The sequence below is a fragment of the Kitasatospora sp. UYEF31 genome (genome assembly GCF_057291755.1).
This window is the reverse complement of record NZ_JBXAWK010000002.1, coordinates 55096-111413: the sequence shown is the minus strand read 5'-3', so window position 1 is coordinate 111413 and position 56318 is coordinate 55096. Positions and strand designations below refer to the sequence as shown.

The 56318-nt window shown below is 70.1% G+C and carries 50 protein-coding genes and 3 pseudogenes (2 of these 53 only partly in view); 26 read left to right on the top strand and 27 right to left on the bottom strand.

Going from position 1 to position 56318, the window contains the following annotated elements; all coding sequences use genetic code 11:
- Positions 1-308, top strand: partial view of an aminomethyl-transferring glycine dehydrogenase gene (gene gcvP, locus AC0Z36_RS01555; RefSeq protein WP_485460774.1) — the 3' portion only. Its footprint begins 2596 nt before the window's first position; the window shows 308 of its 2904 coding nt (coding positions 2597-2904); its start codon lies off the left edge, out of view; its stop codon occupies positions 306-308.
- A gap of 147 nt (positions 309-455) precedes the next feature.
- Here gcvP and AC0Z36_RS01550 read toward each other — a convergent pair.
- The 4 genes and pseudogenes from AC0Z36_RS01550 to AC0Z36_RS01535 form a co-directional block, all read right to left on the bottom strand.
- A pseudogene (locus AC0Z36_RS01550) lies at positions 456-689 on the bottom strand (TetR-like C-terminal domain-containing protein); the annotation flags it as partial.
- A 678-nt stretch (positions 690-1367) separates the two neighbouring features.
- A complete protein-coding gene (locus AC0Z36_RS01545; protein WP_485460773.1) occupies positions 1368-1568 on the bottom strand; it encodes a DUF5999 family protein in 201 nt (66 codons plus the stop codon).
- Positions 1569-1966: 398 nt separating this feature from the next.
- Positions 1967-2530: a hypothetical protein gene (locus AC0Z36_RS01540; protein WP_485460772.1), complete on the bottom strand. Its 564-nt coding sequence runs from the start codon at positions 2528-2530 to the stop codon at positions 1967-1969.
- Between the two features lie 400 nt (positions 2531-2930).
- Entirely contained in the window at positions 2931-3794 is an 864-nt protein-coding gene (locus tag AC0Z36_RS01535) for a polysaccharide deacetylase family protein (protein WP_485460771.1), read from the bottom strand.
- Positions 3795-4051: 257 nt separating this feature from the next.
- On the opposite strand from AC0Z36_RS01535, the gene AC0Z36_RS01530 reads away from it, so the two are divergent.
- The gene (locus tag AC0Z36_RS01530; RefSeq protein ID WP_485460770.1) at positions 4052-5530 is read left to right on the top strand and encodes a glutamate-cysteine ligase family protein; all 1479 of its coding nucleotides are present in this window, start codon (positions 4052-4054) and stop codon (positions 5528-5530) included.
- 48 nt (positions 5531-5578) lie between these two features.
- Here AC0Z36_RS01530 and AC0Z36_RS01525 read toward each other — a convergent pair whose 3' ends face one another.
- A complete protein-coding gene (locus AC0Z36_RS01525) occupies positions 5579-6502 on the bottom strand; it encodes a tyrosine-type recombinase/integrase (protein WP_485460769.1) in 924 nt (307 codons plus the stop codon).
- Between the two features lie 1102 nt (positions 6503-7604).
- Positions 7605-7751, bottom strand: a complete 147-nt coding sequence (locus AC0Z36_RS01520) for a hypothetical protein (protein ID WP_485460768.1) — start codon at positions 7749-7751, stop codon at positions 7605-7607.
- A gap of 77 nt (positions 7752-7828) precedes the next feature.
- Between AC0Z36_RS01520 and AC0Z36_RS01515 the strand changes: the two genes are divergently transcribed.
- From AC0Z36_RS01515 to AC0Z36_RS01505, 3 genes are read left to right on the top strand one after another with little or no spacing between them, the layout of a single operon-like run.
- On the top strand, positions 7829-8635 hold the full coding sequence (locus AC0Z36_RS01515; protein ID WP_485460767.1) for a PhzF family phenazine biosynthesis protein: 807 nt from the start codon (positions 7829-7831) through the stop codon (positions 8633-8635).
- 38 nt (positions 8636-8673) lie between these two features.
- A complete protein-coding gene (locus tag AC0Z36_RS01510) occupies positions 8674-9174 on the top strand; it encodes an MFS transporter (protein ID WP_485460766.1) in 501 nt (166 codons plus the stop codon).
- Positions 9057-9719, top strand: a complete 663-nt coding sequence (locus AC0Z36_RS01505; RefSeq protein WP_485460765.1) for an MFS transporter — start codon at positions 9057-9059, stop codon at positions 9717-9719. Before AC0Z36_RS01510 ends, AC0Z36_RS01505 begins: the two co-directional genes overlap by 118 nt.
- On the opposite strand, the pseudogene AC0Z36_RS01500 reads toward AC0Z36_RS01505, so the two are convergent.
- Positions 9703-10140: pseudogene (locus AC0Z36_RS01500) on the bottom strand (LysR substrate-binding domain-containing protein); the annotation flags it as partial. The gene AC0Z36_RS01505 and the pseudogene AC0Z36_RS01500 sit on opposite strands and share 17 nt — an antisense overlap.
- 387 nt (positions 10141-10527) lie before the next feature.
- Here AC0Z36_RS01500 and AC0Z36_RS01495 point away from each other — a divergent pair.
- On the top strand, positions 10528-11742 hold the full coding sequence (locus AC0Z36_RS01495; protein WP_485460848.1) for a pyridoxal phosphate-dependent aminotransferase: 1215 nt from the start codon (positions 10528-10530) through the stop codon (positions 11740-11742).
- Between the two features lie 250 nt (positions 11743-11992).
- Positions 11993-12991, top strand: coding sequence for an NAD-dependent epimerase/dehydratase family protein (locus AC0Z36_RS01490; protein ID WP_485460764.1), 999 nt, complete (start codon positions 11993-11995; stop codon positions 12989-12991).
- Between the two features lie 48 nt (positions 12992-13039).
- Here AC0Z36_RS01490 and AC0Z36_RS01485 read toward each other — a convergent pair whose 3' ends face one another.
- A complete protein-coding gene (locus AC0Z36_RS01485; RefSeq protein ID WP_485460847.1) occupies positions 13040-14164 on the bottom strand; it encodes a sensor histidine kinase in 1125 nt (374 codons plus the stop codon).
- Positions 14161-14958, bottom strand: coding sequence for a response regulator transcription factor (locus AC0Z36_RS01480; protein ID WP_485460763.1), 798 nt, complete (start codon positions 14956-14958; stop codon positions 14161-14163). The genes AC0Z36_RS01485 and AC0Z36_RS01480 overlap by 4 nt, the downstream gene beginning before the upstream one ends.
- A 144-nt stretch (positions 14959-15102) precedes the next feature.
- Between AC0Z36_RS01480 and AC0Z36_RS01475 the strand changes: the two genes are divergently transcribed.
- The 3 genes from AC0Z36_RS01475 to AC0Z36_RS01465 are packed head-to-tail and all read left to right on the top strand — an operon-like array spanning position 15103 to position 17035.
- On the top strand, positions 15103-15774 hold the full coding sequence (locus tag AC0Z36_RS01475; RefSeq protein WP_485460762.1) for a glycosyltransferase family 2 protein: 672 nt from the start codon (positions 15103-15105) through the stop codon (positions 15772-15774).
- Positions 15771-16403, top strand: coding sequence for a TIGR04282 family arsenosugar biosynthesis glycosyltransferase (locus AC0Z36_RS01470; RefSeq protein ID WP_485460761.1), 633 nt, complete (start codon positions 15771-15773; stop codon positions 16401-16403). The genes AC0Z36_RS01475 and AC0Z36_RS01470 overlap by 4 nt, the downstream gene beginning before the upstream one ends.
- Positions 16400-17035, top strand: a complete 636-nt coding sequence (locus AC0Z36_RS01465; protein WP_485460760.1) for a methyltransferase domain-containing protein — start codon at positions 16400-16402, stop codon at positions 17033-17035. Before AC0Z36_RS01470 ends, AC0Z36_RS01465 begins: the two co-directional genes overlap by 4 nt.
- A gap of 48 nt (positions 17036-17083) precedes the next feature.
- On the opposite strand, the gene AC0Z36_RS01460 is transcribed toward AC0Z36_RS01465, so the two are convergent.
- Positions 17084-17503 carry a hypothetical protein gene (locus tag AC0Z36_RS01460; protein ID WP_485460759.1) on the bottom strand — a complete coding sequence of 140 codons (420 nt, stop codon included), beginning with the start codon at positions 17501-17503 and terminating at the stop codon, positions 17084-17086.
- Positions 17500-18675, bottom strand: a complete 1176-nt coding sequence (locus AC0Z36_RS01455; protein WP_485460758.1) for a molybdopterin-dependent oxidoreductase — start codon at positions 18673-18675, stop codon at positions 17500-17502. Before AC0Z36_RS01455 ends, AC0Z36_RS01460 begins: the two co-directional genes overlap by 4 nt.
- A 174-nt stretch (positions 18676-18849) precedes the next feature.
- Here AC0Z36_RS01455 and AC0Z36_RS01450 point away from each other — a divergent pair, with 174 nt between their 5' ends.
- A complete protein-coding gene (locus AC0Z36_RS01450) occupies positions 18850-20256 on the top strand; it encodes a hypothetical protein (RefSeq protein ID WP_485460757.1) in 1407 nt (468 codons plus the stop codon).
- Here the strand turns inward: AC0Z36_RS01450 and AC0Z36_RS01445 are convergent.
- From AC0Z36_RS01445 to AC0Z36_RS01435, 3 genes are all read right to left on the bottom strand, one after another.
- Positions 20237-21142 carry an LLM class F420-dependent oxidoreductase gene (locus AC0Z36_RS01445; RefSeq protein WP_485460756.1) on the bottom strand — a complete coding sequence of 302 codons (906 nt, stop codon included), beginning with the start codon at positions 21140-21142 and terminating at the stop codon, positions 20237-20239. The two genes, AC0Z36_RS01450 and AC0Z36_RS01445, sit on opposite strands and share 20 nt — an antisense overlap.
- Before the next feature lie 74 nt (positions 21143-21216).
- Positions 21217-22197: a transporter substrate-binding domain-containing protein gene (locus AC0Z36_RS01440; protein WP_485460755.1), complete on the bottom strand. Its 981-nt coding sequence runs from the start codon at positions 22195-22197 to the stop codon at positions 21217-21219.
- A gap of 109 nt (positions 22198-22306) precedes the next feature.
- Positions 22307-23149: a thioesterase family protein gene (locus AC0Z36_RS01435; RefSeq protein ID WP_485460754.1), complete on the bottom strand. Its 843-nt coding sequence runs from the start codon at positions 23147-23149 to the stop codon at positions 22307-22309.
- A 231-nt stretch (positions 23150-23380) separates the two neighbouring features.
- Here AC0Z36_RS01435 and AC0Z36_RS01430 point away from each other — a divergent pair, with 231 nt between their 5' ends.
- A complete protein-coding gene (locus tag AC0Z36_RS01430) occupies positions 23381-23998 on the top strand; it encodes a PadR family transcriptional regulator (protein WP_485460753.1) in 618 nt (205 codons plus the stop codon).
- Between the two features lie 195 nt (positions 23999-24193).
- Here the strand turns inward: AC0Z36_RS01430 and AC0Z36_RS01425 are convergent, their stop codons facing one another.
- Both AC0Z36_RS01425 and AC0Z36_RS01420 read right to left on the bottom strand, forming a co-directional pair.
- Positions 24194-24823: an SDR family NAD(P)-dependent oxidoreductase gene (locus AC0Z36_RS01425; protein ID WP_485460752.1), complete on the bottom strand. Its 630-nt coding sequence runs from the start codon at positions 24821-24823 to the stop codon at positions 24194-24196.
- 458 nt (positions 24824-25281) lie between these two features.
- Positions 25282-26622: an MFS transporter gene (locus AC0Z36_RS01420; protein ID WP_485460751.1), complete on the bottom strand. Its 1341-nt coding sequence runs from the start codon at positions 26620-26622 to the stop codon at positions 25282-25284.
- 181 nt (positions 26623-26803) lie between these two features.
- Between AC0Z36_RS01420 and AC0Z36_RS01415 the strand changes: the two genes are divergently transcribed.
- The 3 genes from AC0Z36_RS01415 to AC0Z36_RS01405 all read left to right on the top strand — a co-directional run bounded on the left by AC0Z36_RS01415 (position 26804) and on the right by AC0Z36_RS01405 (position 30502).
- Positions 26804-27820, top strand: a complete 1017-nt coding sequence (locus AC0Z36_RS01415; RefSeq protein WP_485460750.1) for a LacI family DNA-binding transcriptional regulator — start codon at positions 26804-26806, stop codon at positions 27818-27820.
- 273 nt (positions 27821-28093) lie between these two features.
- Positions 28094-29443: an MFS transporter gene (locus AC0Z36_RS01410; RefSeq protein WP_485460749.1), complete on the top strand. Its 1350-nt coding sequence runs from the start codon at positions 28094-28096 to the stop codon at positions 29441-29443.
- Positions 29444-29584: 141 nt separating this feature from the next.
- Positions 29585-30502 carry a TIGR03620 family F420-dependent LLM class oxidoreductase gene (locus tag AC0Z36_RS01405; RefSeq protein ID WP_485460748.1) on the top strand — a complete coding sequence of 306 codons (918 nt, stop codon included), beginning with the start codon at positions 29585-29587 and terminating at the stop codon, positions 30500-30502.
- A 298-nt stretch (positions 30503-30800) separates the two neighbouring features.
- Here AC0Z36_RS01405 and AC0Z36_RS01400 read toward each other — a convergent pair whose 3' ends face one another.
- The 4 genes from AC0Z36_RS01400 to AC0Z36_RS01385 all read right to left on the bottom strand — a co-directional run bounded on the left by AC0Z36_RS01400 (position 30801) and on the right by AC0Z36_RS01385 (position 33831).
- Positions 30801-31838, bottom strand: coding sequence for an aminotransferase class V-fold PLP-dependent enzyme (locus AC0Z36_RS01400; RefSeq protein ID WP_485460747.1), 1038 nt, complete (start codon positions 31836-31838; stop codon positions 30801-30803).
- 174 nt (positions 31839-32012) lie between these two features.
- Positions 32013-32492 carry a hypothetical protein gene (locus AC0Z36_RS01395; protein WP_485460746.1) on the bottom strand — a complete coding sequence of 160 codons (480 nt, stop codon included), beginning with the start codon at positions 32490-32492 and terminating at the stop codon, positions 32013-32015.
- A gap of 202 nt (positions 32493-32694) precedes the next feature.
- Positions 32695-33486 (bottom strand): CbtA family protein, encoded by a 792-nt coding sequence (locus AC0Z36_RS01390; protein WP_485460745.1) that lies wholly within the window; start codon positions 33484-33486, stop codon positions 32695-32697.
- Positions 33487-33609: 123 nt separating this feature from the next.
- On the bottom strand, positions 33610-33831 hold the full coding sequence (locus tag AC0Z36_RS01385; RefSeq protein ID WP_485460744.1) for a CbtB domain-containing protein: 222 nt from the start codon (positions 33829-33831) through the stop codon (positions 33610-33612).
- A 321-nt stretch (positions 33832-34152) separates the two neighbouring features.
- Between AC0Z36_RS01385 and AC0Z36_RS01380 the strand changes: the two genes are divergently transcribed.
- Entirely contained in the window at positions 34153-34899 is a 747-nt protein-coding gene (locus AC0Z36_RS01380) for a histidine phosphatase family protein (protein WP_485460846.1), read from the top strand.
- A gap of 51 nt (positions 34900-34950) precedes the next feature.
- Here AC0Z36_RS01380 and AC0Z36_RS01375 read toward each other — a convergent pair whose 3' ends face one another.
- Both AC0Z36_RS01375 and AC0Z36_RS01370 read right to left on the bottom strand, forming a co-directional pair.
- Positions 34951-35625, bottom strand: coding sequence for a response regulator (locus tag AC0Z36_RS01375; protein ID WP_485460743.1), 675 nt, complete (start codon positions 35623-35625; stop codon positions 34951-34953).
- 109 nt (positions 35626-35734) lie between these two features.
- Positions 35735-37027: a sensor histidine kinase gene (locus AC0Z36_RS01370; RefSeq protein WP_485460742.1), complete on the bottom strand. Its 1293-nt coding sequence runs from the start codon at positions 37025-37027 to the stop codon at positions 35735-35737.
- Positions 37028-37485: 458 nt separating this feature from the next.
- Between AC0Z36_RS01370 and AC0Z36_RS01365 the strand changes: the two genes are divergently transcribed.
- Entirely contained in the window at positions 37486-38205 is a 720-nt protein-coding gene (locus AC0Z36_RS01365) for an ABC transporter ATP-binding protein (RefSeq protein WP_485460845.1), read from the top strand.
- Positions 38205-40754: an ABC transporter permease gene (locus tag AC0Z36_RS01360; RefSeq protein ID WP_485460741.1), complete on the top strand. Its 2550-nt coding sequence runs from the start codon at positions 38205-38207 to the stop codon at positions 40752-40754. The genes AC0Z36_RS01365 and AC0Z36_RS01360 overlap by 1 nt, the downstream gene beginning before the upstream one ends.
- 82 nt (positions 40755-40836) lie before the next feature.
- Here the strand turns inward: AC0Z36_RS01360 and AC0Z36_RS01355 are convergent.
- A pseudogene (locus AC0Z36_RS01355) lies at positions 40837-41154 on the bottom strand (metal ABC transporter permease); the annotation flags it as partial.
- Between the two features lie 532 nt (positions 41155-41686).
- Between AC0Z36_RS01355 and AC0Z36_RS01350 the strand changes: the two are divergent.
- The 3 genes from AC0Z36_RS01350 to AC0Z36_RS01340 all read left to right on the top strand — a co-directional run bounded on the left by AC0Z36_RS01350 (position 41687) and on the right by AC0Z36_RS01340 (position 46390).
- Complete coding sequence (locus tag AC0Z36_RS01350) at positions 41687-41926, top strand: hypothetical protein (protein ID WP_485460740.1); 240 nt, start codon at positions 41687-41689, stop codon at positions 41924-41926.
- Positions 41927-42245: 319 nt separating this feature from the next.
- Entirely contained in the window at positions 42246-43970 is a 1725-nt protein-coding gene (locus AC0Z36_RS01345; protein ID WP_485460739.1) for a putative Ig domain-containing protein, read from the top strand.
- 188 nt (positions 43971-44158) lie between these two features.
- Positions 44159-46390 carry a HelD family protein gene (locus tag AC0Z36_RS01340; protein WP_485460738.1) on the top strand — a complete coding sequence of 744 codons (2232 nt, stop codon included), beginning with the start codon at positions 44159-44161 and terminating at the stop codon, positions 46388-46390.
- A 71-nt stretch (positions 46391-46461) separates the two neighbouring features.
- Here the strand turns inward: AC0Z36_RS01340 and AC0Z36_RS01335 are convergent, their stop codons facing one another.
- Entirely contained in the window at positions 46462-47070 is a 609-nt protein-coding gene (locus AC0Z36_RS01335; protein WP_485460737.1) for a septum formation family protein, read from the bottom strand.
- A 166-nt stretch (positions 47071-47236) separates the two neighbouring features.
- Positions 47237-48838, bottom strand: a complete 1602-nt coding sequence (locus tag AC0Z36_RS01330; RefSeq protein ID WP_485460736.1) for a flavin-containing monooxygenase — start codon at positions 48836-48838, stop codon at positions 47237-47239.
- Between the two features lie 235 nt (positions 48839-49073).
- Between AC0Z36_RS01330 and AC0Z36_RS01325 the strand changes: the two genes are divergently transcribed.
- Positions 49074-49397: a UBP-type zinc finger domain-containing protein gene (locus tag AC0Z36_RS01325; RefSeq protein ID WP_485460735.1), complete on the top strand. Its 324-nt coding sequence runs from the start codon at positions 49074-49076 to the stop codon at positions 49395-49397.
- 92 nt (positions 49398-49489) lie between these two features.
- Here AC0Z36_RS01325 and AC0Z36_RS01320 read toward each other — a convergent pair whose 3' ends face one another.
- Positions 49490-50872, bottom strand: coding sequence for a CoA transferase (locus AC0Z36_RS01320; RefSeq protein WP_485460734.1), 1383 nt, complete (start codon positions 50870-50872; stop codon positions 49490-49492).
- Between the two features lie 208 nt (positions 50873-51080).
- On the opposite strand from AC0Z36_RS01320, the gene AC0Z36_RS01315 reads away from it, so the two are divergent.
- The 3 genes from AC0Z36_RS01315 (at position 51081) to AC0Z36_RS01305 (ending at position 54865) form a co-directional block, all read left to right on the top strand.
- Positions 51081-51560 carry a hypothetical protein gene (locus AC0Z36_RS01315; RefSeq protein WP_485460733.1) on the top strand — a complete coding sequence of 160 codons (480 nt, stop codon included), beginning with the start codon at positions 51081-51083 and terminating at the stop codon, positions 51558-51560.
- Positions 51561-51639: 79 nt separating this feature from the next.
- Entirely contained in the window at positions 51640-52125 is a 486-nt protein-coding gene (locus AC0Z36_RS01310; protein WP_485460732.1) for a DUF4442 domain-containing protein, read from the top strand.
- 340 nt (positions 52126-52465) lie between these two features.
- Positions 52466-54865, top strand: coding sequence for a phosphoinositide-specific phospholipase C-related protein (locus AC0Z36_RS01305; protein WP_485460731.1), 2400 nt, complete (start codon positions 52466-52468; stop codon positions 54863-54865).
- A 3-nt stretch (positions 54866-54868) separates the two neighbouring features.
- On the opposite strand, the gene AC0Z36_RS01300 is transcribed toward AC0Z36_RS01305, so the two are convergent.
- Positions 54869-55528, bottom strand: coding sequence for a hypothetical protein (locus AC0Z36_RS01300; protein ID WP_485460730.1), 660 nt, complete (start codon positions 55526-55528; stop codon positions 54869-54871).
- A 189-nt stretch (positions 55529-55717) separates the two neighbouring features.
- On the opposite strand from AC0Z36_RS01300, the gene AC0Z36_RS01295 reads away from it, so the two are divergent.
- On the top strand, positions 55718-56318 hold the 5' portion of the coding sequence (locus tag AC0Z36_RS01295; protein ID WP_485460729.1) for a nucleotidyltransferase family protein. Its footprint extends 146 nt past the window's final position; 601 of the gene's 747 nt are visible here — the first part of the coding sequence; its start codon is at positions 55718-55720; the stop codon falls past the right edge of the window.

The following is a 56318-nucleotide window of genomic DNA, read 5'->3' as shown; positions in this document are numbered from 1 at the left end:
CGACGGAGAGCGAGAACCAGAACGAGATCGACCGGTTCTGCGACGCCATGATCGCGATCAAGGCCGAGATCGACCGCGTCGGCTCCGGTGACCTCCCCGCTGAAGACAACCCCCTGGCCAACGCGCCCCACACCGCGGCGATGCTCGCGGGCGACTGGGACCACGCCTACAGCCGTACCGAGGGACTGTTCCCCGGCGGGATGAACCCGGCCGCGAAGTACTGGCCGCCGGTCCGCCGCATCGACGGCGCGCACGGCGACCGCAACCTGGTCTGCTCGTGCCCGTCGATCGAGGCGTACGCCGGCTGAGGTGGCGATCTTGGAGTTTGCGGGACGATTGCCGCCCCGGAAACTCCAAGATCGTTTCGGCTGGACGTGCTGGGCCGTGCCCTGGACAACCAGGTCTGTCAACTCCTGGGCGAACCCCGGGCGCTGGGCCGTGGCCGTGCCCAGGACCGCGTACATGACCGCGCCGTTGAGCGTCACGAACAACAGGTCGGGGTCGACGTCCGCCCTGACCCGGCCGCCTTCGACGCCGTGCCGGACAATCCTGCGGAACACCTCGTGGACCGGCTCCAGACGCTCGGCGAGAAGCTCCTTCAGCGCCGGATGGTCGCGGTACTCCGCCAGCAGGCCCGGCAGTGCGGCGGCCGTCTCCGGGCGCTGGAACGAAGTCAGCGCCGCGTCCACGAAACCGCGGACGTCCACGGCGAAGTCACCGCTTCCCACCGCGTCGATGCTCAGCCGGGCGTAGCTCTGCTCGGTGCGGATCTCCCGCACGGCGTCCAGGATCACCTCGTCCGTACGCGGGTCGCGGGGGCGGCCGGGTCCCGGCAGCGGGTGTCGTAGCCATGGCGCTCCGTCGGTCCGGGAGGTGTCCTGCCTGGTCAGACTAGTCCCGCAGGGTTTCTCAGGGCCCGACGTTCTGTGCCTCGCTGACGAAGCCGGTATTGATTGACACTCAGATTCCCCAACGGGCGGGCGTGGGAAGCCTGCGGACGGACCATGAGGAAGAGCCGGACGATTGCGGTCAGGACCACTGCCCGGCGGGCCGGACTTCCGCCGGATCGGCGTCCGCGTTCAGGATCTGCGGGTTGAGGTCGGCCTGGACTGGACCGTCCTTCTTCGTGCTGCCGGTCAGGAAGATCTCAACGGGGCCGTCCGTCGGCCGGGGCCTTGATCCCGTAGATCTTCCCGATCAGCCGCAGGACCTCCGGGTCCCCGCGCGACGGCCCGGCTTTTCGGTGGCACCGGTGGCCGGAACAGTCCGGACACGGACAACGCGCCGTGGGGACGGACTACGACGATGTCGTCCGTCCCCACGGCGCGCGGGGTGTCACCTGTGCGTAATGCGGGGGATCGGCTGCCTCAGGCCGCCGTCACCAGCTGCACCCGCGGGCGGTGCGGTGCGATCGTCCTGCCGTCCGGCAGGAGCTCGCCGGTGTCCTCGAACAGGACGACGCCGTTGCACAACAGACTCCAGCCCTGCTCCGGATGGGCTGCGACGACGTGCGCGGCCTCCCGGTCGGGGCTGTCGGCCGACGGGCACTGCGGGCGGTGCTGGCACATCGTTGTACCTTCTTGAATTCTTGTCGCGCATCGCTGCGCGGCTTCTGGCTTGCCACAGTAGGGGAATCGCAGAGGTTTGGACCTCTGGCGGTTGTAGTCCCGGCAATCAGTGTCCGCCCAAGAGTGCCGTTTCGCAGGGATTCGGAGACTTCAGACACGTCTGTGTTGTCCTGGTGGCGTGTCTGTGACCTGGCGGTGACCAATCTCACCTGGTCACACGCCCACAGTAACGATGAGTGTCCGTTAGGCCGACCGATGACCGCCCCGGCCGGCTCCGGCGCGGCCGGGGCGCGCAGCGCTCCGGGTGCCGTTCCGGGGCCTGCTCCGGGCGTTCAACCGCGGGTTCCGGTCCCGGTTCTGCTTCCGGTTCTGTTTTAGGTTCTGTTTTAGGTTCTGCTTCAGGTTCCGGCGAGCACCGCTGAGCCGACGCGGGTGGCGAGCGTACGGGCGAGTTCCTCGGGGCGGTGCGCGTGCAGCGCCCGGACACCCGGTGGCGCCGGGGCCAGCGGAATGATCAGGTCCGCCCGTCCGTGGAGGTCAGCGGCGGGGTCCGTCAGCCACAGGGCGGCCATGTACATGCCGGGCATGTCCAGCAGTCTGGGTTCGTAGTGCCGCCGGGACCCGGCGGACAGGGCCGACGCGAGGCTCAGGGCGGTCGCGGTCGACAGGGCGAAGGGGCCGGCGGTGAAACTCGCGACGGCATCGCCGTGCGGACCGGGGGTGGTCTCCACAGCACCGAGCAGGCGGTCCGTGTCGCGGTCGCGGACCAGCCAGCGCCAGCCGACGGCCAGGGCGCCGGTCAGCCGGGGGTGCCCGCCGGTCAGTTCGTCGAGGTCGATGCTGTACATCGGGTGGGGGTGGGTGGCCCCGGCTCCGCCGGGTCGTACACCGGGAAGGGCGCTTGTCAGCACCCGGGCGGCTTTCCAAGCAGCATCGGGGGCGGAAAGGGTGCGCAGGGTCATCGGGCCGCCTCGGGTTCGCTGGTGCGTGACGTGGAGGGGTACGCGCGGGGGACGGTAAGGCCACGGGGTAGTGGGCGTTACCGCATAGGGCCCGGAAGACTCAGCCGTGTCCGGGCAGGTCTGACTGTGTGGTGCCTTGTATGGCACACGGCACAGGCTAGTCAGCGCATTGTACTCAATCAGATGCACGAAGTAACCATGGATGTCCGGTTGCTGATGCACCGGCAGGTTTTCGGACGGCGTTCGGCTCAGGTCAGGAGCCCGCCGCGACTACTGCCGCGAGTGGGCTCCGGGCCGCACTGTGATGCCTTTCAAGGCTTGGACGCCTTTCAGAGCTTGGACGCCTTTCAGAGCTTGGACGCCTTTCCGGGTTTGGCTGCCTCTCAGGACTTAGAGATCTCTAGGGCATTCCCTGCGGCACCGTGAACTTGTAGCCCTGCGCCTGGAGTTCCGGGATGAGCCGGCGCAGCGCCGTGATGGTCTGGGTGCGGTCGCCGCCGCCGTCGTGGGCGAGGACGCCCCCGTCCGGGCGCAACTCCTGGTGTACGGCCTGGATGATCTTGTCGACGCCCGGCTTCTTCCAGTCGCAGGTGTCGGCGGTCCAGCCCAGTGAACGCATGTTGAGCCGGGCCGCGGTGTCGCGGATCTGGTCGGACCAGTTGCCACCCGGCGCCCGGAACCACAGGACCGGCGCGCCCGGGACGATCTGGCCCAGGATGTCCAGGGTCTGCTGCATCTCATCGCGGATGACCTCCGGCGGTCTGGTCTTCAAGCGCGTGTCGTGGGTCATCGTGTGGTTGCACAAGGTGTGGCCCTCGGCCACGATGCGGCGGACCAGCCCGGGATAGGCCTTCGCCTGCGGCCCCAGGACACAGAACGGCGCCTTGACGCCGTACTGCTTGAACAGGTCGAGCATCGGCCCCGTGTGCTTCGGGTTGGGGCCGTCGTCGATGGTCAGCGCGACCCACTTGCCGCCGTCCGTGGTCCCGGCCCGGTTCTGCAGAGCGGCGGGGACCGGGGGGCGGTCGCCGGGGACGCGGTCGGGGGCGACGGTGTCGCCCGGGGACGGCGGCGCTTCCAGCGGCCGGTTGACGGGAGGCCCGGTGGGGATGGCGGTGTCGCCCCCGCCGGACAGGGACACCGGGGTCCCGCCACGGCCGTCGGCGGCGGTCGACCACAGGAGGAACCCGCACAGGACGAGTGCGAGCGCCACCACGGCTATCTGGACTCGGGCGCTGTTGAGCGGCGGCACGGTCACCTCCACGTCCTGTCCTGAAGCGGTCCGGACAAGTCCGGAGAAGTCCAGGAATCCGTAAACGGTTCGGCGTCAATCAGGACGTACCCGGTTGCGGAGCGGTTCCTTCGCGGCAGATGCTGTGATTCACTGGGATTCGCGCCCAATGTTCCTGATGTCGGCTCAGAATATAAGCTCATCCCATCGGTTCCGTCCCGCTGTCGGCGGGGAACGATCGCAACGCCCGGAACCGCTCCCGGGGACGTACTTTCGCTTGGAGGACGCCGATGGGGGAGAAGGTCGAACAGGTCGAGTTCAACCGTTCGGACCGGGAGCGCTACCGCCACAAGCTGCGGCGCTGCCTGCAGACCCTCGAACGCCTCCTGGACGAGGAGCGCTTCGAGGCACCGCGCAAGCTGATGGGCGTGGAGATCGAGCTGAACCTCGCCGACGCGGCGGGCCTGCCCGCCATGAGCAATCAGGAAGTCCTGGAACGCATCGCCAGCGATGACTTCCAGACGGAGCTGGGGCAGTTCAACATCGAGGTGAACATCCCCCCGCACCGCCTCGCGGGCCCGGTGTTCTCCGAACTCGCCGAAGAACTGCACACATCGCTGGAGTACGCGGACCGCAAAGCCGGCGAGTCGGGCGCGCAGATCATCATGATCGGGATCCTGCCGACGCTCACCGACGGCCACATGGTGCTGGAGAACCTGTCGAACAATCCGCGCTACACACTGCTCAACGAGCAGATCCTCAACGCCCGCGGAGAGGACATCAGACTACGGATCCAGGGCGTCGAGCGGCTGGACACCACGGCCGCCTCGATCGCGCCCGAAGCTGCTTGCACATCCGTACAGTTCCATCTCCAGGTGACCCCGGAGAACTTCGCGCCCGTGTGGAACGCGGCACAGGCGGTGTCCGGGGTCCAGACCGCACTCGGGGCCAACTCGCCGTTCCTGTTCGGCCGCGAACTGTGGCGGGAGACCCGGCCGATCCTCTTCGAGCAGGCCTGCGACACCCGCCCCGAAGAGCTGATCGCCCAAGGTGTACGGCCGATCACGTGGTTCGGTGAACGCTGGATCGACTCGGTCCTCGACCTGTTCCAGGAGAACGTCCGCTACTTCCCGTCCCTGCTGCCGATCTGCGACGACGAGGACCCGGTCGAGGCGCTGGACCGCGGGGACGTGCCGCACCTGAAGGAACTGCGTTTGCACAACGGCACGATCTACCGGTGGAACCGCCCGGTGTACGACGTCGCGCGCGGCAAACCGCACCTGCGGGTGGAGAACCGGGTGCTGCCGGCCGGCCCGACGGTCGCCGACATCATCGCCAACGCGGCCTTCTACTACGGCCTCGTCCGGACACTGGTCGAGGAGGAGGTGCCGGTCTGGGACCGCCAGCCCTTCGACGTGGCGGCGGACAACTTCCACACGGGTTCCCGGGACGGCATCGACGCGGTGCTGAACTGGCCGGGGCGGGGCGCCGTCCCGGTCACGCAACTCGTTCTGGACGAACTCCTGCCGATGGCACACCGCGGACTGGACGGCTGGGGGATCGACCCGCGTGAACGGGACGAGTACCTCGCGATCATCGAACAACGATGCCTGCGGAAGACGAACGGAGCGTCGTGGCAGGCGGCGGTGTTCCACGATCTGCGCGACCGCAAAGGGCTCAACCGGATCGAGGCGCTGCGGGTGATGACGTTGAAGTACGCGGAGTTGTCGCGCGGGGGGACTCCCGTGCACATGTGGCCGATTGATTAGCGGCCGATTGATTAGCGGCCGATTGATTAGCGGCCGATTGATCAGCGGTCAGATCAGGTCGGCCAGCGCGTAGGTCGGCGACCGGTCGAGGTTGTGCCTGGCCCGGTCGTAGCGGCGGGTGGTCCGGCTGTCCGCGTGCCCGAGCAGGTCCTGGACGTCGCGCAGCGAGGCGCCCGCGTCCAGGGCCAGCGTCGCGCAGGCGTGCCGCAGGTCGTGCGGGTGCAGAGTGTCCGCCAGATGGGGGACGGCGGTCTTGGCGAGCGTGCGCAGCAGCCGCCACACGCCCTGCCGGTCGATCGCGCGGCCCGTCGACGTGGCGATCAGCGGCCCGTCCTCCCGGCCGTCCAAGTAGGCGTCCAGGGCGGTTCCGGCGCGTGGGGGAACGACCATCCGCTGCCGCTTGCCGCCCTTGCGGGTCACGGTGAGCACCCGGTGTCCGCGCTCGACGGCCAGGTCGGAGACCTCCGCCCCGCACAGCTCCGACACGCGCAGTCCGCAGAACAGCAGCAGGTTCACGATGGCTGAACCCCGTACGGAATGCGCTTCGGCTGCCTTCAGGAGATCAGCCGCCTCAGTCCGGGACAGACCCGTGGACTGGATGTTCTCCCCGACCTTCGGGCGGCGGACACGCGCCGCCGGATTGCGGTCCACGACCTGCTCGTCGACCGCGTAGAGATAGAAACCGGACACTGCCGAGAGCCGCCGTACGACTGTTGCGGGGGCGGCGCCCTCACGCTTCAGGGACTCGACGTACGCGTCGATATGTACACGCCGGGCGGACAGGATGTCGATCCCAGACTGGTGGCACCAGGCCCCGAAGTGTGCGAGGTCGCGGGCGTAGGCGCTGCGGGTGTTGCCCGCGTGGGAGAGGAGGAACCCGATCGCCAACTGCTCGGCGGGGTCGGTGGACTGGGCGATCGCCGGGAGGCCGCCGTCGGCGATGGTCTGAAGGCCTGTCAGTTCGTACGGCATGGGGATCACCGTAACGGGCGGGCTGTCAGGTGGATTGCCGGTGGTGGGGGTGGGTGTTCTGCGATGGGGGCGCGAGGAATCGGTCACTGCGGGTTCGGCGGGGCTTTGAGGCGTAGGTTGACCTCATCTTTTGCATATTTGTGCGGTTCCGCGACAACCAGGACAGCTGAGTTCCAGGTGTACGGGTCTTCAGCTGGCGACAAGATCCAGTCGGTCTCGTGGACCTTGACTGTTTTCTTGTCTTTTCAGTGGGCGCGGTGGCGTCCGCCTGTATGTCCCATCGGGCCCGCCCGTCAGCAGCGCTGAGCGACGCGAGTGCCCCCTGGACTTCATTGCCGAACTCCTGGGCGCGGGTGCTGTAGTCCCACTGCGCTTCGGCGGCGGCCATGCTGTTGCCGGACGCGACGATCGCTTCGACGGTCCCTGGGGGATCATCCAGTCCACGCCTCCGTCCCCGCGGACGGTGAAACCGGGCCGGGCGCTGATCTGGCGCAGGATCTCCCGTAGTGATTCCAGTCCCGTTCGGAACTCCGTGGTGGCATCCTGTACCGCCCGGGATATCGCTGTGGCCTCAGCTGCGCCGGGGGCCGACTGCTTCTCGTACTGGGCGAACGGAGTTCGCGTCGCATCGGCGGAGGGCCCGGTCCAGGCGGTGAGCCCCGACGGGCGCGGGCGCCGACAGGAGCTCAGTTGTGACGGTCCTCGCCTGCCGCCGTTGCGCCCACATCGCATCGAAATCCTGGCCCGGTCCGGCGAGGAGCCCCCGTAGTCAACGTGTCGCGGAAAGTGCGTACTTGATCGTGACGCGGACTGTATCGGTCATCACTGTCAATCACCACGGCTGTCTTGAAGGAGTCCGCAGTTGAGCCGTTGGAGGGCGAATTCCGAATCCGCGGCCGCCTCATCCGTACAAGTGGCCACAGTTGGACGGGGGCACACCGATCCGGCACGCTCAGGCGCCATGGCGCGACCAGTCGACCCCGTACCCGAAGCGCTGCGCGGCAGAGTGTTCAGCGTGCGCGAAGCAGCCGGCCACGGGGTGACGCACAATCAGCTGAGCGGCCCCGCGTACAGACGGGTCGGGCATGGGCGCTACACGGCTTCAGGCGACGAAGTCGGCCGACCCGGTGGAGAGCCGGGTCCGCTGGCTGCTGATCTGGTCCAGCTTGCCCATGCCCGTTCTGCAGTATGAGGTCTGGGGCGCGTCCGGGTTCATCGCGCGGTGCGACTTCGCCTGGCCGTCCGTCAAGGTCTGCCTGGAGTACGAAGGGCGCGGGCACGCTTCCGGGGCGCAGTTCGCACGGGCATGTTGGATAGCTTGCGTGGATGCGCATTTACGTTGTCGACTCCTTCACCGACCGCCCGTTCGCCGGAAACCCCGCCGGCGTCTGCCTGCCCGACGCAGCCCGTGCCGAGGACACGGCCTGGATGCAGCGGGTCGCCGCCGAGATGCGGCACTCCGAGACCGCGTTCCTCACCCCGTGTTCCGGTCCCGGGGCGGACTGGTCCCTGCGCTGGTTCACCCCGACCGTCGAGGTCGACCTGTGCGGACACGGCACACTGGCCGCCGCGCACGTGCTTTTCACGACCAAGCAGGCCGAAGGCCTTGTACGGTTCGCCACCCGCAGCGGCGTCCTGACGGCCGAAGAGACCGACGGACGCATCCGCCTGGACTTCCCGGCCGCGCCGTCCCGACCCGCACCGGCTCCGGCGGGCCTGGCCGCAGCGCTGGGCGCGGAACCGGTCGCAGTCGCCCGGGCCGGTCACTTCCTCGTGGTCGAACTGGCCAGTGTGACCGCCGTACGGACCCTCGGGCCGGACTTCGCGGCCATTGCCGCACTGCCGTGCGATGAGGTCCTGATCACGGCGCAGGCCGGCGGGGAGATCGACGGGCGGCGGGTGGACTTCGTGTCCCGGATGTTCGGGCCGTCCATCGGGATCGACGAGGACCCGGTGACCGGCGCCGCGCACTGCGTGCTGGCCCCGTACTGGGCTCCGCGCACGGGCCTCACCCGCATGTCCGCCGCCCAACTGTCCGCCCGGGGCGGGTTCATGGACGTCGAACTGACCGGCGACCGCGTGCTGTTGACCGGGGCCGCGGTCACCGTCCTCGACGGTGGGCTGCACGTCTGATCTGCACTTGCGTCCGGTGCAGGTGACCAGTGCGAAACATGCGCTGGAGATCAAGTTCCCGGCGCTTTACGTTAGGACCAGTCCGGACGACGACCCGGTGCACCGCCTCGACGGAGGCGGTGCGCCATTTTTTGAGTCGAGTCCCCTGGATCGTCGACGCGTACGTCATCGTCTTCGTCTGCCTGCTCATCCCCGCGGGGGCGGTCGGTGACCGCTGGGGCCGGAAGAACGCCCTGATCGCCGGGCTGGCCCTGTTCGCCGCCGGTTGTCTGACATCGGCACTGGCCCCGAACGTCGAAGTGCTCCTGGCCGGGCGGGCGGTCACCGGCGCGGGTGCCGCGTTGATCATGCCCGCAACCCCGTCCTGGACCCCCGTGTCCTCCGGCTGCCGCGGCTGCGCGGCGGCACGCTCGGCATCGGGGTGGTCTTCTTCGGACTGTTCTCGCTCTTCTTCGTCAACGCCCAGTTCCTGCAGTACGCCAAGGGCTACAGCGCACTCCAGGCCGGACTCGCGATCCTGCCGCTCGGGGTCGGCATGACGGTGGCCTCGCGACAACAGCGTCAGAACGGTGGCCCGGTTCGGCGCGCGGCGGATCAGCGCGGCCGGCCTGAGCGCTGTTGTCGGGGGGGGTTTCTGCTCATGTCGCTGGTGGACGCGGGTACCCCGTACGCGGTCTACGTTGTTTTTCTGACCGTGCTCTCGGCCGGGATCGGTCTGGTCACCCCGCCACTCTCCACGTGGGTGATGGCTTCACTGCCGCCGGAGCGCGCAGGCCTCGGCTCCGGACTGAACCGTGCAGCCCGCGAGATCGGCAGCGCGCTCGGGGTGGCTGTCTTCGGCACGATCCTGATCAGCTCCTTCGAGTCCCACCTTCCGGCGGGCACGCCCAAGGGCGGCTCGATCGGCGGCGTTCTGGCCCGCACCGCCGGGGATCCGGCTGCGCACGAGACGGTCGTACGGGCCGTCACCGACGCGATGGCGACAGGATTCCGTACGGTCGCCGTTGTCGTTCTGATCGCCACCGGACTGGTTCTGCTCTGGTCGAAGGAGAAGGAGCGGGTGCTCCTCATATCTTCGCGGTGACCTCCAGGACGGTCTCCTCCACCGCCGTGCGCAGCCACGTGTGGGCGCCGTCCGCCGCGTAGCGCGGATGCCACGCCTGCACCATCTCGAACGGCGGGAGCTCCAACGGGATCTCAAAGAGCGTCAGACCCCGCTGCGGCAACAGCGGTCCCGGCAGTCGCACGGATCCCATCCCCACCTGGTCGCTGTCCGCGAGCAGGAAGAACTGACTGGTGTACGAAGCGACCGTCACCGTCACCCGGCGGGTAAGGCCCAGGGCGGCCAGGGCCGCGTCCACCGGTCCGGACGTACGGCCCCGGCGGGACACCAGGACGTGGTCGGCGGCGGCGAACGCCTCAGGTGTCACGGCGGGCAGGGCCAGTAGCGGGTGACCGGTCCGGACGAGTCCGGCCGGGTGGTCGTCGAAGAGGTGCTCGGTCCGGGCCTCGGGCTCGAAGACCCCCCGCGCCGCCCACGCTCTCCTCCGCCAGGAGCACGTGCAGGGCGGTCAGCGGATTGAGGTCCAGCTTGGCAGGCATGCCGCGCAATGTAGCGGGACCGGGGGAACCGCCGGGCCGGCCGGGGGCGTGTGACAGATATCCCGGGCGGCGGCGCGGGGTGGCATGGAAGACTGCCACTGGTCCCGCCGCGGCGCGGTGGACCAGCAGTGCGGCCGGGAACCGGACCCGGCCGTTCCCGTGCGATCGCAGGAGCGATAACCGTGAGTGTCAAAGACCCGCGTCAGAGCCCGTCCCCCGAGCAGTCCGCGACCGTGGCAGCCCCCACTGCCGCAGCCGCCGCGGCGGCGCCGGGCGCGGCGGCCGCGGGTCTGCGACCGCTCACGCAGTCCGACAAGCTCGCCAACGTGTGTTACGACATCCGCGGCCCGGTGCTCGACGAGGCCAAGCGCCTGGAGAACGAAGGCCACCGGATCCTCAAGCTGAACATCGGCAACCCCGCGCCGTTCGGTTTCGAGGCACCCGACGAGATCCTGCACGACGTCATCCGCAACCTCCCCTACGCACAGGGCTACAGCGACTCCAAGGGCATCTTCCCGGCCCGCAAGGCCGTCGTGCAGCACTACCAGGAGCAGGGCATCACCGGCGTGGACGTCGAGGACGTCTACATCGGCAACGGCGTCTCCGAGCTCATCGTGATGTCGCTCCAGGCGCTGCTCGACGACGGCGACCAGGTGCTCGTGCCGATGCCGGACTACCCCCTGTGGACGGCGGCGGTCAGCCTGTCGGGCGGCACGCCCGTGCACTACCTGTGCGACGAGGGGGCCGACTGGTTCCCCGACCTCGCCGACATGGAAGCGAAGATCACCGACCGGACCCGGGCGATCGTCGTGATCAACCCGAACAATCCGACGGGGTCGGTCTATTCGCGTGAGGTCCTCGAAGGAATCGTCGAACTGGCCCGCAGGCACTCGCTGCTGCTGTTCGCCGACGAGATCTACGACAAGATCCTGTACGACGACGCGGTGCACGTCCCCCTCGCGTCGCTGGCCCCCGACCTGCTGACCCTCACCTTCAACGGGCTGAGCAAGGCCTACCGGGTCGCCGGGTTCCGCTCAGGATGGCTGATGCTGGCCGGCCCGAAGGGCCATGCGAAGTCGTACATCGAAGGTCTGAACATCCTGGCCAACATGCGACTGTGCGCGAACGTGCCCGCGCAGCACGCGATCCAGACCGCGCTCGGCGGCCACCAGTCGATCAACGACCTGATCCTCCCCGGCGGCAGGCTGCTGGCGCAGCGCGACGCGGCGTACGAGGCGCTCACGGCGATCGACGGCGTCAGCGTCGTCAAGCCCAAGGGCGCGCTGTACATGTTCCCGAAGATCGATCCGAAGGTCTGCCCGATCGTCGACGACGAGAAGTTCGCGCTCGACCTGCTACGCGGGCAGCGCATCCTGATCGTGCACGGGACGGGGTTCAACTGGCACGCGAAGGACCACTTCAGGATCGTCACCCTGCCGTATAAGGACGACCTGACGGAGGCGATCGGGAGGATCGGCACGTTCCTGTCCTCTTATCGGCAGTAGCCCATCCGCTGCTCATGCGTTGCACAGTGGGATTGGCCTCGCAGTTGCGGGCGTGGTCCGTGAGCCGGCGTCTTCCCGTTGAACCCGGTCCGGTCGGTCCCGCGTTCGCGGGGGGTGGAACCGCTGCTCTACGAGAGCGTTTTCGCCGCTGGTAGTCCCTTACAGAGTGCCGCTGGTAATCCCTTACAGAGTTCTGACGTAGGGCCGGATCAGGGCTTCAACGCCCCGGTCCGGCCCTACGGTCGTCTGTATGAACGTTCTTGTCACCGGCGGCGCCGGTTTCATCGGGTCGCACACCGTCGAAGCACTCCTGAAGACCGGGCACGAAGTGCGGGTCCTGGACAATGCGCCGCGTTCTCACAACACCGATTTCGTACGGGGGGACATCCAGGACAGGTCCGCGGTCGACCGGGCCCTGGACGGCGTCGAGGCGGTCGTCCACCTCGCAGCCAAGGTCGGCCTCGGCGTCGACTTCGCGGACACTCCCGACTACGTCGCCGACAACGACCTCGGCACCGCGGTGCTGCTCGCCGCCATGGCGCGTTCGGAGATCGGCCGGCTCGTCCTGGCCTCGTCGATGGTCGTGTACGGAGAGGGGCGCTACACCTGCGTCGAACACGGCGACGTCGCACCCGGGCCGCGCCCCGTCGAGGCCCTCGAACAGGGCGACTTCGAACCCCCGTGCCCGCAGTGCGGGCAGTCACTGCGCCCCGGATCCGTCACCGAGGACGCCCCGGCCGATCCACGCAATGTGTACGCGGCGACCAAACTCGCCCAGGAGCACCTGGCTGCGTGCTGGGCCCGCAGCACCGGGGGCGTGGCCACCGCGCTGCGCTATCACAACGTGTACGGCCCGGGGATGCCCCGCGACACTCCGTACGCCGGGGTGGCCGCGGTCTTCCGCTCCGAACTGGCGGCCGGGCGGGCCCCGAAGGTCTTCGAGGACGGCGGGCAGCGCCGGGACTTCATCCACGTGCGCGATGTCGCCGCGGCCAACGTGGCGGCGCTGGGCCGGACCGGCGGCGGACTGCGGGCCTACAACGTGGCGACCGGAGTCCCGCACACCGTGGGGGACATGGCCGGGGCCCTGGCGGCGGCGTACGGCGGGCCCGCGCCGCAGGTGACCGGTCAGTACCGGCTCGGCGATGTCCGCCACGTCACCGCGGCGGCCCGGCGGATCGGCGAGGAACTGGACTGGCGGGCCGGGGTCGCGTTCGCGGACGGGATGGCGGAGTTCGCGAAGGAGTAGACGGCGTGCGGGATCCGGGGCCGCCGTACGGGTCCGGATCCACCAAGGTCACACAATTGCCAGACAGTGCGGCAACCGCACCTCGAACCTGCACCCGCCGCGGATGTTCCCCACGGACACCCGGCCGTCGTGCGCCTCCACGATGCCCTGCACGATCGCCAGACCGAGGCCCGCGCCCGTGTCGGGCCCGGGTGTGCGGGCCTGGACGCCCCGCCAGCCGGTTTCGAACACGCGAGGCAGGTCCGCGTCCGGGATTCCGCCGCAGCTGTCGGTGACCGCCACGATCACCTCACCTACACCGTCGGTCACGTCCAGCATCACGCTGCCGTCCGCAGGCGTATGCCGGATCGCGTTGACCAGCAGGTTCGTCAGCGCCCGGTTCATCTGCTGACTGTCCACCCGGACCGGCGACGCGGAACACCCGTGCCCGGCCAACCGCACACTGTGCGACCGCGCCAGTGCCTCGGTGCCGGCCAGGACGTCGTCGACGAGGTCCCGCACCGGCACCTGCCGCAGGGACAGCGCCAACGCGCCGGCCTGTATGCGGGAGAGTTCGAACAGATCGTTGACCATGCCGTTGAGCCGGTCCACCTCCACCACGATCTGCCGGTGGTAGCGGTCAGGGTCGTCCGTGACACCGTCCTCCAGGGACTCGGCCATCGCCCGCATCCCCGCCAGGGGCGTACGCAGATCGTGGGAGATCCACGCGATCAGCTCACGGCGCGACTTCTCCAGCGCCCGCTCGCGCTCCTTGGCCTCGGTCAACTGGCGGTGTGTTGTGGTCAACTCCGTTGCCAACAAGGAGAGTTCTGCAACATTGGAGTTCACCGGGGCCAGCAGTGGCAGATCGCCGCCGATGCGGTGCGCCGCGCGTTGCAGCGCGCGGACCTGCGCGACCACCGGGCGGGCCAGCACAGCGGCTCCGCCCACCGCGCCCACGGCGGAGACGGCGCACACGACCATCATCACGGTCAGGTCGTGCGGGGAGAGGAACATCGCCTTCGCGACCCCGATGGTCCCCGCGGCCATCACCAGCACGGTCACCGCGGACACCAGCGACAGGAACACGGCGAGCCGCTGGGGCCGCAGGAGACGCAGCAGCCCGAAACCCACGAGCAGCGCGGCCAGCCCGCAGCCGCCGGCGATCAGGCAGATGAGCAGGAAGTCCTTCAGGGGCACGGGGCCTCCTCGGCTGCGCCGGGCCGTGGCGGACGGGACCGAGGTGCATCGTGGTGTGGCGGGTCATGGTGTGGCGGGTCCGACGGCGGCGCGTCGAAGCGGTAGCCGACGCCCCACACCGTCACCAGCAGCTTCGGCACAGCGGGGTCCTCCTCGACCTTCTCCCGCAGCCGCCGGACGTGCACGGTGACGGTCGACTGGTCGCCGAACTCCCAGCCCCACACCTCACGCATCAGTTCCTCACGGGAGAACGCCCGGCCCGGATGCTTCAGGAAGAAGCCGAGCAGGTCGAACTCGCGGGCGGTCAGCGGGACGGCCAAGCCGTCGCGGGTGACCTGGTGCGCCACGGTGTCCACGGTGAATCCCGCCCCGTGCACCGGGCGGGCCGCCGGGACAGGCCCCGCCGCGGGTGCCGCGGGCTTCGGGGGCGCCGCCCGGCGCAGCACCGACTGCACCCGCAGGGTCAGCTCGCGGGGGCTGAACGGCTTGGTCACGTAGTCGTCGGCGCCGACCTCGAGCCCCAGGATGCGGTCGTCCTCCTCGCCGAGCGCGGTGAGCATGACCACGGGCACCGGGCCGGTGGCGCGCAGTCGGCGGCACACTTCGAGGCCGTCCATGCCGGGCAGCATCAGATCGAGGACGACCAGGTCGGGGACGGTCTCCCGGGCCATGGCGAGCGCGGTGGGACCGTCGGGGGCGTGGCTGGTGGTGAGGCCGGCCCGGCGCAGGTAGGCCACGACGACTTCGGCCACGGTGGGGTCGTCATCAACGACGAGGACATGGGGCACGGGCCGAGTTTATGTCCGAAAAGCAGGAGAGTACGCGCCTGCGTCGGCAGCCGTACGACTTCCGTAAGGAACGGGTTCGACGTTCGAATTCCGTAAGCGGCCTAATACCCGGAATCCGGCCTCCGGGCTTCTAGCGTGATCCGTATGGAAGATTCGCATCGTGCCGTGGATGTAGTGCTGCCCTGCCTCGACGAGGCCGGGGCGCTGCCGTGGGTGCTGGGCCGGATGCCGGACGGCTTCCGGGCGATCGTCGTCGACAACGGGTCGACGGACGGCACAGCAGAGGTGGCGGGGGAGCTCGGCGCGCTGGTGGTGTCGGAGCCCCGCCGGGGTTTCGGCTCCGCCTGCCACGCCGGTCTCCTCGCGGCCACCGCGCCGGTCGTGTGCTTCATCGACGGCGACGCGAGCCTGGACCCGCGGGACCTGCCGTCGGTGGCCTGGCCCGTCCTCGGGGGCGGCGCCGACCTGATGCTGGGCCGCCGGACGCCGACCGTGCGGGGTGCCTGGCCGGCGCACGCGCGGCTGGCGAACCGGGTCCTCGCGTGGCGGCTGCGCTCCCTCACCGGCGTGCGGTTGCAGGACCTGGGACCGATGCGGGCCGGGCGGCGCGAAGCACTGCTCGCCCTCAGGATCACCGACCGGCGCTCGGGCTACCCCCTGGAGATGGTGGTGAAGGCCGCTGCGGCGGGGTGGGAGATCGGTGAAGTGCCGGTGCCCTACCTGCCGCGCACCGGCCGGTCGAAGGTCACGGGCACGGTGCGCGGCACCGTCGGCGCGGTCCGCGACATGAGCGCGGTCCTTGCGGGTGTGCGATGAGGGCGACCACGACGGACACCCTCATCGTCATCGCCAAGTCGCCCGTGCCGGGCCGGGTCAAGACCCGGTTGTGCCCACCGCTGACCCCGCACCAGGCGGCCCTGGTCGCCGGAGCGGCGCTGGCCGACACACTCCAAGCCGTCGCGGCCACTCCGGTCCGGCGCAGGCTCCTGATGCTGGACGGCGCCCCCAGCGACTGGCTGCCCGCCGGATTCGACGTCCTTCCGCAGTGCGCCGGCGGCCTCGACCTCCGGCTGGCCGACTCCTTCGCGCAGGCCGGGCCCGGCCCGGCACTGCTCATCGGGATGGACACCCCGCAGGTCACCGCGGAACTGCTGACCGTCGACTGGACGGGCGTGGACGCCTGGTTCGGCCCCGCGGCCGACGGGGGGTTCTGGGCCCTCGGGCTGCGGAACCCCGACCCGCGGCTGCTCACCGGAGTGCCGATGTCCACCGCACGGACCGGAGCGGTGCTCTACAGGCGGCTGCTGCGCGCCGGACTGACCGTGCGGGACCTGCCCGAACTCGTCGACGTGGACACGGTGGCCGAGCTCGCCCTCGTGTCCCGGCAGGCCCCGCACACCCGCTGCGCCGCACTGGCCGCCGGGCTGCTCGGAGCGGGCGTATGACGCTCGCCCTGGCCACCGACCCCTACGAAGTGGCGCTGCGCGACGGTGGTCCCCTCTACCTGCGCCGCAGCGACGGACGGCGTATCCGCCTTGAAGTCGAACGCTGGCGCGCCGCCGCGGACTCCACGGACGCCGCCGTCCTCGACCGGTGTACGGGGGAGACCCTCGACATCGGCTGCGGCCCCGGCCGGCTGGTCGCGGCACTGGCCCGCAGGGGCGTGCCGGTCCTGGGCATCGACCTCGCGCCGACGGCCGTGGAACTGACGTGCGCGTCCGGCGGCACGGCCATGTGCCGCTCGGTGTTCGAACCGCTGCCGGGCGAGGGCCGCTGGCGCACGGCGCTCCTCGCCGACGGCAACCTCGGCATCGGCGGCGACGCGCGGGCACTGCTCACCCGGGTGCGTGAACTCCTCACCCCAGGCGGACTGTTGATCGCCGAGACGGATCAGGAGGACGTCCACGAGCGTTTCGCCGCCGTGGTCGAGGACGGCGAGGGCCGGCGGGGGGTGCCGTTCCGCTGGACCAGGGTGGGCGCGCGGGCGCTGCGCGGACTGGCTCCGGAGTGCGGCTTCGAAGTGCGCGGTTCATGGACGCACGGAGCCCGGAGTTTTGTCGAGCTGAACCGCTGGTGACGCGCCCGGGGTTTCCAGAGGGTAGCCACTCTGGAAACCCCGTGTCCGTTACCGGGGCTGTCTTCTGCGCAGCCCCCGCAGGACACACACTCCGGCCGTGACCACCACCACCAGGAACCAGATCAGTGTCAGGTTCCGCCCGTAGTCCAGCGGCAGCACCGACGGGTTCGCGACAGGGCCGGTGCGCACCAGTGCGGGCAGCGCCACCAGGGTCGCCGCGGTCCCGGCCGCGAGGCCGCCGAGCACGGTGTGCCGCAACCACTCCGCCGGGATCAGCCGCGTCAGCGCCACCCCGACCCCGAAGACCAGCAGCGCGAACAGCCCGTCGTGCAGCACAAGCCCGCCCGCCAGCCACTTTCCCAGGCCGATGCGGTCCGGCACGCCGGGGTCGTCCCACAGCCCGTCGACCCCGAAGCCGATCCCGGCCAGGCCGACGGCGCCCAGCACACCCCGGACAAGATTCTTCACGACAGGACCTCCAGTCGGGTTACCCACTTGGTCTGGAGCACCCCGGGGCGGTTCGGCGCGATGATCCGCGCCGGGTAGCCGTGGTCCGGGGCCAGGACTTCGCCGTTGAGCGTCAGCGCCAGCAGGGTGAGGGAGTCACGGGCGAACTCGGGCGGCAGCTCGGTCACGGAGTACGGGCTGTACTTTTCGTGCGAGACGACGCGCACCCGGGACTTCCTGTCGCCTCCGGCCCGCGCCACCAGGTCGGCGATACGCACGCCCGACCAGTCGGCGCCGGCACTCCAGCCCTCCACACAGGAGATCGGCAGGGTGGCCGCGTGCTGCGGCATCGCCAGGAGTTCGGCACGGGTGAGCGTGAAGGGCCTGGGGCCCACCACGTCGAGCCGCCAGTCGGGGGCCTGGGTGGCCGCCAGCACGTTCGCGGCCAGGGCTGTGCGGTTCACCGGCAGTCCCTGTGGCCCCCTGTCGGCGCGGCGCGGGGCCAGGAGGGAGATCTTCCGCAGGGGGGTGACGGTCTGTCCCACAGTGGCGAGGGTGACCACACCCACCGAAACGCCCAGGGCGGTGAGCAGCCCACGGCGTGACACCGCGTCGGGGTCCCCGGCACGTTTGCGCCGCCAGTGCTCGGTGATCTTCGGCAGCTGGACCGCGATGTGCAGGGTCACCGAACCGGCCAGGACCCACGCGATCCACCAGTGCGCGGGCACGAAGAAGAACGGCCACGGATACCACTGGACGGTATTGATCAGGCCGGTGGCCAGCTCGAAGAGCCCGGCGGCGACCAGGACGGCGACCGAGAGCCGTTCCAGCCCGTGGCGTACGGACTTCGCCGGCGGCCAGGTGAACAACCGCGGATAGACCACCCAGAGCTTCACCAACAGCAACGGGACGGACGCGATCCCGGCGGCGACGTGCAGACCCTGCGTCACCCGGTAGCCCCACACCGGCCGCGACGGCAGGGCCAGCCAGTGTGGCTGATGCTGCATCACATGGCTCAGCACCCCGGTCAGGAAGCAGACGGTGAACGCCAGCCCGAGGAGCCGGCCGACGACCACCGCAGTACGCGGATCGTGCAGTTTCGTCCTGAACGCGTTCTCGCGGAAGGGCCCGCGCCGCAGTGCCCGCGGTGGTTCGGGGAGTTTCAGGTCGGGGAGCTTGAAATTGCTCTGCATGCTTTCCATGACACCGCTATGAACGCCGGAAATACCGCATTGGCGTGCTTACGGAAATCTGACGGGACTACCGGCGGCCCGCCGGACCGGACCATCGGCGCCCAGGTCTTACAGATGTCTGACAGGAGGGCGGATTCCAGCGGATTCCGGCGGGCGCGGTGCCACGCTGGGGCCGTGATCAGAACGAAGGCGAACGTACGGACGGCGGCTGCGCTCCTCGCCGTGGGAGCGCTGGCCTACGGCGTCGGCCTGGCCGTCCACGGGCCACACACCCGCCCCGGCGACCCCGGCACCTACGCGGTCTACGGCGCGATGTGGGCGGTGTTCGCCGTCGCCGCGTGGCTCGTACGCGGAATCCCGGTCCGCCGCGCGGTGTGGCTCATCCTCGCCGGAGGAGTGCTGCTCCAGGCGGTCGCCGTCTCCGGGCCACCGCAGACCAGCGACGACTCCTACCGCTACGCCTTCGACGGGCGGGTGCAGGCCGCGGGGATCTCCCCGTACCAGTACACACCGCAGGACCCCGCGCTGGCCGCGTTCCGCGACCCGTGGCTGTTCCCCGCGGGAGATTGCACGGGCTGGTTCAAGCACCCGGTCGCCGACGGGTGCACCCTCATCAACCGGCCCGCCGTGCACACCATCTACCCGCCGGTGGCCGAGGCCTACTACCTCGGCCTGCACGCCGTCACCCCGTCCGGCCACCGTGAACCCGTGCAACTCGGGGCGGCCCTGCTCGCCGTCGCCGTGACCGTCCTGCTCCTGTGGCTCCTGCGCCGCCGCGATCCGCGCCTGGTCGCACTGTGGGCGTGGTGCCCGCTCGTCGCGCTGGAGTGCGGGAACAACGCACACGTCGACGTCCTCGGCGTCCTGCTGATGATCGCCGGGCTGGCCGCGACCGCAGTCCGGCGCACCACCGTCGGCGCGGTCCTGCTCGCCTGCGCGGTCGCGGTGAAGATGTTCCCCGCCGCAGCCTTCGCCGGCACGCTGCGCCGTCGGCCCTTCCTGCAGGCCGGCGTGGCCGTGGCCACCGTGGTGGCGGTCTACCTGCCGCACGTGTGGGCCACCGGGGGCGCTGTCATCGGCTTCCTCCCCGGCTACCTGAAGGAGGAGAAGTACGAGGACGGCGCGCGGTTCGGGCTGCTCACGCTCGTGCTGCCCGACTCCGTCACCCCGTACGCGGCAGTGCTGGTCCTGCTTGTCGTGGCGTTCTTCGTCGTCCGTTCCTCGGACCCGGACCGCCCGTGGACCGGCGCACTGACGATGACCGGGGCGATGCTCCTGGTCCTGGCCCCGATGTACCCCTGGTACGCCCTGCTCCTCGTCGGCCTGGTGGTCCTGGACGGCCGCTGGGAATGGCTGTCCGTCCCCGTCGCCGGGTACGCCCTGTGCTTCACCTGGACCGCGGACCTGACACCCGGCCAGGTCCTGTGGATCCACCAGGGCGGCTACGGGGCGGCGCTGATCGCGGTACTGGCGGGTGTGGTGCTGCGCCGGAGAAACCACGGGCGCGGTGAACCCGGTCCGCAACTCCACCACGGCCTGACGAACGGACAAAAAGAACCGGTTACTTCAGCTGCGGGATGATCCGCTCGCCCCACAGGGCGGCCTGCTCGCAGAACTCCGCGCGGCTGCGCACCGGGAGGCTGACGGTCACGCCGGTGACCCCCGCCGCGGCCTGTTCGCGGAGGTCCTCGACCACCGCGTCGGCATTGATGTCGTCACCGGTGAACATGCTGAGACCGCGCGGCATGAAGGTGATGTCCACCGGGTCCGTGCGGCCGACGGACCCGGCGTATTCGCGCAGGTACTCAAGGCGTTTCTTCAGATCCTCAAGCGTCTCAAGCCCTGGGGTCTTCAGGTGCTTGGCGGCCGAGGCGGGCGCGGGCATCGGCAGCCAGCCGTCGCCCAGGTCCACCACCCGGCGGATCGCGCGCTTGCTGTTGCCGCCGATCCAGACCGGGATGCGCGGCTGGACGGGCTTCGGCAGCATGGTGTTGCCCACGGCGCCGAATTCGCTGACGCTTTCCCCGGTCCACGCGGCGCGCATGGCTTTCAGAGCGTCGTCCAGTACATCGTTGCGGTGCTCGAAGTCGCCGCCGAGCGCCGCGAATTCGGGCTCCAGGTAGCCGGCCCCCACGCCGAGGATGACCCGTCCGCCGGACATCGCGTCCAGCGTGGAGAGCATCTTCGCCGAGATGAACGGGTTCCGGTAGGCGGGCACGAACAGGTTCGTGTGCAGCCGCAGGGAGGTGGTCGCCGCGGCGGCGAACGACAGGGTGACCATCGGGTCGAGCGTGTGGTGGCCGCCGTGCGCGAGCCACGCGTCACCGGGGAAGGGGTGGTCGGTGGTGAACACCGCGTCGAACCCGGCGTTCTCGGCCGCGCGGGACATCTCCATGACCGCTCCGGCGCTGATCAGGTCGGGACCGGCGTCGACAAGATGGGTGGGCAGACCCAGCGAGATGAACATGGCGGCAACCTAGCACCGCGTTCTGACGATCAGTCAGAAATGTGGGCTACTCCACCGGGCGCGGCCCTTCGGGGTCACCCGTCATACCGCACCGCCGGCGGCACGCCCTTCCCCAGTACGGGTGTCAGCCACCGGTCGTGCAGCCGCGTCCACGTCCCGTCCTTCTTCGTGCGTTCGACGACGCCGTTGAGGAACCGTACGAAATCGGGGTCGCCCTTGGGTGCGGCGATGGCCGACAGCTGTTCGTTCTGCGGCCGGCCGACGACCACGAGGGTGGGGTCCTGGGCCGCCAGGCCGTACAGCAGCGCCGAGTTGGTGGACGCCGCGTCCACCAGACCGCGCTGCAGCGCCACCAGGCAGTCCGTCCGGTCGGCCACGCCGTACGGGATCGCCCCGGACGCGGATATCTCCCGGATCGTGGTGGTGTTGTTGACCGCGCACACCCGCTTTCCACGCAGGTCGGAGAGGTTCTGTACGGCCGCCCCCCTGGGCATCAGGATGCGCTGGCTGTCCGCCAGGTAGGGGGCGCTGAAGTCCACCTTCGCCAGGCGTTCGCAGTCGATGCTCACCGTGTCCACCACGATGTCGACCTGCGGTTCGCCGGGGAGGTGTTCGGCGTCGACCACGTCGATCCGCTGAGTGGGGGAGATCACCTTCAGCCGGATGCGGTCCGGGTCGCCGAAGACCGCCTGGGCGACCTCCCTGGCCATGTCGATGTCGAAACCGGTGATCGCCCCGGTCGAGGTGTCGAGCGTGGCGAAGAACTTGGTGTTCTGGTCGACGCCGACCGACAGGTAACCCTGGGCGCGGATCCGGTCCAGCGTCTTGTTCCCGGTCGGTGCGGTGCCCGGGGCGGGGAGGGCCGAAGGCCGCAGGTTCCGCGTCGGATCGCAGTCGGTGCGGGCGGGTTTGATCGGCTGATCCGTCACGCCGACCTCGAACCGGTAGGGCGACGGCGGCGGCTGTGCGGCGGGCTGGTCCGCTGTGGCGGTGCCGCAGGCGGTGGCCAACAGGACCGGTGCGGCCCAGGCTGCGGCTCGGGACCAACGTGTCATTCCGTACTCCCCGGCTGAACCTGCGCGCCCGCACCGCGGTGTGCGGACGAGAGCAGGATCGCAGGCGGGCGACGATCGCGTACGAGGGATCACCCTCATGAAACGGGACCTACAGGCGGACCTTCGCCAGCTGCCGGGACTGCGCGACCAGCCGGTCGGATTCGTCCCACACCTCGCAGTCCTCCTCCAGGAACCCGCCGGCCAGGTTGCGCGTGGTGATGGCGACCCGCAGCCAGCCCGGTACCGGCTTCGCCCGTACGTGCACGGTGAGTTCGACGGTCGGCACCCAGCCGCGCAGGCCGATGTCGAAGGCGGTCGGCGGCAGCGCGTCCACCGCGAGCAGCAGCGCGAGGGGGTCCGGCGCGCGGCCGTCGGCCAGCCGCCACCAGGCGCGCATCTCGCCCCTGCCGGAGGGGTTCCCGGACAGCCAGCCGGCGGTGGCCGGGTCGATCCGCTCGTCCAGGCGGTCCATGAAGGAGCTCCGGCGTTTGGGTCCGAGGCCCTGCCGGGGGCAGTCGTCCGGCGGCGGCATGTCCGGAGGGCGCGCGGTCGTGCGTACGTCGTCGGGGAGCGAGCCGAGGTCCCCGTAGGCCGCGGTGACGTGCACGCGGTTCACCGGCAGGCCGTCCGATCCGGTCTGGACGATCCGCGCGGTGCCGGAGCTGACCGTGCGCCCGGCGCGCAGCAGTTCGGTCTCCACTACGGCCGGGCCCGGCTGGGACGCGGTCAGGTAGTGCGCGGTGATGGTGAACGGGTCCGGGTGGGGGAGCGTTTCAGCCAGCGCCCGCGCGGCGAGGGTCAGCAGGTAGCCCCCGTTCAGGCCCATCCCGATGCCCCAGTCCGCCGAGAGCGCGGCGTCGAAGACGTTCGGGTCGTCCGTACGGCGGACGACTTCGGTGTCCCGGTCCAGCTCGAAGGCGGCCTCAGGCTGCCGCAGGGCCTCGTGCGTCATGGCGCGAATCCTCGCAGGTCAGCGCTTGAAGATCCGGTCCGGGTGGGTGCCGCGGTGGAAGGTGACCGGAAAAGAGCGTTGCGAACGAACGAGTCCCGATATATCGTTGAGCCATCGACAACAGTCGACGACTGATCATTGAGATCATTCACAGCGACATCATTCAGAACGGCACTGTTTCGAGCGGCGCCGTTCACAGTGACATCACTCAGAGCAATCAGGGAGAACACCATGCGACACCGTCACTGGGGCCACGAAGCCCCGCAAGGCGAGTACGACCAGAAGCGCGCCGCGTTCGGCGGCTGGGGCGGCCCCGGAGGGCCGGGCGGCTTCGGCGGTCCGGGCTTCGGACCCGGCTTCGGCTTCGGCGGCCACCGGGGCCGCGGTGGTCACGGGCGGGGCAGGGCCAAGCGCGGCGACGTCCGCGCTTCGATCATCGCGCTGCTCAGCGAGCGGCCGATGCACGGCTACGAGATGATCCAGGAGATCGGTGAGCGCACCAACCAGGTCTGGAAGCCCAGCCCCGGTTCGGTCTACCCGACGCTCCAGCTCCTGGAGGACGAAGGCATCGTCACCGGCAAGTCCGACGGCGGCAAGAAGCTCTTCGTCCTCACTGACACCGGCCGCGCCGAGGCCGGGCGGCAGGCCGAGGGCACGACCCCGTGGGACTTCGCCAACGAAGGCGTGGACATGGAGTCGTGGCAGGACGTCGGCCGCGCCGTCGGCCAGACCGCCGAGGCGCTGCGCCAGGTCATGATGACCGGCACCGAAGAGCAGCGCGAGCAGGCCATGAAGGTCCTCGCGGACACGAAGAAGAAGCTGTACGCGATCCTCGCCGAGAGTGAGTGAAAGCAGGGGCCGGGGGCGCGTAAGCACCCCCCGATCCGCCTTCGGCGGGTTCACCGTACGAACAGATAATGATCGACGGGTGGTGGGTGTCATATATCGACACCCACCCCCCGTCGATCAGGAGATCTCAGCTGTGGTCACCACGGCGCGACGCGGTAGTCCTTCAAGAAGCACCCCGACAACAGGTCTCCGCGCTCACCCCGGACGATCGGGTCGTACACCCGCGCCGCTCCGTCCACGATGTCCAGCGGCGTCCACCGGCAGAAGCGAACGTACGGTCGACTCGCCCGTCGGCGACGACTCCAGCTCGAACCGGAAAGCGCCGGGGCCGAGGGCCGCGCGCTCGCCGGCTATCAGTGCCGCGTATGCCTCAGGGGGCCGCCGGATCGTCTGTGCCGCGTTGTTGACCAGGATGTCCAGCGGACGCCCCTCGGCCAGCAGCCCGTCGCACCAGGCGATCAGCCGGCCCGGATCACGCAGGTCGAGTGCGGCGATGCGCAGGCGGCCGGCCCAGTCCGCATAGTCGGGCGCCGCCGCGAACCGGGTCAGTGTGTCGTGCGGGAAACGCGAGGCCACCGTCACCTCCGCGCCGTCGCGCAGCAGTTTCAGCACCAGCTCGAAGCCGATCTTCGCCCGGCCGCCGGTCACCAGCGCCCGGCGCCCGGTCAGATCCGTACGGGCCCGTCGACGCTCCCGGTTCTCCACCGCGCAGGTGGGGCACAGCAGATGGTAGAAGCAGTCAAGGCCGGTGTAGAAGTCCTTGCTGACGTAGCAGCGCTGGGGTGGGACCTTCCCGATGCGCGACGGGAGTCCGGCATCGTCCAACGGGAGGTCCTCGACGCGGTCGGCCGCGCCGGTCGCCGTACGGACGAGCAGATTCGTCGCGGTCGGCCGCCTTCGCCTGCCGGCGTTCGGCGCGGGCCCGGTGCCGACCGGTGCGGGAGAACCCCGACAGTGCGCGCTCGATGCACACCCGCGTCGGGTCGCCGTAGGGGAGTTCCGCGTGGGCGGCCAGGACGGCGAGGCAGTCGTCGAGCGAGGGGGTTGCTGTACCGGTCACTTCGGGCTCCCGTTCGGATGAAGACCGACCCTAGGTGTCGGCGGGATCGGGCCGGGGCCCGGGTTCGCACAGGTTCACGACACGCTCCTCGGACAGGGGCTGACGGACTGTGAGATTAGCCGGGGGAGCGGTGGCGGGGCATCCGGTTTTGGCCCGGTGAGTTCTTCCCGGACAGCAGGAAGGGCCCGGTCGGGGACCGGGCCCTTCCTGTTTTGCCGGGGTGCTACCGCACGCTCTTGATCTTCAGCGCGAGCAGCGCGCCGCAGAGCGAGATGGCCGCCGCGACCGGGAAGAGCATGTCGTACCCGCCGAGGTCGGTGATGATGAACGCCGCGATGGTCGGGGCCAGGATCTGCGGACCCGCGTTGGCGATGTTGATCAGGCCCATGTCCTTGCCGACGTCGTCCTTGTCCGGCAGGACCTTGGTGATCAGCGCCATGTCCACGGCCATGTAGGTGCCCAGGGCGAAACCGTTGGCCACCTGGAAGAGCGCCATGCCGTTCTCCGTCGGGAAGGCCATCGGGATCGCCAGCGAGGCGGCGATCAGGATGCCTGAGGCGAGGACGAAGGGCTTGACCCGGCCGACGCGGTCGACGATCGGGCCGATGAAGCCGGCCGCAAGGAGGGTGACCACGGCGTTCAGCGCCATCTGGGCGCCCATCACCGGGCCGACCTTGTCCATCGGCACGCCGATGTGGCTGATCAGGATGTACGAGGTGTAGCCGAAGATCAGGAAGTAGCCGAGCATCACGCCGAGGCGGGAGACCAGGGCCAGCAGGAAGTCCGAGTGCTCCCTCGGATCGATCACGAAGCCCTTGAAGAACGCGCCGAGGTCGAACGGCTCACGCGGGACGTGCTGGTTCGACTTGTCCGGGCTGAGGAGGACGAAGGCCAGCGCCGCGGCCACGATCATCGCGGCGACCAGGTAGTAGGCCCCGGAGAACTCCATGGTGACCATGTTGACGAACCGGCCGTCGAAGCCACCGATCGTCTGGTGGATGCCGAAGTACTTCAGGTTGATGCCGACCAGCAGGAACGAGGCCAGGATCGTGCCCAGCGGGATGCCGAAGCCGACCAGCGCGGAGAAGGTGCCGAGCTTCTTGGCCGGGACACGGTCGGGCATGACGGCCGTCAGTGCCGCCTGGTAGCCGTTCATCATGAACTGGACGGCACCCCAGCTGATGCCCAGCATCGCGATGCTGCTCGCCTGCGCCTGGAGGAGCAGGAGCCCGGCGCCGGTGAACCCGCAGAGCAGGATCCACGGGGCGCGGCGGCCGAAGCGGGAGCGCGTACGGTCCGAGAGCTGGCCGAACAGCGGGTTGCCGATCGTGGCGAGGACCGCGCCGATGGTGCTCGCGGTCTTCAGCGCGTCCGGGTCCGCACCGCCGGTGATCTTGATTACCTGAAGGGGCAGGACGAATGAGCCGATGCCGATCCACAGCATGTACAGGGCGACGTTGGCCGCGGGGAGTGAGAAGTAGAGCGGGCCGAGCTTGAGACTGCCGGTCGCGCCCCCCGCCGGGGTCGCGGTCGCGGTGTGCTGCGCCTTCGTGTCGAGGCTCATGGGGATCACCTTGGTTCGGGACCTGGGGAAAATGTGGGGCGGACCTTCGCCCGCCCGTGTCCGGCGGAGTCAGCAAGTCCTGTGCGGAGATTTAGTGACACGTGTCAGTGAATCATCCAACCGAAAAGGTAGGATGCCAGGTAAAGCTTTGACAAGTGGGTAAATAGGGGTTTTTAGACATATGACGGATGATCAGCCGAGAAAACGGCCTCCCACCAGCACGGATGTCGCAAAAACCGCCGGTGTGTCACGCACCACAGTCAGCTACGTCCTCAATGGAACCGAGGACGGCCGGATCAGCCAGGCGACCAGCGCGAAGGTCCTGGCCGCCGTCCGCCAGCTCGGCTACGCGCCCAACGCCCAGGCCAGACTGCTGCGCGCGGGCACCAGCGACGTCGTCCTGATGCCCATGCCCCGCGATCCCCTCGGCCCGATGTTCGACACCCTGCTGAACCGGCTCTCCGAAGAACTCGCCGACCGCGGCCTGACCCTGCTCATCCAGGGCCACCGCCACGTGGACGACGCCGACGCCGCCCGCGGCTGGGCCGAGCTGCGCCCCGCCGCCGTCATGGTCGACTCCGAACGTGTCGTCCCCGGCACCCTCAAGACCCTCCGGGCCGCCGGCGTCGAATCAGTCCTCGCGTACGGACCGCACCGGCTCGACGGCATCCCGACCGTCGTATTCGACGACCGGGCCATCGGCGAGGAGGTCGCCCGGCACCTGCTGGCCCGCGGCCACCAGCGGGTCGCCTGCCTGGTCCCCGCCGGACGCCTCACTGTCCTCGGCGAGGGCCGCTACGACGGCCTGACCGCCGCGATGAGCGCCGGAGACGGCGCGGTCGACCGCATCCCCGTCGACCGGAACCTCTACCAGCAGTTGCAGACGCTGTTCCTGTGGCGGCCCTGGGAGGAACGGCCCACCGCATTGTTCGCCTACAACGACGAGCACGCGATGATGGCGATGAACGCGCTCCAGACCCTGGGCCTGGCCGTCCCGCAGGATGTGGCCGTCATCGGCGCGGACAACCTCGACATCTGCACGCTCCTCCGCCCGCGGCTGACGAGCGTGGCGATCGACATGCCGGCCATGGCGCGGGTGACCGCCGACGTGCTGCGTGGCCTGGTCGACGGGGTACGCCCCGCGGCGGACGCGGACCTGACGGTGCTTCCACAGCTCACGGTGCGCGAATCGGGCTGAACACCCCCGAATACCGCTTAGTCGCCGGTTGTTGAGTGCCGCGTCCGAGCTCTCTAGTGCAGATCTGAAGACAACGGGCGGGTTTCGTGAAGATCACCGTTAAAGAACTGTATGAGACCTGCCTCACGAACCCCTTGTCAACGGGTGTTCCGGCGGGCCAAGATCTCCCTCGTCCACCGCTGACACGTGTCAGTAGCACAGTCGTCATAGGTGGGTGGCGAGTCGCCTCCGCAGACTCGTCTCCGTACTTCTGCACAGTTCGGATGAGAACCTATGACGACTACGAATGTCGCTGCCTCTGAAGCGGTGAAGTCCCCGGCCCAGGTCGGTGACGGTCCCGCTTACAAGCTGGGCACGCTGCACGCCACCCTGCCGGTGGTCAACATCGCCCTGTACATACTGTGGATCGGCGTCGGCGCCTACGTGCTGCCGCTCCAGGTCGCCAGCATCACCGGCCACCCGGACCCCGAGGCCCTCAAGTGGCCGTCCTTCTGGGGCGCGCTGCTCGCCACGGTCGGCAACCCGCTGTTCGGTCTGATCTCGGACCGCACCCGTAGCCGCTTCGGCCGCCGTGCCCCGTGGATCTTCATCTGCGCCTTCGCCGGCGCCAGCATGCTGGTCGTCCAGGCGCAGGCCACGTCGATCGCGATGCTGGGCCTGACCTGGGGCCTGATCCAGTTCATCATGAACGGCTACCAGGCCGCGATCACCGCGGTCATGCCCGACCGCGTGCCCGCCAAGCAGTACGGAAAGTTCTCCGCGCTGGTGGGCATGGCCATGCCGACGGCGATCATCATCGGCTCGCTCATCCTGGTCGGCGTCAACCTGAAGTACTTCGGCCTGGGTGACAAGACCGTCGGCGGCTTTGACGGCACGTTCGTCGACAATGTGGCCGGCACCTTCAAGCCGGCCTACTACCTGATCGCCGGTTTCATCGTCGTCGCCGCGCTGCTGTTCGTCTTCCTGTCCCCGGACAAGTCGAACAAGCACATGCCGCGTGAGCCGTTCAACCTGCTGGCTTTCCTCAAGGGCTTCACGGTCAACCCCAAGGAGCACCCGGACTTCGTCGTCGCCCTGTTCTCGCGAATGGGTCTGATGACGGGTTACTTCCTGGTCTCCACGTACACATTCTTCATCCTGATGGAATACATCAAGATGTCGCCGAAGGACCTCGGCCCGGCCATGGGTTCCTTGATGGCACTCAACGCAGTCTGCTCCGTCGTCGCGGCGATGGTCATCGGCCCGATCGTGGACAAGGTCGGCCGCATCAAGCCGTTCGTCCTCGGTTCCGGCATCGTGACCGCCGGGGCCCTGGCGATCCCGGCCTTCTCGCCGACCATCGGCGCGATGGTCGCCTACCAGATCATCGGCGGACTGTCCCTCGGCGCCTACATGGCCGTGGACATGGCACTGATCACCAAAGTTCTGCCCAACCCCGACAACGTCGGCAAGGACATGGGCCTGATCAACATCGCCAACGCGGGACCGCAGATCCTCGCCCCGTTCCTGGCGATCTGGATCGTCAAGGACTTCGACCTCGGCTACAAGGGTCTGTTCGCGGTCTCGGCGGTCATCTCGCTGGGCGGCGCCTGCCTCGCGCAGTTCGTCAAGCGCGTCAAGTAGTACGCGGCTGAACCGGTCGGGGCCCGTGGACCAGGTGTCCGCGGGCCCGCTGCGTTTCCTTGCCCGGGGGTCATCCGTACGCGACGGCCTTTCGGCATAGTGGCAACGGCGGGAACGCCGCCACCCAGGGGGAGCAGAGCAATGACCGAAGGCACCACGGCAACACCGGAGCACCAGCCCGTACCGGACCTCGGCCGTATCGGCCTGTGGACCGCGGCCCTCGAACACCTGCCGGTCGCGACCGGCCGTGAACTGGTCGCACAGATCGACGGACTCGGCTATGGAACCCTCTGGACGGGCGAGACGATCGGCCGGGAGAGTTTCACCGCAGCGCTCATCGCACTGGAGTCGAGCCCCCGGATCACCGTGGCCACCGGTATCTCCAGCATCTGGGCACGCGACGCGACCGCCGGTAACGGAGCGATGCGCACAGTGTCCGACGCACACCCGGGACGCTTCCTCACCGGCCTCGGCATCAGTCACGCACCGCTTGTGGAAGGACTGCGCGGAGGCGTGTACACCAAGCCACTCAGCCTCATGCGCACCTACCTCGACGCCCTGGACTCGGCGTTCTACTTCGCCGAAGGCGCCGACCGGCCCCGCCCGGCGCGCTTCCTCGCGGCGCTCGGCCCGCGCATGCTGGAACTCGCCGACCAGCGGGCGGAAGGCGCGCTGACCTACCTGGTCGTGCCCGAACACACGTCCGCCGCGCGGAAGTTGCTGACCCGGGGACTACTCGCGGTGGAACAGGCTGTGGTCCTGTCCGAGGACCGCGAGACGGTGCTGCGCCGGTCGCGGGAGTACCTCAAGATGTACCTCGGCCTGCCGAACTACCAGAAGGTGTGGCTGGGCCACGGGTTCACCGGGGCGGACTTCGCCGACGGCGGCAGTGAGCGGCTCATCGACGCGCTGGTGGCTTCCGGGGATGTGGACGCGGTGCGCGGGCACGTGGACAGGCAGTTCGCGGCCGGGGCGGACCACGTGTGCGTCCAGGTGCTCGGGGAGTCGGTGGGGGACCTGCCGATGGGGGAGGTGCGGGAGTTGGCGGGGTTGCTGTGAGGGGCGATTGCGTTTGCGGCCGCGTCACCGCTTGGGGTGCGTCACTGTAGCTGTAGCTGTAGCTGTAGCTGTAGCTGTAGCTGTAGCTGTAGCTGTAGCTGTAGCTGGGTCACTGTCGTCGGGGTCGCGTCGGGCATGCTCGGAGTGTTGTGGAATGTTGTGGAATGATCTTGATCCACGACACTCCGAGCATGCCTGACGCGGTCGCGGCTAAGGCGCTGGCGGCAGTTGTAGTGGTGCCGGTGGTTCCGGTGGTTCCGGTGGTGCCGGTGGTTCCGGTGGTTCCGGTGTTACCGGGTCAGGCGGTGAGCGCCGCCACCGCCGTGTCCACATCAGCCTCTGTCGTATACAGGTGGAACGAAGCCCGAACCCGGCCCGCGCGGACTGCCGTACGGATCCCGGCCGCCCGCAACTTCTCCTCCGCGCCGGGGACGTCCACGCTGACGATCGCGCTGTTCCCGGGCGCGTGGCCGAGCCCGGCCAGGAAGCGGTTGGCCAGCGCGACGTCGTACGCGTTGATCTTCTCCACGCCGACCGCCTCGACCAGTTCGAGCGCGGGAGCCGAGCCGACCCAGGCGAACCAGTCCGGCGAAGTGTCGAACCGGCGGGCGTCCCCGGCCAGCCGCAACGGCAGCCCGTAGTAGGAGGAGTGGACGTCGCCACCGGCGTACCAGCCGGCGCTCAGCGGGATGATCCGCTCACACAACTCCGGTGCCAGGTAGGCGAGGGACGCGCCGCGTGGGGACATCAGCCACTTGTACGTATGGCACACCAGCGCGTCGTAGCGCGACGCGTCGACCGGCAGCCAGCCGCAGGCCTGGGTGGCGTCCACGACGACATCCGCGCCGTACGCGCGGGCGGCCGCCACGATCTCATCGTCCGGCGCGACCGAGCCGTCGGCTGACTGGACGAGGCTGTACGCGACGGTGTGCGTACGCTCATCGATCGCCTCGGGCAGCTTCTCCGGGGCGACGGCGACCACTTCGACGCCCCGGGCAGCGTGCGCGGCCCACGGGAAGACGTTCGAGGTGAACTCGATGTCGGGCACGAGGACCCGGGCTCCGTCCGGGACAGCGGCGGCTATCGGCGCGATCAGGCCGGAGACGGTCGCGCCGATGCACACGTCCTGCCTGGGCACGTTGACGAGCCGGGCGAAGGAGTTGCGGGCGCGTTCGGTGCACTCACCCCACGGTTCCGAGCTGGTGCGGCCGTTCCGCCAGTCGTCCTGCGCGGCGAGTACGGCCTCGAAGGCGGGCAGCGGAGGCAGGCCGTAAGAAGCGGTGTTGAGCCAGCCGGGCTCGGGGGACCAGAGGGACTGTGCGGCGTCGAGTTCCATGATCACAACGGTAGGCAGCGTTTCAGCGCAGGGACAGGGCCAATTGTGACTCGGCGGCCTTGTCTGTTGTTTCCCGGGCGCGTTCGCTGGTCGGTCCGGTCGGTCCGGTCTGGCGTGTCGGTCCAGTCCGGCGTGTCTGGCGTGTCGGATCTTCGGGGAGCCTCGTACGGATTTTCAGGCACCCGGGTCCCCGTCCGTCCGGGTCGCGATCCAGACCGGCCACGGCACCGGCGGGTTCGGCAGCGCGGTGATGTCCCGCTCGGCGAGCAGCCGTTCGAAGCCGGGCCGGTCGGCCGGGACGGCGCGTGGGTCGCCGCACATGATCTCGTACAGCGTCGCGCCCTCAGGCCCGGCGGTGAGCGGACCGAACGCGGCCCCCCGCTCCAGGGTGATGTGGGTGCCGGCAGGGCACGGCCGGTCGCCGACCAGGATCTCTCCGGCGACGACGAACACGAAATGCTCGGACATGTGCCCGTGCCGCTCGACGACCACCCCGGCGTCGTAGCGCGCGTAGATGACCGTACGTTCGGGCGTCCACTCCAGGAATTTCTCCCAGACGCTGGTCCGCCGCCCGCTGTGCGACTGCGCCTTGACCTCGTGCCAGGGCGTCTCGGATATGTGAGTGATGGTCAGTTCGGGCTTCTCGGCAGTCAATTCGGGTCTCCCGGTGTGGTTCTGCGCGCTGTGGTGCTGTGGTGCTGTGGTGTTGTGTCCGGTGTGATCACCGAAGCGTGCCGGGAGCGATGAAAGACCACAAGAGACGTCGGGACGTTGACCGGCCGGCTGCCGGGCACCTCGTTCCAGGCGTCCGGCAGTCGGCTAGCCGACCGGACCGCCGGTCAGGATGCCGTACGGGTCAGGCGCTCGGCGACGCCGTCATCGATCCTGTGTCCGGGCTGGCCGTCGCCTGCTGTTTTGCCTGCTGTGGCATCGGCTGTACCGCTGGGACGAGCAGCCGTTCGGCGAGATACCCGAACAGGACGCCGAAACCGGCCCACAGGGTGACCTGGACGGCCGCGGCCGCGAGACGGAACTGCCAGAGCAACTGCGCCGGGAAGTCCGCGGGGACTTCGTTGACCGACGGCAGGAACGCGTAGGCGAGCCCGACCGCCGTACAGAAACCGGCTACAGCGGCGACGGTGGCGTACCAGGCACCCAGACAGGGGATCAGCCGTTTGCCGATGATCACCGTGGCGACCGTCATCAGCACGCTGAGCACCATCATGAGGAAGTACAGCGCAGTGCGCCTGCCTATCGTTTCCGCGTCCCCCACCGACGGCGGATTGGCCGGGTACTTGAAGAACGGCACGAGATAGAAGGCGAGCAGCGCCGCGCCCGACAGCAGGGCCGCCGTCGCACGGGGCGTGAGACGGCCGATCCGGCCCAGGGTGAAACAGAAGGCCAGGGCCGCTATCCCGCCCAGTGCGACACCGTAGACGAGGATGCCGGTGGCCAGTCCGGCCGTCGACTGCAGGGAACGGCTGACCGCCTCCATCCCGTGTTCGTGGGCGTGCGACTCCTCATAGGCGATGGCGGAGTCCACCCGGGGTTCGCCGAGGAGGTAGGCGACGAGCAGGGCGGGCAGCGCGGCCAGCAGGCCCGCGAGCATGCCGCGGACGAGCAGGGATCTGACGACTGCGGAATTCATCGGGGTTCTCCGGTCAGTGGCACGTGCGTCAGCGGCACTTGTCCATGGCACTTGTCCATGGCACTTGTCCATGGCACTTGTCCATGGCGCTTGTTCAGTGGCACTTGTTCAGTGGCACTTGTGTCAGTGACAGGGGAAGCCCAGCAGGTGGCGGCCGTCGTGGAGCCATTCGTGGACGTTCTCACCGGAGATCAGAGCCGTCGCGCCCTGCTCCGCGCCGACGAAGTACAGCAGGGCAAGGAGCAGGACGCCGAGGAAAACCGCCCAGGGCAGGACCGTGCGCACGGGCAGCGGGGCCGGCAGGGGCCGGGCGGGGATGAGGGGTGACGCAGTGGTGTGTGCCATGGCAGGCAGGACCTCCTTGGGAACTCGCGTCCCGTTAGATGGTGCACAGACGACGGCATTGGGTCTGACTCGCGGAAACCTGACGGGTTCCCGACTCACAGTGGCGCGACCGTGCCGGACTCTCACCGGACTTCCGTCTTGCCGTCGTTGTCGGGGCTGAAGGGCCCCGGGAGCTGAAGGTACCGCCAACTGCCGGACGGGCCAAGGGCGGGGCGGGGCCGTTCGCGCACCGTGCGGGACCGGCGGATGTGCAGGAATGTTTCTTCCTGGCAGGCGACTGTTGCGGTCGGGGCAGGGGGCATGTGTGACAGTCGGGCTGTGATGGACCGGCTTCCGGAGGCCGGCCGGGACCGGTTCGGGCAGGACGGGAAAACGTTGACGGTACGGGTGACGTTGGTGTCGGCGGCGACAAGTGTCGCGTCGAAGGAAGCGCGGTTCGATGACGGCAGCCCGCTGGACGCCGGAGGTCTGCGGCAGGCCCGCGCGGCCGCCGGTGCGGTTGCGGCCGGCGGGCGGATCTTCACCTCGCCGTCGGTGCGCTGTCGGCAGACCGCCGGAGCCCTGGGCCTCACGGGGGAGCCTGTGACCGCCCTCGCCGGATGCGGGATGGGCCGCTGGCGGGGCAGGACCCTGGATCAGGTAGCTGCGCAGGAGGGGGAAGCGGTGGCCCGCTGGCTCGCAGAGCCGGGTGCCGCTCCACATGGCGGGGAGAGCCTGTCGGAGTTGTTCGACCGGGTCGGTTCGTGGCTGGACGCGCTGGCTGCCGAACCGGTTGCCACACCTGTCCCCGCGCCATGCGTGGGGCCGGTAGCGGGGCCTGTCGCGGGTCCCGGCGCCGTGTCCGCTGCCGGGTCTGTCGCCGGGTCCAGCGTCGGGTCTACCGCTCGGGGCCGGGTGCTCGCGGTGGTCGAACCTGACGTTGTACGTGCCGCCGCCGTGTACGTCCTCGGCCTGCCCGGCCCGGCGTTCTGGCGGCTGGACGTACGGCCGCTGTCCATCACTGAACTGAATGGCCGTCAGGGCCGGTGGAACATACTCCTCGGGCGGTCCGCGGATGGAGGCGTCTGAATCTGTCCGGTCTCCTCAGCTGCCGCCGACTCCTCAGCCACCTCGGACTCCTCAGCCTCCCGGTTTCACCAGGCCGGTCTCGTAGGCGAAAACCACCAGCTGGGCCCGGTCCCGGACAGCGAGTTTGACCATCGCCCGGCTGACGTGAGTCTTGGCGGTCAAGGGGCTGACGACCAGGCGGGTGGCGATCTCTTCGTTGGACAGGCCCTGGCCGACCAGGGCGGCGACCTCCTTCTCGCGGTCGGTCAGAAGTGCGAACCCGGCGGGCAGCGGTGCAGTCGGCGCCGGACGCGCGCCCGCGGTGGCGGCGTACTCCGCGATCAGCGTACGGGTGACACCCGGGGAGAGCAGGGCTTCCCCGGCGGCCACCACCCTTACCCCGCGCAGCAGTTCGGGTGGTTCGGTGTCCTTGACCAGGAACCCGGAAGCGCCGTTGCGCAGCGCCTCGAAGACGTACTCGTCCAGGTCGAAGGTGGTCAGGATGATGATCCGGACGCTGTCGAGCGCGGGGTCGGCGGTGATCCGGCGGGTCGCCTCCAGACCATCGAGGCCCGGCATCCGGATGTCCATGAGGACGATGTCGGGCTTGTGCTCGCGGGCCAGTCGCACGGCTTCCTCGCCGCCCGCGGCCTCGCCGACCACCGTCATGTCGGGCTGCGCGTCCAGGAGTGCTCTGAACCCGGCCCGGACCAGCGCCTGGTCGTCCGCCAGCACCAGTGAGATCATCCTTCGCCCGCCTTCGCCCGGTCGGCAGTGCTGTCCGCACTGTCTGTGTCGCCTGGTCGTCTGGTCTGCCTGGTCTGCCTGATCGGACTGATTGGACTGATCGGACTGATTAAACCGCTTGGCCCGTCGGTCCGTCATGGCCTGGTCCGGGCGGGGAGGACTGCATCGCGTCGAGCGCATCCGACGGTATGCCCGGGAAGTAGGCCGTGACCCGGAAGCCGCCCTGGGGCCGGGGCCCGGCGGTGACTCTGCCGCCCAACGCCACCGCCCGCTCCTGCATACCGCGCAGGCCACTGCCACCCGGCACCGGGGTCCGCGGGGGCCGGTGCGCCAGGCTGCCGGTGCCGTCGTCCTCGACCGTGACGGTCAGGGTCCGTTCGCCGTAGGCGATCCGGACACCTGCCGTGTCGGCGGCGGCGTGCCGGACCACGTTGGTCAGGGACTCCTGGACGATCCTGTACGCCGCCAGATCCACCGGCGCGGGCACCGGTCGCACACGGCCCACCCGGGTCACTGTGACGGAGAGCCCGCCCGCGGAGGTGCGGGCCACCAGGTCTTCGAGGTGGTCCAGACCCGCCGTGGGTGAGCGTGGTGCCGTCTCGCCCTGGCCCTTGAGCAGCGCCAGCGCGGAGCGGAGTTCGCCGAGCGCTTCGCCGCTGGCCCGTTTCACGGCGGTGAGTGCCGTCCGTGCCTGCTCGGGATGGTCGTCCATCAGTTCCAGGCCCACCGAAGCCTGCACGTTCATCAGTGAGATGTGGTGGGCCAGGACATCGTGCAACTCCCGGGCGATGCGCAGTCGTTCCTCGTTCCGGATGCGGCGTTCGGCGTCTTGCCGGGTGAGCAGCTTCAACCGCTCCGACACAGCCTCGGACGTCTTGTAGGCCGCGCGGATGCGGAAGGCCTCGCTGACGGTGGCCAGGAGCAGGAGCCAGGCCAGGATCCCGCCTGCTTCCAGCGCGGTGGGGCCGCGGTCCTCGGTCACCCACGGATGCAGCCACACGAAGCCTCCGTAGCCGGACGCCAGCACTGTGTAGGCCTCCCGGCGGTGGCCGGCGGATATCGCTGTGGCCAGCGCGATGATCATCGGGAGGAAGACCGGCCCCATCGGATAGTCGAGCAGGGCGTAGGCCAACGTCACACCGACCGCGCCGAACAGCACGGGGACGGGGAACCTGCGGCGCAGCGCCAACAACAGCGGACCGGCGGCCAGCAACGTGAAGCCGAGCAGGTCGAGATCCCGGTGCCCGCTCTGCCGGGAGGAGACAGTGACCGTCACCCCTACGTGGATGATCCCGACCACCACGACGATGAAAGCGTCCCTGACCCCGGCGGGCACGGGCGTGGCCAGCCGTCGCTGCAGGCGGTCCGTCAGGCGGGTGGTCCAGGGCACGGGCGGTGTCATGCGGCAAACCCTAGGCCGGGTCCGGACTGTGGGGCATCCGCTGGCGGGAGGCTGATCGTCTGCTTCCGGGGGAGCAGTACGCGGCCGTCCGGCTGCTCCCCGGGAAGCAGCGGGCCCGCCCGGAAACCGGTCGGCGACTCCCCATGGCGTACCCGGGGTGTCTTCCGGCGGCGGACGACCTCGACGGCGTCTGGCAGAAGGGTTGGGGCCATGGAACGACAGCCTTCGACCCCTACCTGTGGAGCTTCGTGATGGCTACTGCTTACAACGGTCCGCCCGAGACCAACAGTCAACGGAACAAGCCGCGGAACGCCCAGTTGAACGCCCAGACGAACGAGCAGACGGACAACCGGCCCAACCCCGGTTCATACTCCGGGACCGGCGCCGGCACGGAGACCGAAACCGTCGACCCCGCCCGCACCGACCGCTATGCGGCCTGCGCCGTCCACGCAAGGCGGGTGTACGGCGGAGGCGACGCGGAGGTCCACGCCCTCGACGACGTCACCGTCGGTTTCCCGGCCGGCCGCTTCACCGCGGTGATGGGCCCGTCCGGGTCCGGCAAGTCGACCCTGCTGCACTGCCTGGCCGGGCTCGAAACCCTGACCTGCGGCAGTGTCCACCTCGGCGGAACCGAACTGGGCACGCTGACCGACCGGGACCTGACGCGGCTGCGCCGGGACCGCATCGGCTTCGTCTTCCAGGCCTTCAACCTGCTGCCGACCCTGACCGCGTACGAGAACATCACACTGCCCGCAGCACTGGCCGGCAGCCACCCGGACACGGTGTGGCTGGACGAAGTGGTGGCTTCGGTGGGGCTGGGGGACCGCCTGCGCCACCGGCCGTCCGAACTGTCCGGCGGCCAGCAGCAGCGGGTGGCCGTCGCCCGCGCGCTGGCGACCCGCCCGGACATCGTCATGGCCGACGAGCCGACCGGCAACCTCGACTCGCGGTCGGGCGCCGACGTGCTGGCGTTGTTGCGCGGCGCGGTCGACGAACTGGGCCAGACCGTGCTGATGGTCACCCACGACGCAGCCGCGGCGGCGTTCGCCGACAGCGTCGTGTTCCTGGCCGACGGCCGGATCGCCGACCGGATGGAATCGCCCACCCAGGAGCGCGTCCTCGACCGGATGAAGGCCTTCGACCACCACAGCACTCCGTTCCCGAAGGGTGGCGTCTGATGGACAGCGTTCTGTTCAAGCTGGCAGCCAGGACACTGTGGGCCCGCAAGCGCCGCCTCGTCGGCCTGGTCCTCGCAGTCGTCATAGGCACCGCGTTCCTGTCCGGAGCGCTCACCCTCTCCGACACCCTCAAGTCCTCGATCACCGGTCTGATCCGCGACTCCGGGTCCGGCACGGACGTCGTGGTCCGCAACGCGGTCAGCGTGACCGACGCGCCCGGCAGCCAGCGCGCCGGCATCGACGCCGAACTGATCGGCCCGGTGCGGTCCGTTCCCGGAGTGACGGTCGCCGAACCACAGATCAGCGGTTACGGCCAACTGGTCGGCAAGGACGGTAAGGCGCTTACCGGCAACGGCCCCCGGCAGGCCGGGAACTGGCTCACCGACGACAAGCTCAACCCGTGGAAGCTGTACGACGGCCGGGCACCGGCAGCCCCCGGCGAGGTGGTGATCGACCGCGCCTCCGCCAAGCAGGGCCACCTGCGCCTCGGCGACAAGATCACCGTGCTGACCCCGCAGCCCGTCGCCGTCACCGTCGTCGGTATCGCCAAGTTCGGTGACGTGGACGCGTTCGTCGGCGGTTCGTACACCGCTTTCACCCTCGACGACGCCCAGCGGTATCTGACCCGGGACCCGGCGAAGATCAGCACGATCGCCGTGCACGCCGCAGCCGGAGCCGACGACAAGGAACTGGCCGCGGCGGTCCAGCGGGTCCTGCCCCCGGGTGCTCAGGCCATCAGCGGATCGGAGGCGACCGCCGAACAGACCGACTCCGTCGAGGACGGGTTCCTGAGTATCTTCCGTACCGCGATCAGTGCCTTCGCCTTGATCGCGCTGGTTGTCGCCGCAGTGAGCATCCACCACACCTTCAACGTGGTCACCGCCCAGCGGATGCGTGAAGCGGCGCTGCTGCGCGCCCTGGGCGCCTCCCGGCGCCAGGTCCTGGGGCAGGCTGTCGTGGAGGCCCTGCTGATCGGCGTCGTCGCTTCTGTGACCGGCCTGTTCGCGGGCATCGGCCTGGCCGTCGGGCTCAACGAACTGTTCACCGCCGCCGGCGTCGCCTTCCCGATCAACGGCCTGACCTTCCAGCCGTCCACCGTTGCCATCGTGCTGCCGGTCGGCATCGTGACGACTCTCGTGTCCGCCCTCGTCCCCGCTGTCCGCAGTTCGCGGGCCGCACCGGTCAGCGCCCTCCAGGAGACGGCCGCCGAACGTGCCGACGTGTCCGGCGCCCGCACCCTGTCCGGCGCGGTCGTCCTGGCATTCGGAGTCGCCGCCAGTGTCTACTCCGCAGTCGAGACCTCGCTCCTGTGGCTCGCGGTGGGCGCGCCGGCCGCCCTCGCCGGTGTCCTGCTGCTCGCCCCGGCGGCGGTCCGGGCCGTGGTCCGGCCGATCACCGCGCCGCTGCCACGGCTGCGCGGCGCGGCCGGACTCCTGGCCCGCGGCAACGTGCTGCGCAGCCCCCGCCGCACGGCGGGAGCAGCCACCGCCATGGTCGTCGGCATCGCCGTGGTCTGCCTGTTCGCGGTGTTCACCGCGTCCTTGGGGCAGGGCGTCGGCGATGAGACCCGCAAATCCGTCAACGGACAGCTGATCATCGGCGGCACCAATCCCGCGGGCTGGGCCGGTGGGGGGCAGAGCCCCGAACTGACCAGCAGAGCAGCGGAGTTGCCGCAGGTCGACGCGGTCACCGGGTTGCAGGGCGCGATGCTCCGGCTTGACGGCCACACCAGGACAGCCGTCGCCGCCGACACTATGCGGCTGTCCGACCTGCTCGACCTCGATGTGAAGTCCGGCACCGTGGACAACCTCGGCCCCGGAGGCATCGCTGTCGCCGCGGACACCGCCCACGACCAGCACTGGAACCTGGGGAGCACGGTTCGGGCGGGGTTCCCCGACGGTGCCACGCAGCAGTTCACCGTCCAGGCGCTCTACGGCCGGACGCAGCTGGTAGGCGACTATGTGATCGACCGTCAGGCCTGGTCCCCGCACGCGGTGACCAACCTGGACAGCGCCACGGTGATACTGCTCAAGCCGGGCACCGCGGTGGGTGCGGCCAAGGCCGCAGTGAAGGGAGTCGCGGCACCCTACGGCGCACCTCCCGTCCGTGACCTGGACGGCTTCGTCGACGCCCGCACGGCGATGCTCGCCACCATGCTGACCGTCATGTACGTCCTGCTCGCCCTCGCCCTGGTCATCGCCCTGGGCGGGATCGCCAACACCCTCTCCCTCGCGGTCTTCGAGCGCACCCGCGAACTCGGCCTGCTGCGCGCGGTGGGGGCCTCCCGGGCCCAGGTCCGCAGCGCCCTGCGCTGGGAGTCCGTCATCACCGCCGCGCTCGGCGCAGTGGCCGGACTCGGCCTGGGTATCTTCCTGGGCTGGGCTGCCCTCGGGGCCCTCGCCGGGTCGATGGACCTGACCTTCACCCTGCCGCTCACACAGCTCGCGGTGCTCCTGACGGTCGGCGTCCTGGGCGGCTTCCTCGCCGGAGTGCGGCCCGCCGCCCGCGCCGCCAGGCTCAACATCCTCCAGGCGGTGGCCGCTGACTGACGACACGCAAGCCCGGATTCCGCCCGGCAGGAGCGCACCCGAAACCCGGCCGGGCGGAACCGGAGCCTCCAACCCCGTACCACTACGCAGCCACGCCTGCCTCCGATCCCGTGGACGAAGCCCACAACCGCGCGTGCGCTCCACCGGCAGCGAGGAGTTCCAGGTGTGTCCCCACCCCCGCCACCCGGCCGCGGTCCAGTACGGCCACCCGGTCGGTGCGGGCCGCGGTCGTCAGCCGGTGCGCGACCACCAGGGGCGTGCGGCGGTGCGCGAACCGGTCGGCGCTCTGTGTCAGCGCGTCCTCGGTGGCCAGGTCCAGGGAGGCGGTCGCCTCGTCCAGGATCAGGATGTCCGGCTCCACCAGCTGCGCGCGGGCCAGGGCGAGCACGCCGACCTGCCCGAGCGCCGGTACGGCCTGCATCATCGGCCCGAACCGGGGGTTGAAGCCCACCGCGCGCAGTCGGGAGGCCGTACACCTTCCGGATCACCGCCTCAGGGCGGGCGACCTCGCGGGCTTCCTGGCCGACGCCTTTGACCACTCGTACGCCGGTGACCGCGGAGTCCACCACGGACGCGTCGGATCCGTGGGGGCGGCCTCGGGCCGGGCCGTTTTGTTGCTCACGACAACTATTCTGGGACCTTCCCAGACGGCCAAGCCTGACCGTCCCGCGGGGTGGTTCGGCGCAGTTGGCCGCACGTATTCACTCTCACGGGTGAACTTGCGTGTCCTCGACGTGCGGCCGGCGGGTGAAGTCACTCTTTCGAGTGAGTAACGCCCGTGGCTTTCTCGACAAAGCCCTACTGTGACGCCTCATGTCGACGTCATGATCCGACGTTGACGCTGCCGGCGCCGAGGTCTCTGTCTCTCCAGGTGCCGGACCGGTGGAGTACGCGCCACAAAGGAGCGCGTACAGGTGGAAGGAGTACCGGTCATGACGGTCATTCAGGAGCTCGGCCAGGGGACGAAGAAGCCTGGCGTCAGCTGGCGGCGTCTGGCGATCGCGATCATCGCGGTGGTCATCGGTTCGATGGCCTCGCTGTACATCCCGGCGGTCCGCGCGTCGCAGGACAACCGCACGCTGCGGGTGCCCGACAGTTTTATCCCGCTGGGACTCGGCCGGCCCGTGCCGTTCACCCCGTGGACGATGGACGGGTTCATCACAGCGGCCTGAAGCGGCCCGCGTGAAGTCGCGTGACCCGGTCCGGCGGTGTGGTGCGAAGAGGTCCGGTGGTGCAGTGCAAACCGGTTCAGCGGTGCTGTGTGAAGGCACGTTACGGTGCAAAACCAGTCAAAGGCGGCCGTACGTTCCCGTGAAGAGCAGATGGACCGTCAAGTGGGTGATCTTGTGGGCGATTCCCCTCCCGGTCGTTGATCGGGCGCGTTAACATTCCGGCGCGTGCGCACTCTCCTCCACACTGTGCGTACGGGCCGGGCACAGGGTGCGCGCGCCCGCCGAATCCGCCACCGCAGCCCACCGGGGGGCACCCGTCATGGCCAGGCCGGTCCGAGCCGTACCGATCCCTCTGCTGGCGCGTCTGACGGCCGTCGCGCTGCTGTCCGTCGTCGCGCCCGTCGTCGCGCCCGCCGGCGCAGCCGGGTCCGCCACCGCCCACCCAACCCCGGCGGCCCACGGGCCGGTGCCGGACCGCGCGTCCGCCGTCGGCCGCGGACCCGCGCCGGGCCGCCAACCGTCCCCCGGCCCGGCCGGAGTGGTGCGCGGCTCCCTGGTGAGCGAACCCCTTCGCCGCGCCACCACCAGCGTGCCCGGCGAGGCGACCGGCACGGGGGACCACATGCTGACGGTGCCGACCGGGGCCACCGAGGTCACGATGATCCTCACCGGCCCAGGGGGACCCGCGGGCGCCAAGGGCACCGCGGTGACCGCCACGACGAAGGTCGACGCCGACGGACCGGTCCGGTCCGGACAGCAGCTTGTCGTCCGGATCGACGGCACGGCCGTCGAGCTCCACGCCGCCGGCTCCCCGCAGCCGTGGCTGCGCGCCCCCGGATCCCTGGGCGGACTGCCCTTCGTCCAGCAGAGCGTCTTCCCCACCTCCTCCACCCAGCGGGACGTGGGCACCGGCCCGGGTACCGCCCGCTGGACGTTCACCGCCCCGGCGGCCACCGTCGGCCCGCTCCCGGCGACGGTCGACTTCGGCCGGACCACGGCTATCGCCCCGGTGACCCGCGCGGTCACCGTGGCCAGCACCGGCGACGCCCCGCTGACCGTCACCTCGGCCACCGCGGACGGACCGTTCACCGTGGACACCACCGGGTCGAGCTGCGCCCCGGGCACCGGTCGGCAGATCGCCTCCGGTGCCTCCTGCACGGTCAACGTCGTCTTCACTCCGAAAACGGGCGCGCCCACCACGGGGAAGCTCACCGTCGCCGGGAACTTCCCCGACAGCCCGCGCACGATCGCGCTGAGCGGTGTAGCCACCGCGGTCCCGGCGGCCCCAGGCCAGCTGAGCGCCTCCGGGGGCGAGGACAAGGTCGTCCTCACCTGGATGCCCCCGGCCGACAACGGCGGCAGCCCGGTCACCGGCTACGAGATCCACCGTGCAGTCAGCGGCCAGGACGCCGATCCGGCCGCGAACGCCGCACCGAATCCCGGCGCGCCCCCCGCCGGGGAACCGCCGGTCATCGCCAGCATCGGCCCCAACGTCCTGACCTTCACCGACGCCGCTCCGCAGGGCGGCCCGAACACCTATTCAGTGCGCGCGGTTAACGCGGTGGGCGGCTCCCCGCTGTCCGCACCCGCGACGGCGGGGGCCGCCGGACGCCTCACCATCGACGAGCACAGCCTTCCGCTGGCCGTGGCCGGTGTCCCGTACCACGGGACACTGCAGGTCAGCGGCGGGACCGCGCCCTACCACTGGACCCTCGACGGAACCCTGCCCGCCGGGCTCAGCCTCGACCCGGCGACCGGGGAGGTCGACGGCACCCCGGTCACCGCCGGGGACACGACGTTCACTGTCGCGGCCACCGACTCCTCCGCACAGCCGCTGGGGACGCAGGGCAGGATCACCGTGACCGTCTCGCCCGCGCCCGCGCCAGCCCCGGCACCCCTGCCGCCGGCCGCCGCCCCCGCCGCCGCCGTTCAGGCGTCGACCGCGAACGGCGCCGGGACCTGGACGTGGATGTGGGGCCTGCTCGGCATCGCAGGCCTGGTCGGCATCGCCGTGGCGGTCCGACGCCTGCGGGCCGGCACCTGACAGACGGCACCTGACAGACGGCACAGTATGGTCGCCGTCGGCCCCTGCGGTCCCCAGTCGCAGCCCCGACAGTCCCCGACCGGCCGTCTCTGACGGGAAACGTGCACGTAGACCCGTTGACACACCGGTAACCTTGCCCTTTCGCGTTTCGCGTTTCGCGTTCCCGGCACCAGCAGGAGCACCACACCATGAGCACACCCGCCGCGGGGCGGCCCGAAGAGCATGCCAAGCAGCGGGAGGTCGACGCGGAGCAGGCGCACGTCGACCTGGCGTACGCCCGACTCGAAGCTATGCGCGACGAAGCCCAGACAATGCTCCTCCAGGGCTACCGCCAGGCCCAGGTGGGAACCCGGGCCGCACTGGTCGAGCGCGATGTGATGGTCTTCCGGGCCGAACAGTGGGCCCGCACCCTCGACGCCGCCGACAACGAACTAGTCTTCGGCCGCCTCGACATGGCCGCGGACCGTGACGGCGACCGCGAGGCCCGGCACATCGGCCGCATCGGCATCCGCGACCAGGACAGTGAGATCCTCGTCGTGGACTGGCGCGCGCCCGCCGCCGAATCCTTCTACCGGGCCAGCCCGCAGGACCCCCGCGGCGTCATCCGCCGCCGTGTCCTGCACTGCCGCGGGCACGCGGTAATCGACGTCGAAGACGACCTCCTGATGCCCGACGCCGCCGAAGACGACATGGTCATCGTCGGCGACGGCGCGTTCCTCGCCGCCCTGTCCCGCACCCGCGAGGGCAACATGCGGGACATCGTCGCCACCATCCAGCAGGAGCAGGACGAAGCGATCCGGGCCGGCATCGACGGCTCGGTCATCGTCCGCGGCGGCCCCGGCACCGGCAAGACCGCCGTGGCCCTGCACCGCGTCGCCTACCTGATGTTCAACTACCGCAAGCGTTTCGGCTCCCGCGGCGTGCTGGTCGTCGGTCCCAACCCGCGCTTCACCGCGTACATCGAGCGGGTCCTGCCCGCCCTCGGTGAGGGTGAGGCGACCCTGCGCTCGCTCGGCGACATGGGCGGCGGCATGACCGCGGCCTACCACGACACCGCCGATGTCGCCCGGATCAAGGGTGACTCCGCGATGATCCCGCTGCTGCGCCGCGCGGTCACCGAACTGCCCGCCGGGTCGCCGCAGGAACTGCGCATCCGGCACCGCGGCACCGAGGCCGTCCTGGACACCCGCCGGCTCCGGGAGGTCCGCCGCGAACTGCTGTCCGGACGCAGCCGCGGCCCGAACACCGTCCGGGCCACCGCCGCCCGCCAGGTCCTCGACATCATGTGGCGCCAGCTGCGGACCAAGGGCGCGGCGCAGGGCGAGCGGGACTCCTTCTACGAGGACGTCTCCGAACGGGAGGAGTTCGCCCAGTTCCTCGCCGCGTGGTGGCCGGTGCAGCGCCCGGTCGACGTGCTGAGCGGTCTGGCCGACCAGCACCGGCTGCGCAGGATCGCCAACCGGATGTCGAACCAGCAGGTACGCCTGCTCGCCGACAGCTGGCAGCGCACCGCCCGCACGGGTGAGGTGTCCTTCCACGACATCGCGCTCATCGACGAGTTGTCCGAGCTCCTGGGCCCGGTGCCGAAGAAACGCCCGACGAGCCCCGGCTCGTCCGACGAGGACAACCCGTACATCGTGGACGGCCTGGACATCTTCACCGGCGAGCGGTCCCGCAACGAGCCGGACGAAATGCAGGAACTGACCACGTACGCGGACCGCATGGCCCGCAAGCGGGAGGTCGACCTCGACGAGGAGGCGAGCGAGTACGCGCACATCGTGGTCGACGAGGCGCAGGACCTCACACCCATGCAGTGGCGGATGCTCCAGCGCCGCGGCACCCACGCCACGTGGACCGTCGTGGAGGACCCGGCGCAGAGCGCCTGGGAGGACTTCGACGCCTCACGTGCGGCGATGGCCCTGGCCCTCGGTTCGCGCAAGCGCTACGAGTTCGAACTGACGACCAACTACCGCAACCCGGTCGAAGTCGCCGACGTGGCCGCCCGGGTACTCGTCCGGGCCGTCCCGGGCGCCAAGCCGTCGCGCGCGGTGCGGACCGGCGGGAAGCTGCCCACCCTGCACCCGGTGGTCGGCGGTGACCTCGGGGCGACCGTACGCGAGGTCGTCGAAGGTCTGCTCGAAGAAGTCGAGGGCACCGTCGGCGTGGTCACTCCCGTCGGCGCGACCGACCCGGTCATCAAGGCCCTGGCCGGGCTGCCGGAGCGGGTCCAGCCGATGGACGCCCTCGACGCCAAGGGCCTGGAGTTCGACGCCGCGGTGATCGTGGACCCGAAGGGCATCGTCGACCAGGCGCCGAGCGGCATGCGGACGCTGTACGTGGCGCTCACGCGTGCGACGCAGCAGCTCGCGGTGGTCACGGCGGACCCGGAGTGGACGAGCGAGCTGACGGGGATCGTGTAGTCGTTCGGGTCCCACCACGACTGAGGGACTGTACGGATTTCAAATCCGTACAGTCCCTCAGTCGTCCGGGGTTACTTGAGGGCCCCGACCATCTTGGAATCGTCCGCGCTCGTCAGCATGCAGACCAGGCGGCGGTCGTTACTCATGATCCATCCGGAAGGGGTGGGGGAGATCGAGTCGCCGCGCAGTTTTCCGGGGTCCGGCTGGCGCTTCGCCACTGGTGTGGTCGCAGCCTCGCACTGCTCCTCGTAGTACTTCTCCCAGTCCGGGGAGGTCGGCGAGGTCGACCCGTCCAGGGTGATCACCTTCACCACCTCGTCGTCGTGCGGACCGACGCACATCTTCGGGGTGATGTCGCTGCCCTTGAAGTCGAAGCACTGGCCGGCGGCCATGGGGACGTTCTTGACGGTGTCGGAACTCGGGATCCCGCTCGACGGCGCCGTTGCGCCGGACGTCTTCGGGGACGGGCCTCCCGGCTTCCCGGTGGTCGGGGTGTCCGACGCGACAGGCGGAGTCGTCGGAGCCGCGCTGCTCGACGCCGACGCCGCGGGCTTGGCGTCCTTCTTGTCGTCCTTGCCCAGACAGCCGGTCATCATCGTGGCACCGAGGACCACGGCGGCGGCCGCGCTGACAGTGCGGAGTCCGCGCTGGTTGAAGATGGATATGGGAGCAGTACGCATGGGGGACGCGCCTTTCCTTGGCTGATGGGGAGCGTCCCTGATTCTGTCCCACCGGCGTGGTCGAAACATGGTGGTGGCGGCTCTTGACGGCGGCCTGCGGTTCTGTAGGTCGTCCGAAAGCCGCCCCCGTGCGGTATGCCCTGGGTCACAGTCTGGTGATTGAGCGTCAGGAAACGCCTCCGTTGCCGGAATCGTCCTTGCCCCGGCTCACCGCACCCTGTTCCGCCCGTACCTGACGCCACGTCCGCGCCCGGTGCCCCGCCGCCGTGAACCGCTTGTTGACCTTCTGGAACCGCCGCAGCCCCACCGGCCACAGCGTTGTGTTGCGGCCGGTCCGCTGGTCGAGGTACCAGCTGTTGCAGCCGCCGGTCATCCACACTGTCTTCGCGAGCCGCTCCTGCAGCCAGGAGTCCCATTCGGCCTCGGTCTCCGGCCGCACCTCCACCTCGGCGATCCCGTGCCGCTCCATCTGCGCGACGGCGTCGACCGCGTACGTCACCTGTGCCTCGATGACCACGGTCATCGAGGAGTGGCCCAGCCCGGTGTTCGGGCCGATGATGAAGAACAGGTTCGGGAACCCGCTGGTCATCGCGCCCTGGTGGGCGCTCATGCCGTCTTTCCAGGCGTCCGCGAGCAGCAGCCCGTCGCGGCCGGTGACCCGGTGCATGATCGGCAGGTCCGTCGCCCGGAACCCGGTGCCCAGGATGATCACGTCGGCCGGGTGCCCGACGCCGTCACGGGTGACCACGCCGTGCTCGCCGACCCCGGCGATCCCGTCGGTGACCACTTCGACGTTCGGCTGCGACAGCGCCGGATAGTAGTCGTCGGACAGCAGGATCCGCTTGCAGCCGATCGTGTATCCGGGCGTGACCTTGGCCCGCAGTGCCGCGTCGGGGATGTGCTTGGCGATGTGGCCGAGTGCCAGCTTCTCCGCCTGCCGGCTCGGAACCGTCCGCTGGGGACCCCGGAACGTGGGCAGCATCGCCAACTCATGTGCCCAGAACAGGCCCTGCCGCACCGTCAGCTGAGCTGCGGGAACCGCGCCGTAGAGCGCGCGCTCCACCCCGGTGAGCTTCCGGTCGAAGCGCGGCAGGACCCACGGCGCGGTCCGCTGGTAGAGGTCGACCTTCCCCGCCGTCCGCTGGATCTGCGGTACGAACTGGATCGCCGAGGCACCCGTGCCGATCACCGCGACCCGCTTGCCCGCCAGATCGACGTCGTGGCGCCACGCCGAGGAGTGCCACACCGGGCCGGTGAAGTCCGCCAGCCCCCGGATGTCCGGGATCGACGGGTCCGCCAGCGGCCCGCCGGCCGCGAAGACGACTTCGGCGGTGTAGGGACCGGCGGCGGTGTCGATCTCCCAGTGCGCGCTCGCGGCGTCCCAGCGCAGGCTCCGGACCTCGTGGTTGAAGCGCAGGTGCGGGTCGAGGCCGAACCCGCGGGCGCAGCGCCGCAGGTAGTCCTGGATCTCAGCCTGCGGGGAGAAGGCCCTGCTCCAGCCCGGGTTGGGCGCGTACGAGAAGCAGTACAGGTTGGACGGGACGTCGCAGGCCGCGCCGGGGTAGGTGTTGTCCCGCCAGGTGCCGCCGAGGTCGTCCGCGCGCTCGAAGACGACAAAATCGTCGATCCCGGCCTTCAGCAGACTGCGCCCGGCGCCGATGCCGGAGAACCCGCTGCCGACCACGGCGACACGGAAGTGCGGCCGTTCTGCGGAGGGAACGGCCCCGGGGGGAGTGGCGACGGGGTCGGGGTGGGTACTGGTGGCCATGGGTGACTCCTGGCAGGTTTCGGTGGCATGAACCGAACCGGCAGTAACGAATAAGGACACGTGCGTCCGTACTGCCGTGAGCACCCGACGGACGCTATTCCTGACAACGTGCCAGGTCAACGCTTTCGTACGCACCGGTAACAATCGGTTTGCCCAGCTGGCGCGTGTACTGGGCCGGGACGGTTACTCGACCTACCGGTTGTTCACATAACTCTGTTCGGACAGGAGTCCCGCCATGGCGGCACAGCACTACCGAGTGGTCAACGACCCGTCCTCCGGCCAGACCGGCGGGGACTGCGCGCACCTGGGGGAGACCAAAGACGTGCAGCCCAGCACGACACAGGGCTGCGAGGACTGCCTCAGGACCGGCGGCACCTGGGTGCACCTGCGCGAATGCCTGGAGTGCGGACACGTCGGCTGCTGCGACAGCTCACCCGGCACCCACGCCACCGAGCACTACCTCACGACGAAGCACCCGATCGTGAAGTCCTTCGAACGCGGCGAGGACTGGGCCTGGTGCTACCAGGACGAACTGGTCCTGGCACCCGTCGCGGACTGAGCAGCGGCAGCCCGGCAGTGCCCGCGAACGGGCGCTGCCGGGCCCGGCAGCCGGAACCCGACGCCGGACCTCCTGCCGGATCAGGCCGGGATTCAGCTCCAGACGGCCGGACTCGTCCCCCACGGCACCGACGGACGCGCCCAGCCTCGCGGACCACCCGCAACACTGAAAGCCGGAAGCGCAAACGTCAGATCCCCGTAAGGCGCACGCACCGTCTCAGTCCACGGTGCCGGATCCACAGCCGTCCCCACGGACGCTTCCGCCGGGTCGTAGTGCCCCGTCAGCCAGGCCGCCGTACGCCCCAACGCCGCGTCGACGTGTGCACCCAGGCCGTCCCGCGCCCGCTGCGCCAACGCCAGCAGCACCCCGGCGGCCAGCAGATAACCCGTACCGTGGTCCAACACCTGGGCCGGCAGTACACCGGGGACCGGAGCGCCGTCCGCCTCGATCCGGGCGATCCCGCACGCACCCTGCACCAGCGAATCAAAACCGCGCCGCCCCGCCCACGGGCCGGTGGTGCCCCACGCCGAATGCGTCGTGACGATGAGCCCGGGACGCCGCTCCCGCAGCGCGTCAGCGCCGAGACCGAACGCGTCCAGCGCCCCGGGCCGGTAGCCGCTCACCACCACATCCGCCCCGGCCAGCAACCCCTCGAACCGCTCCCGCCCCGCCGCCGTACGCAGGTCGAGCAGCGCGGACCGCTTCCCCAGACCCGTGTCCAGATGCTGCGCAGCGATCTCCGGCAGGTGCGGTGGGTCGATCCGCAGCACGTCAGCGCCGAGGAGCGCGAGCGTACGGGTCGCAACCGGTCCGGCGAGCACCCGTGTCAGGTCGAGGACCCTGATCCCGGCCGCTGGAAGCAGCGGACCCGTCGGCACCGTACCCCACGCGGGCTCCAGCGACACCCCGCCCCGACGGACCGTCAGCAACGGGTCGGCGTGCAGCGCGGCGCCCTGCGGATGCGCCTTCCACTGCTCCAGATCCCGTACGGCAAAGGCCAACCCGCCATATGCGGCGACCCGCTCCTCGATCTCCCCGCCCGGCAGCCCGGCCAGAACCGACGGCACGTCAGCAGGCCCGGACACCCGCAGCGCACTGAACAAGGCGGCCCGGTGGTGGGGATAGTTGCCGTGCAGCCGGACAAAACCGTCCGTGGTCGGCAGGAACCGCGACAGCGGGTCCATCGCCTGCGCCGTCCCCCCGTCCACGCGCAACTGCCGTTCACTGGTGAACGCGCAGGCCAGCGCGCGGGAATCCACAGTCACCTCCGGCACGTCCGAACCATTGCGTACGGCGGACAGATACGCTGCGGCGATCCCCGCCGCCGCCGCGGTGGACTGCGCCAGCTGGGTGACGGGCAACCGGGCGGGCAGGCTGTGGGCCGGCCCGGTGAACCGGACGCCGCCGAGCAGCCCGGGATCACCGCCCAGCGCGCCCCAGGCTTCGTCGAGCAGGTGCTCAGGTGTCGGTCTCATGGCGAAATCCTTACCCGACCGGCCACCACACCCCGGGCCCGGGTGGCTCCAGGTGGCCTGTCAGGCAAGCCGTTTTGCCAAAATTCATCCCTTTCCGTGCACTGGCCCCGACACGGCCCGGCAGCGCGGCGAACGGGGTGACACTGGAACGACTTCTGCGTGCGCGGCCACGGGGGCCGCACCCGGGGAGTCGGGGAAGGCGACTGCCATGCGCAGGATCTGGGGCGAAGACGGAGCGGGCGGTTTACGGGTCGGCGACGGACTGCTCAAGGACGACAGACTCAGCGTCGCCGCGCGAGGCCTGGCCGTCCACCTGCTCCTGGTGTCCCCGGGTGACGAACCGACGCCCGCCGTACTGGCCTCCCGGCCCGGGGAGAGCCACGGGTCCATCGAGGGCTACTTCGCCGAACTGGAGAAGGCCGGCTACCTGCTGCGCCGCACGGTGACCGACGGCCTGGGGGACCCTGCCCTGGAGGTGACCCTGTACGCACGACCCCGAACGGCCGCAGACTCCGGGCCCGGCGGTGAACGGTCCGCAAGTGCGGAGGCAGGAAAGGCCGGGCCTGGAAGGACCGGGCCTGGAAGGACCGGGCCTGGAAAAGCAGAGCCCGGACACACGGAGCCCGCAGCCGCGGAGTTCGGAAACTCCCAAGCCGGCCGCACGTTCCGGTGGAAACTGCCGGGTTGAGGGCCGTAGCGCGGGCCCGGCCACCGAAGAAGGCGGACGGGCGCCGCGCCCGGACATTACCCGTCGGTAGTATCCGGCTATGACCAACGACGGAAACACCCCCGACGCCACCGCCACCGCCGCCTTCGAGGCGGTCGCCGACGGGCTGCGCCAGTCCGTGCCCTTCGTCCGCACCCTCGGTCTGGAGTTCCTCGAACTCAGCCCCGGGCGCGCGGTGCTGCGCCTCCCCGACGAGGCCGCCCACCACAACCACGTCGGCGGCCCGCACGCCGGGGCGATGTTCACCCTCGCCGAGTCCGCCTCCGGCGCGATCGTGATCGCCGCCTTCGGCGAGCAGCTCGGCCGGGCCGTCCCGCTCGCGGTCAGCGCCGAGATCCACTACCTGAAGCTCGCCATGGGCCCGGTCGTCGCCGAGGCGAAGCTCGGCCGTCCCGCCGCCGAGGTCGTCGCCCAGCTCGACAAGGGTGAGCGCCCCGAGTTCCCGGTCGCGATCGAGATCCGCAACGAGGCGGGTGTCGCCACCGCCGCGATGACCGTGGTGTGGACGCTGCGTCCGAACCGCTGAACCGCTGAACCGCTGAACCGCTGAACCGCTGAACGACTGAACCACTGAACGACTGAACGACTGAACGACTGAACGACTGAACGACTGAGCGGCTGAATGACTGAACCGCGGAACGGCTGCGCGGCTGAACGGGTGAACCGCGGAGTACGCACCTACTCCGCGCCACAGGAAGGGCTCCTCCGGCACCGCCGGGTGGAGCCCTTCCAGCGGTTTCCCGTGCACCCGTGAGGGCGTAGCGTTCACGATCAAGGGAAGACGAATCGCCGTGCCGGTGCTCCCTGGCACCGTAACGACGTTCCTTTCAGCCCCGTTCGCGCAGTACTCCACTCTTGAAGGTTCCATGAAATGGTCCGAGGTGACCACGCCCGGCAGGCGCTTCCCGAAGGCGGGGAAGCCCGCCGTCCGTAAGAGGCGCGCCGTCCGTGCGCTGAGGCTCTTCAGCTGCCTGGTGGTCGCGCTCAGCGTCTCCGTGATCACCGGTCTCGGTGTCGCCCGCGCCACGGTGCTCGACCGGGAGTGGTACGACTCGGTCCTGGACAAGCAGAAGGCGTACGACCGCCTCTACGACCAGGTCCTGACCGATCCGGCGCTCGCCGAGGTCACCAGTGACCTGCTTGCCCGGCTGCCGGTCCCCGCCAACCAGATCACCGCGAACCTCCGCCTGGTGGTCCCGCCGTCCACCCTGCGGGGGATGGCCGACGCGCAGATCGACCGCACTCTGCAGTACCTCCGCGGCGAGGACGAGGAACTGCACCTGGTCGCCGACCTCAAGCCGGTGGTGAACAACCTCGGCGCGTTCGCCGAGACCTTCGTCGGCGACACCGTCGGCCAGATACCGCGGGTCACCGCGGACAACGCTCCGCAGTTCACCGACACGGTGGCGACCGCGCTGGACGATCTGGCCAACGGGCGCACCCCGGCGAACCTGCCGTCGCTGAACATCAGCGCGGCCGACGCCCCGGCGGTCGCCGACACGCTGATCAGCAAACTGCCCGAGAACCGCCGCTCCGGACTGCGTGACCCGGTGACCGCCGCGCTGGTGCGCGGCGACCTGGGCGGGGTCCTGGGCACGATCGTCCCGGCCCTGCTCGGCGACCGGATCCAGGCGGCCCGCGTCGGTCTCGCGGAGACGGTCAACGGTCAGCCGTGGGACCTGACCATCGACATCACGGCCAAGGACCTGGACCTCAACCTCGGCGCGCTGCCCCAGCTGCGGGCGTTCACCAAGCTCGGCCTGGGCTGGGTCCTGGCGGGCGCCTGGCTGCTGGCCCTGACGGGGCTGTTCGTCCTCTGGAAGACCGCGCCCCGGCGCGGGCTCGGCCGGCTGATCGGACCGGCTGCGGCGTTCACCGGCGGCGGTGTGATCGCCGCGGTGTTCGGCCTCCTCCTGTGGCCGAAGGTGCACATCCAGTCGGACGGCGCCGAACGCAACTGGGCCCCCTCGGTCGCCTCCCTCGTCGACGACCTCGCCAACGGCGCGGTCGGCAGCGTGCGTGGGGCCTGGCTCACCGCGTCGCTGGTGCCGGTCGTGTACGGCGGTGTGGTCCTGCTCGTGGTCGTCGTCGTCAGCAACTACCGGCAGCGGCGCGAGCTGACTGTGCACAGGCGCTGGGTGCGCACCGCCACCGCCGGAGTCGCGGTCGCGGCGGCGGCGGCGCTGATCCTGACGATCTTCGTTCCGGGCCCCACCGCCAGCGGCGGCAAGGACGAGGCCCGGCGGTGCAACGGCTCGGCGCAGTTGTGCGACCGCCACTACGACCAGGTCACCTCGCTGGCTACACACAACTCCATGTCCACCACCCAGGACCGCTTCTACAGCCCGCTGCAGGACCCCGACTTGATCACCCAGCTTGACGCGGGCGCCCGCGGCCTCCTGGTCGACAGCTACCGCTGGGAGACCACGGAGGAGATCGGGGCCCGCCTGGCCGAGGCGGATCTGGATCCGGCGGTCGTCCGGACGCTCAACGGCATCGTGGACAAGGTCGCGCCGGCCCGCTCCGGACTGTGGTTCTGCCACGTGCTGTGCAGGGCCGGTGCCATCCCGATGGTCGTCACGCTCCGGCGGATCGGCGACTGGCTGGCCCGCAACCCGGACGAAGTGGTCACGATGGTGGTCCAGGACGCGGTCACCGGCGTCGAGACCGAGCAGGCCTTCCGGGAAGCCGGGCTGATCGACCGGATCGCCGTCCCGCCCGCCGACCCGAAGGGACAGTGGCCGACCCTCGGGAAGATGATCCAGGACAACAAGCGGCTGGTGGTCTTCGCGGAGCGCGCCGACGGCCCGGCCGCGTGGTACCGCAACTTCTACCAGTACGGCATGGAGACCCCGTACTCCTTCGCCACCCCGGCGGACATGAGCTGCGTCCCCAACCGCGGCGGCACCGGCAAGAACCTGTTCCTGCTCAACAATTTCATCACCGCCAGCGGCGGCAGCCGCACGGACGCGGGCATCGTCAACGCGGAGCAGTTCGTCCTGGACCGGGCCAGGAAGTGCGAGGCGGACCGCGGGCACGTCGTCAACCTTGTCGCGGTGGACTTCGCCACTGTCGGCCAGGCCCGCCGGGCGGTGGACGTGCTGAACGTGACACGACCGAAGAGCGGAGTGCGTCCGAATCCGGTCCCGAGCCCCAGTTCAAGCCCCAGTTCAAGCCCTGGTCCGGGCCCGGACCCGAGTTCAAGACCGACTTCGGATCTGAATTCGGGTCTGAATTCGAACCTGAGTCCGGGACCGCCGGGCTGACCGCTAACGCGGCAGCACCGCGGCCACCTGCCGCGCCAGGTCGACCAGTTGCCCCTTCGGGGCGTCCCGGTTGGTGGCGACCACCACGCCGGTCACCGCGTCCGGGTGGCCGCGGGCCAGGGCCACCGCGCTGCCGCCCTCGTCGCGCAGGTAGAACACGGCCGCGTCGGCCACCGCGCCGACCGGCTCGCGCTGCGTGCCGTCAGCCGAGAGCAGGTCCACCACCTGGGCCGGGCCGCCGGTGGCCGCGCGCGGCAACTGCCCGGAGGTGAGCTTCAGCAGTTCGTGCCCGGCCGGGTCGATGTACCGGCAGGCGTTCACCGCCGGGTCGGGGAGGCCCGCGTACACCTCCTGGTGCAGCGTCAGGCCCACCTGGGCCGCTGACAGGAGGGTGCACGGGTCCAGCGGCAGGCCGGTGTCCGCGGTCCGGCCCCCGGGCAGCGGCGGCAGTCCGGCGGGGCCGCGCGGGCGAGGCATGTCCTGCGCCTGGGTTGCCGCCGCCGGAGTGGTGACCGGGCCGTCGCTGCCGCCGCCCGGCGAGCAGGCGGACAACGCGCCCGCGGACAACGCGCCGGCGGGGACCGTCACCGCGACCACGCGGACGATCCTTCGGACCAGGACCCAGCGCATCCCCGTACCCCTCTCCCGCTCCGGTGTGGTCACGACCATCCACCCTGTCAGCCTGCGGGGTCCCCGGCTACGGTCCGGCCGCTCTTGTCGCAGCACGCTGGGGAAGTCCCCCGCCGCCCGAGGGCGTTCTGCGGGGTCCGGCACCGGCCCGGACGGGACACCCGGGCCGACACGCTGCGGCCGCCCGCACCGCGTCCGCGCCCGGTCAGTAGGGTCGTGCCCATGATTTCCGCACCGAACAGCCCCGCCGGGCCCGCCCGCCCGATCACCCAGGCGGTCATCCTGGCCGGGGGACAGGGCTCGCGACTGCGCCCCTACACCAACGACCGGCCCAAGCCGATGGTGGAGATCCCCGGCACCGGCACACCGATCATCGGGCACCAGCTGCGCTGGCTCGCCGAAGAAGGCGTCACCGACGTGGTGATCTCCTGCGGCCACCTGGCCGAAGTGCTGCAGGAGTGGCTGGAGTCCGCGGACCTGCCCCTGCGCGCGACCACCGTTGTCGAGACCGAGCCGCTGGGCCGCGGCGGCGGTTTGAAGTTCGCCGCGAAGGCACTGCCGCGCCCCGAGGAGAGCTGGTACGCCACCAACGGCGACATCTGGACCCGCTTCTCGCTGCGCGAGATGGCTGCGTTCCACTTCGAGCGCACGGCGACCGCGACACTGTCGCTGGCCCGGCCGCGGATCCCGTGGGGCGTCGTGGAGACGGACACGTACGGCCACATCATCGACTTCATCGAGGCCCCGCCGTCCCCCTACCTGATCAACGCGGGGGTGTACGTGTTCTCCCCGGAGTTCACTCCGCTGCTCCCGGACACCGGCG

Coding starts and splice junctions, on each gene's coding strand:
- AC0Z36_RS01490 (WP_485460764.1), top strand. CDS start 11,993: ATGAACGTTCTTGTCACCGGCGGCGCCGGTTTCATCGGGTCGCACACC.
- AC0Z36_RS01440 (WP_485460755.1), bottom strand. CDS start 22,197: ATGACACGTTGGTCCCGAGCCGCAGCCTGGGCCGCACCGGTCCTGTTG.
- AC0Z36_RS01310 (WP_485460732.1), top strand. CDS start 51,640: ATGACCAACGACGGAAACACCCCCGACGCCACCGCCACCGCCGCCTTC.
- AC0Z36_RS01540 (WP_485460772.1), bottom strand. CDS start 2,530: ATGACCCTGCGCACCCTTTCCGCCCCCGATGCTGCTTGGAAAGCCGCC.
- AC0Z36_RS01325 (WP_485460735.1), top strand. CDS start 49,074: ATGGCGGCACAGCACTACCGAGTGGTCAACGACCCGTCCTCCGGCCAG.
- AC0Z36_RS01445 (WP_485460756.1), bottom strand. CDS start 21,142: ATGTTCATCTCGCTGGGTCTGCCCACCCATCTTGTCGACGCCGGTCCC.
- AC0Z36_RS01320 (WP_485460734.1), bottom strand. CDS start 50,872: ATGAGACCGACACCTGAGCACCTGCTCGACGAAGCCTGGGGCGCGCTG.
- AC0Z36_RS01525 (WP_485460769.1), bottom strand. CDS start 6,502: ATGCCGTACGAACTGACAGGCCTTCAGACCATCGCCGACGGCGGCCTC.
- AC0Z36_RS01475 (WP_485460762.1), top strand. CDS start 15,103: ATGGAAGATTCGCATCGTGCCGTGGATGTAGTGCTGCCCTGCCTCGAC.
- AC0Z36_RS01410 (WP_485460749.1), top strand. CDS start 28,094: ATGACGACTACGAATGTCGCTGCCTCTGAAGCGGTGAAGTCCCCGGCC.
- AC0Z36_RS01415 (WP_485460750.1), top strand. CDS start 26,804: ATGACGGATGATCAGCCGAGAAAACGGCCTCCCACCAGCACGGATGTC.
- AC0Z36_RS01545 (WP_485460773.1), bottom strand. CDS start 1,568: ATGTGCCAGCACCGCCCGCAGTGCCCGTCGGCCGACAGCCCCGACCGG.
- AC0Z36_RS01385 (WP_485460744.1), bottom strand. CDS start 33,831: ATGGCACACACCACTGCGTCACCCCTCATCCCCGCCCGGCCCCTGCCG.
- AC0Z36_RS01405 (WP_485460748.1), top strand. CDS start 29,585: ATGACCGAAGGCACCACGGCAACACCGGAGCACCAGCCCGTACCGGAC.
- AC0Z36_RS01420 (WP_485460751.1), bottom strand. CDS start 26,622: ATGAGCCTCGACACGAAGGCGCAGCACACCGCGACCGCGACCCCGGCG.
- AC0Z36_RS01455 (WP_485460758.1), bottom strand. CDS start 18,675: ATGCAGAGCAATTTCAAGCTCCCCGACCTGAAACTCCCCGAACCACCG.
- AC0Z36_RS01340 (WP_485460738.1), top strand. CDS start 44,159: ATGAGCACACCCGCCGCGGGGCGGCCCGAAGAGCATGCCAAGCAGCGG.
- AC0Z36_RS01330 (WP_485460736.1), bottom strand. CDS start 48,838: ATGGCCACCAGTACCCACCCCGACCCCGTCGCCACTCCCCCCGGGGCC.
- AC0Z36_RS01435 (WP_485460754.1), bottom strand. CDS start 23,149: ATGACGCACGAGGCCCTGCGGCAGCCTGAGGCCGCCTTCGAGCTGGAC.
- AC0Z36_RS01315 (WP_485460733.1), top strand. CDS start 51,081: ATGCGCAGGATCTGGGGCGAAGACGGAGCGGGCGGTTTACGGGTCGGC.
- AC0Z36_RS01380 (WP_485460846.1), top strand. CDS start 34,153: ATGGACCGGCTTCCGGAGGCCGGCCGGGACCGGTTCGGGCAGGACGGG.
- AC0Z36_RS01370 (WP_485460742.1), bottom strand. CDS start 37,027: ATGACACCGCCCGTGCCCTGGACCACCCGCCTGACGGACCGCCTGCAG.
- AC0Z36_RS01430 (WP_485460753.1), top strand. CDS start 23,381: ATGCGACACCGTCACTGGGGCCACGAAGCCCCGCAAGGCGAGTACGAC.
- AC0Z36_RS01400 (WP_485460747.1), bottom strand. CDS start 31,838: ATGGAACTCGACGCCGCACAGTCCCTCTGGTCCCCCGAGCCCGGCTGG.
- AC0Z36_RS01375 (WP_485460743.1), bottom strand. CDS start 35,625: ATGATCTCACTGGTGCTGGCGGACGACCAGGCGCTGGTCCGGGCCGGG.
- AC0Z36_RS01335 (WP_485460737.1), bottom strand. CDS start 47,070: ATGCGTACTGCTCCCATATCCATCTTCAACCAGCGCGGACTCCGCACT.
- AC0Z36_RS01390 (WP_485460745.1), bottom strand. CDS start 33,486: ATGAATTCCGCAGTCGTCAGATCCCTGCTCGTCCGCGGCATGCTCGCG.
- AC0Z36_RS01530 (WP_485460770.1), top strand. CDS start 4,052: ATGGGGGAGAAGGTCGAACAGGTCGAGTTCAACCGTTCGGACCGGGAG.
- AC0Z36_RS01305 (WP_485460731.1), top strand. CDS start 52,466: ATGAAATGGTCCGAGGTGACCACGCCCGGCAGGCGCTTCCCGAAGGCG.
- AC0Z36_RS01510 (WP_485460766.1), top strand. CDS start 8,674: ATGCGCTGGAGATCAAGTTCCCGGCGCTTTACGTTAGGACCAGTCCGG.
- AC0Z36_RS01350 (WP_485460740.1), top strand. CDS start 41,687: ATGACGGTCATTCAGGAGCTCGGCCAGGGGACGAAGAAGCCTGGCGTC.
- AC0Z36_RS01360 (WP_485460741.1), top strand. CDS start 38,205: ATGGACAGCGTTCTGTTCAAGCTGGCAGCCAGGACACTGTGGGCCCGC.
- AC0Z36_RS01465 (WP_485460760.1), top strand. CDS start 16,400: ATGACGCTCGCCCTGGCCACCGACCCCTACGAAGTGGCGCTGCGCGAC.
- AC0Z36_RS01470 (WP_485460761.1), top strand. CDS start 15,771: ATGAGGGCGACCACGACGGACACCCTCATCGTCATCGCCAAGTCGCCC.
- AC0Z36_RS01515 (WP_485460767.1), top strand. CDS start 7,829: ATGCGCATTTACGTTGTCGACTCCTTCACCGACCGCCCGTTCGCCGGA.
- AC0Z36_RS01345 (WP_485460739.1), top strand. CDS start 42,246: ATGGCCAGGCCGGTCCGAGCCGTACCGATCCCTCTGCTGGCGCGTCTG.